The 57,671-nt window shown below is 63.6% G+C and carries 48 protein-coding genes and 2 pseudogenes (1 of these 50 running past the window's edge); 22 read left to right on the top strand and 28 right to left on the bottom strand.

Features of this window, described 5'->3' with window-relative positions:
- From AC0L2A_RS20020 to AC0L2A_RS20010, 3 genes are all read right to left on the bottom strand, one after another.
- Positions 1–780, bottom strand: partial view of a PAS domain-containing protein gene (locus tag AC0L2A_RS20020; protein ID WP_473610260.1) — the 5' end (the start) only. 2,832 nt of this gene lie to the left of the window's left edge; the window shows 780 of its 3,612 coding nt (coding positions 1–780); it begins with the start codon at positions 778–780; the stop codon falls past the left edge of the window.
- A 257-nt stretch (positions 781–1,037) separates the two neighbouring features.
- Positions 1,038–2,759: a DHA2 family efflux MFS transporter permease subunit gene (locus AC0L2A_RS20015; protein ID WP_473610259.1), complete on the bottom strand. Its 1,722-nt coding sequence runs from the start codon at positions 2,757–2,759 to the stop codon at positions 1,038–1,040.
- Positions 2,756–3,784 (bottom strand): HlyD family secretion protein, encoded by a 1,029-nt coding sequence (locus tag AC0L2A_RS20010; protein ID WP_473610257.1) that lies wholly within the window; start codon positions 3,782–3,784, stop codon positions 2,756–2,758. Before AC0L2A_RS20010 ends, AC0L2A_RS20015 begins: the two co-directional genes overlap by 4 nt.
- 82 nt (positions 3,785–3,866) lie before the next feature.
- On the opposite strand from AC0L2A_RS20010, the gene AC0L2A_RS20005 reads away from it, so the two are divergent.
- Positions 3,867–4,490 carry a TetR/AcrR family transcriptional regulator C-terminal domain-containing protein gene (locus AC0L2A_RS20005; RefSeq protein WP_473610256.1) on the top strand — a complete coding sequence of 208 codons (624 nt, stop codon included), beginning with the start codon at positions 3,867–3,869 and terminating at the stop codon, positions 4,488–4,490.
- 340 nt (positions 4,491–4,830) lie between these two features.
- On the opposite strand, the gene AC0L2A_RS20000 is transcribed toward AC0L2A_RS20005, so the two are convergent.
- Together AC0L2A_RS20000 and AC0L2A_RS19995 are read right to left on the bottom strand one after the other, a co-directional pair.
- Positions 4,831–5,193, bottom strand: coding sequence for an SPW repeat protein (locus AC0L2A_RS20000; protein WP_091597809.1), 363 nt, complete (start codon positions 5,191–5,193; stop codon positions 4,831–4,833).
- Positions 5,194–5,454: 261 nt separating this feature from the next.
- The gene (locus AC0L2A_RS19995; RefSeq protein WP_473610254.1) at positions 5,455–6,633 is read right to left on the bottom strand and encodes a patatin-like phospholipase family protein; all 1,179 of its coding nucleotides are present in this window, start codon (positions 6,631–6,633) and stop codon (positions 5,455–5,457) included.
- Positions 6,634–7,458: 825 nt separating this feature from the next.
- On the opposite strand from AC0L2A_RS19995, the gene AC0L2A_RS19990 reads away from it, so the two are divergent.
- Both AC0L2A_RS19990 and AC0L2A_RS19985 read left to right on the top strand, forming a co-directional pair.
- Positions 7,459–8,097: a response regulator transcription factor gene (locus tag AC0L2A_RS19990; protein WP_128177283.1), complete on the top strand. Its 639-nt coding sequence runs from the start codon at positions 7,459–7,461 to the stop codon at positions 8,095–8,097.
- Between the two features lie 93 nt (positions 8,098–8,190).
- Positions 8,191–10,038, top strand: coding sequence for a PAS domain-containing sensor histidine kinase (locus AC0L2A_RS19985; protein ID WP_473610253.1), 1,848 nt, complete (start codon positions 8,191–8,193; stop codon positions 10,036–10,038).
- A gap of 10 nt (positions 10,039–10,048) precedes the next feature.
- Here AC0L2A_RS19985 and AC0L2A_RS19980 read toward each other — a convergent pair whose 3' ends face one another.
- The 4 genes from AC0L2A_RS19980 to AC0L2A_RS19965 all read right to left on the bottom strand — a co-directional run bounded on the left by AC0L2A_RS19980 (position 10,049) and on the right by AC0L2A_RS19965 (position 15,288).
- Complete coding sequence (locus AC0L2A_RS19980) at positions 10,049–11,038, bottom strand: ABC transporter permease (protein ID WP_091597597.1); 990 nt, start codon at positions 11,036–11,038, stop codon at positions 10,049–10,051.
- Entirely contained in the window at positions 11,038–11,901 is an 864-nt protein-coding gene (locus AC0L2A_RS19975) for an ABC transporter permease (RefSeq protein WP_091597600.1), read from the bottom strand. The genes AC0L2A_RS19980 and AC0L2A_RS19975 overlap by 1 nt, the downstream gene beginning before the upstream one ends.
- A complete protein-coding gene (locus AC0L2A_RS19970) occupies positions 11,898–13,667 on the bottom strand; it encodes an oligopeptide/dipeptide ABC transporter ATP-binding protein (protein ID WP_473610252.1) in 1,770 nt (589 codons plus the stop codon). The genes AC0L2A_RS19975 and AC0L2A_RS19970 overlap by 4 nt, the downstream gene beginning before the upstream one ends.
- 64 nt (positions 13,668–13,731) lie before the next feature.
- Positions 13,732–15,288, bottom strand: a complete 1,557-nt coding sequence (locus AC0L2A_RS19965) for an ABC transporter substrate-binding protein (RefSeq protein WP_473610250.1) — start codon at positions 15,286–15,288, stop codon at positions 13,732–13,734.
- 821 nt (positions 15,289–16,109) lie between these two features.
- Between AC0L2A_RS19965 and AC0L2A_RS19960 the strand changes: the two genes are divergently transcribed.
- Genes AC0L2A_RS19960 through AC0L2A_RS19950 form a run of 3 tightly spaced genes read left to right on the top strand, consistent with a single transcriptional unit; the run spans position 16,110 to position 18,772 of the window.
- Positions 16,110–17,324 (top strand): macrolide family glycosyltransferase, encoded by a 1,215-nt coding sequence (locus AC0L2A_RS19960; RefSeq protein WP_473610249.1) that lies wholly within the window; start codon positions 16,110–16,112, stop codon positions 17,322–17,324.
- Between the two features lie 3 nt (positions 17,325–17,327).
- On the top strand, positions 17,328–17,840 hold the full coding sequence (locus tag AC0L2A_RS19955; RefSeq protein ID WP_473610248.1) for a hypothetical protein: 513 nt from the start codon (positions 17,328–17,330) through the stop codon (positions 17,838–17,840).
- Positions 17,837–18,772, top strand: a complete 936-nt coding sequence (locus AC0L2A_RS19950; protein WP_473610246.1) for a hypothetical protein — start codon at positions 17,837–17,839, stop codon at positions 18,770–18,772. Before AC0L2A_RS19955 ends, AC0L2A_RS19950 begins: the two co-directional genes overlap by 4 nt.
- Before the next feature lie 2 nt (positions 18,773–18,774).
- Here AC0L2A_RS19950 and AC0L2A_RS19945 read toward each other — a convergent pair whose 3' ends face one another.
- Positions 18,775–18,981, bottom strand: coding sequence for a hypothetical protein (locus AC0L2A_RS19945; protein WP_473610245.1), 207 nt, complete (start codon positions 18,979–18,981; stop codon positions 18,775–18,777).
- Positions 18,982–19,293: 312 nt separating this feature from the next.
- On the opposite strand from AC0L2A_RS19945, the gene AC0L2A_RS19940 reads away from it, so the two are divergent.
- The 3 genes from AC0L2A_RS19940 to AC0L2A_RS19930 are packed head-to-tail and all read left to right on the top strand — an operon-like array spanning position 19,294 to position 23,226.
- Complete coding sequence (locus AC0L2A_RS19940) at positions 19,294–19,806, top strand: (2Fe-2S)-binding protein (RefSeq protein WP_473610244.1); 513 nt, start codon at positions 19,294–19,296, stop codon at positions 19,804–19,806.
- Entirely contained in the window at positions 19,806–22,214 is a 2,409-nt protein-coding gene (locus tag AC0L2A_RS19935) for a xanthine dehydrogenase family protein molybdopterin-binding subunit (RefSeq protein WP_473610242.1), read from the top strand. Before AC0L2A_RS19940 ends, AC0L2A_RS19935 begins: the two co-directional genes overlap by 1 nt.
- A gap of 22 nt (positions 22,215–22,236) precedes the next feature.
- Positions 22,237–23,226: an FAD binding domain-containing protein gene (locus AC0L2A_RS19930; protein ID WP_167366524.1), complete on the top strand. Its 990-nt coding sequence runs from the start codon at positions 22,237–22,239 to the stop codon at positions 23,224–23,226.
- Positions 23,227–23,680: 454 nt separating this feature from the next.
- Here the strand turns inward: AC0L2A_RS19930 and AC0L2A_RS19925 are convergent, their stop codons facing one another.
- On the bottom strand, positions 23,681–26,863 hold the full coding sequence (locus tag AC0L2A_RS19925; RefSeq protein WP_473610241.1) for an efflux RND transporter permease subunit: 3,183 nt from the start codon (positions 26,861–26,863) through the stop codon (positions 23,681–23,683).
- On the bottom strand, positions 26,860–28,071 hold the full coding sequence (locus tag AC0L2A_RS19920; protein ID WP_473610240.1) for an efflux RND transporter periplasmic adaptor subunit: 1,212 nt from the start codon (positions 28,069–28,071) through the stop codon (positions 26,860–26,862). Before AC0L2A_RS19920 ends, AC0L2A_RS19925 begins: the two co-directional genes overlap by 4 nt.
- Positions 28,072–28,846: 775 nt before the next feature.
- Between AC0L2A_RS19920 and AC0L2A_RS19915 the strand changes: the two genes are divergently transcribed.
- The 3 genes from AC0L2A_RS19915 to AC0L2A_RS19905 all read left to right on the top strand — a co-directional run bounded on the left by AC0L2A_RS19915 (position 28,847) and on the right by AC0L2A_RS19905 (position 32,146).
- Positions 28,847–31,108, top strand: a complete 2,262-nt coding sequence (locus AC0L2A_RS19915) for a 2OG-Fe(II) oxygenase (RefSeq protein WP_473610238.1) — start codon at positions 28,847–28,849, stop codon at positions 31,106–31,108.
- A 203-nt stretch (positions 31,109–31,311) separates the two neighbouring features.
- Positions 31,312–31,596, top strand: coding sequence for a hypothetical protein (locus AC0L2A_RS19910; RefSeq protein WP_091597632.1), 285 nt, complete (start codon positions 31,312–31,314; stop codon positions 31,594–31,596).
- On the top strand, positions 31,586–32,146 hold the full coding sequence (locus tag AC0L2A_RS19905) for a type II toxin-antitoxin system VapC family toxin (protein ID WP_091597636.1): 561 nt from the start codon (positions 31,586–31,588) through the stop codon (positions 32,144–32,146). The genes AC0L2A_RS19910 and AC0L2A_RS19905 overlap by 11 nt, the downstream gene beginning before the upstream one ends.
- Before the next feature lie 290 nt (positions 32,147–32,436).
- Here AC0L2A_RS19905 and AC0L2A_RS19900 read toward each other — a convergent pair whose 3' ends face one another.
- The gene (locus AC0L2A_RS19900) at positions 32,437–33,651 is read right to left on the bottom strand and encodes an aldo/keto reductase (RefSeq protein ID WP_473610237.1); all 1,215 of its coding nucleotides are present in this window, start codon (positions 33,649–33,651) and stop codon (positions 32,437–32,439) included.
- Between the two features lie 158 nt (positions 33,652–33,809).
- Complete coding sequence (locus AC0L2A_RS19895; protein ID WP_473610235.1) at positions 33,810–34,670, bottom strand: helix-turn-helix domain-containing protein; 861 nt, start codon at positions 34,668–34,670, stop codon at positions 33,810–33,812.
- 299 nt (positions 34,671–34,969) lie between these two features.
- On the opposite strand from AC0L2A_RS19895, the gene AC0L2A_RS19890 reads away from it, so the two are divergent.
- Together AC0L2A_RS19890 and AC0L2A_RS19885 are read left to right on the top strand one after the other, a co-directional pair.
- On the top strand, positions 34,970–35,623 hold the full coding sequence (locus AC0L2A_RS19890) for a hypothetical protein (RefSeq protein WP_473610234.1): 654 nt from the start codon (positions 34,970–34,972) through the stop codon (positions 35,621–35,623).
- A 48-nt stretch (positions 35,624–35,671) separates the two neighbouring features.
- Positions 35,672–35,887, top strand: coding sequence for a hypothetical protein (locus AC0L2A_RS19885; protein ID WP_287180486.1), 216 nt, complete (start codon positions 35,672–35,674; stop codon positions 35,885–35,887).
- Between the two features lie 108 nt (positions 35,888–35,995).
- Here AC0L2A_RS19885 and AC0L2A_RS19880 read toward each other — a convergent pair whose 3' ends face one another.
- The 10 genes from AC0L2A_RS19880 to AC0L2A_RS19835 form a co-directional block, all read right to left on the bottom strand.
- The gene (locus AC0L2A_RS19880; protein ID WP_473610233.1) at positions 35,996–37,012 is read right to left on the bottom strand and encodes a formate dehydrogenase subunit gamma; all 1,017 of its coding nucleotides are present in this window, start codon (positions 37,010–37,012) and stop codon (positions 35,996–35,998) included.
- 53 nt (positions 37,013–37,065) lie between these two features.
- A complete protein-coding gene (gene fdh3B, locus AC0L2A_RS19875; RefSeq protein WP_027151217.1) occupies positions 37,066–37,662 on the bottom strand; it encodes a formate dehydrogenase FDH3 subunit beta in 597 nt (198 codons plus the stop codon).
- Between the two features lie 15 nt (positions 37,663–37,677).
- Positions 37,678–40,590, bottom strand: a complete 2,913-nt coding sequence (locus AC0L2A_RS19870; RefSeq protein WP_473610231.1) for a formate dehydrogenase subunit alpha — start codon at positions 40,588–40,590, stop codon at positions 37,678–37,680.
- 7 nt (positions 40,591–40,597) lie between these two features.
- Positions 40,598–40,816 carry a formate dehydrogenase gene (locus tag AC0L2A_RS19865; protein WP_029350210.1) on the bottom strand — a complete coding sequence of 73 codons (219 nt, stop codon included), beginning with the start codon at positions 40,814–40,816 and terminating at the stop codon, positions 40,598–40,600.
- Positions 40,817–40,849: 33 nt separating this feature from the next.
- Positions 40,850–41,509 carry a TorD/DmsD family molecular chaperone gene (locus AC0L2A_RS19860; protein WP_473610230.1) on the bottom strand — a complete coding sequence of 220 codons (660 nt, stop codon included), beginning with the start codon at positions 41,507–41,509 and terminating at the stop codon, positions 40,850–40,852.
- A gap of 114 nt (positions 41,510–41,623) precedes the next feature.
- Complete coding sequence (locus tag AC0L2A_RS19855; protein WP_473610229.1) at positions 41,624–42,319, bottom strand: DUF3306 domain-containing protein; 696 nt, start codon at positions 42,317–42,319, stop codon at positions 41,624–41,626.
- On the bottom strand, positions 42,316–42,828 hold the full coding sequence (locus tag AC0L2A_RS19850) for a DUF3305 domain-containing protein (RefSeq protein WP_473610227.1): 513 nt from the start codon (positions 42,826–42,828) through the stop codon (positions 42,316–42,318). Before AC0L2A_RS19850 ends, AC0L2A_RS19855 begins: the two co-directional genes overlap by 4 nt.
- Before the next feature lie 13 nt (positions 42,829–42,841).
- A complete protein-coding gene (locus AC0L2A_RS19845) occupies positions 42,842–43,858 on the bottom strand; it encodes a DUF6352 family protein (protein WP_473610226.1) in 1,017 nt (338 codons plus the stop codon).
- Complete coding sequence (locus AC0L2A_RS19840; RefSeq protein ID WP_473610224.1) at positions 43,855–44,397, bottom strand: DUF6505 family protein; 543 nt, start codon at positions 44,395–44,397, stop codon at positions 43,855–43,857. The genes AC0L2A_RS19845 and AC0L2A_RS19840 overlap by 4 nt, the downstream gene beginning before the upstream one ends.
- A complete protein-coding gene (locus AC0L2A_RS19835) occupies positions 44,388–45,125 on the bottom strand; it encodes a biotin/lipoate--protein ligase family protein (protein ID WP_473610223.1) in 738 nt (245 codons plus the stop codon). The genes AC0L2A_RS19840 and AC0L2A_RS19835 overlap by 10 nt, the downstream gene beginning before the upstream one ends.
- Before the next feature lie 101 nt (positions 45,126–45,226).
- Here AC0L2A_RS19835 and AC0L2A_RS19830 point away from each other — a divergent pair, with 101 nt between their 5' ends.
- On the top strand, positions 45,227–47,266 hold the full coding sequence (locus AC0L2A_RS19830; RefSeq protein WP_473610221.1) for a 4Fe-4S binding protein: 2,040 nt from the start codon (positions 45,227–45,229) through the stop codon (positions 47,264–47,266).
- Between the two features lie 236 nt (positions 47,267–47,502).
- A pseudogene (locus AC0L2A_RS19825) lies at positions 47,503–48,737 on the top strand (GGDEF domain-containing protein).
- 9 nt (positions 48,738–48,746) lie between these two features.
- Here the strand turns inward: AC0L2A_RS19825 and AC0L2A_RS19820 are convergent.
- Positions 48,747–50,033, bottom strand: a complete 1,287-nt coding sequence (locus AC0L2A_RS19820) for a hypothetical protein (protein WP_473610220.1) — start codon at positions 50,031–50,033, stop codon at positions 48,747–48,749.
- Between the two features lie 109 nt (positions 50,034–50,142).
- On the opposite strand from AC0L2A_RS19820, the gene AC0L2A_RS19815 reads away from it, so the two are divergent.
- The gene (locus AC0L2A_RS19815) at positions 50,143–50,349 is read left to right on the top strand and encodes a DUF6494 family protein (protein ID WP_473610218.1); all 207 of its coding nucleotides are present in this window, start codon (positions 50,143–50,145) and stop codon (positions 50,347–50,349) included.
- A 42-nt stretch (positions 50,350–50,391) separates the two neighbouring features.
- On the opposite strand, the gene AC0L2A_RS19810 is transcribed toward AC0L2A_RS19815, so the two are convergent.
- Positions 50,392–51,267 (bottom strand): substrate-binding domain-containing protein, encoded by an 876-nt coding sequence (locus AC0L2A_RS19810; protein ID WP_473610217.1) that lies wholly within the window; start codon positions 51,265–51,267, stop codon positions 50,392–50,394.
- 102 nt (positions 51,268–51,369) lie between these two features.
- Here AC0L2A_RS19810 and AC0L2A_RS19805 point away from each other — a divergent pair, with 102 nt between their 5' ends.
- Genes AC0L2A_RS19805 through AC0L2A_RS19785 form a run of 5 tightly spaced genes read left to right on the top strand, consistent with a single transcriptional unit; the run spans position 51,370 to position 56,788 of the window.
- Entirely contained in the window at positions 51,370–52,062 is a 693-nt protein-coding gene (locus AC0L2A_RS19805) for an ABC transporter permease (protein ID WP_473610216.1), read from the top strand.
- 2 nt (positions 52,063–52,064) lie between these two features.
- On the top strand, positions 52,065–52,787 hold the full coding sequence (locus AC0L2A_RS19800; protein WP_473610300.1) for an ATP-binding cassette domain-containing protein: 723 nt from the start codon (positions 52,065–52,067) through the stop codon (positions 52,785–52,787).
- A 47-nt stretch (positions 52,788–52,834) separates the two neighbouring features.
- Positions 52,835–53,647: an ABC transporter substrate-binding protein gene (locus AC0L2A_RS19795; RefSeq protein ID WP_473610299.1), complete on the top strand. Its 813-nt coding sequence runs from the start codon at positions 52,835–52,837 to the stop codon at positions 53,645–53,647.
- Positions 53,648–53,697: 50 nt separating this feature from the next.
- The gene (locus AC0L2A_RS19790) at positions 53,698–54,819 is read left to right on the top strand and encodes a molybdopterin-binding protein (protein WP_473610215.1); all 1,122 of its coding nucleotides are present in this window, start codon (positions 53,698–53,700) and stop codon (positions 54,817–54,819) included.
- A 7-nt stretch (positions 54,820–54,826) separates the two neighbouring features.
- A complete protein-coding gene (locus AC0L2A_RS19785) occupies positions 54,827–56,788 on the top strand; it encodes a molybdopterin biosynthesis protein (protein ID WP_473610213.1) in 1,962 nt (653 codons plus the stop codon).
- A 10-nt stretch (positions 56,789–56,798) separates the two neighbouring features.
- Here the strand turns inward: AC0L2A_RS19785 and mobA are convergent, their stop codons facing one another.
- Positions 56,799–57,431 (bottom strand): molybdenum cofactor guanylyltransferase MobA, encoded by a 633-nt coding sequence (gene mobA / locus AC0L2A_RS19780; protein WP_473610212.1) that lies wholly within the window; start codon positions 57,429–57,431, stop codon positions 56,799–56,801.
- Positions 57,421–57,671, bottom strand: a pseudogene (locus AC0L2A_RS19775) (hypothetical protein); the annotation flags it as partial. The gene mobA and the pseudogene AC0L2A_RS19775, both read right to left, overlap by 11 nt.

The raw sequence follows: 57,671 nt of genomic DNA, 5'->3' as shown, positions 1-57,671 counted from the left end.
GACAAACTGGCTGTCTCCAGATATCGTGAGCGCCATCGTGATCAGGGCGAGGAGCGTCAAGGCGACGGCGGCGCCTCTGAACTCGAAGCGCGCCGCGGCCCAAAGAAGGGGCGGCATGATGATGTAGGGGGTGGGCAGGTAGACGTCGCTCAAGGAAAGCGCGGCGACCCCCAGGAAGATCAGACCCAGGACGCCGGCTTCCACCCGCTGTGCGGGAGGGAGTTGGGTCTTGCTGCGCCAATACTGGATCACGACCAGCGCCGGTGGCGCTACGAGCAGGACTCCTGTGGCGTCACCAATCCAAAACAGCGGCCATACCGCCGTGAAAGTTTGCGATGCTATGCCAAACCACGCAAGCGTCGCGCTTCCGACCGTCGCGCTTACCAGGGGCGCAACTCCAGCGCCCAGAACGACGAATGCGAGGACTTCCTGCAAAGTTTCAAGCCGAACCGGACGCCCGCATGCCCGGTTCACAAGCGTTGCGCCGACAGCCGCTCCAAGGGCATTGCCGACATAGATCAGGAACCCCGCAGGCAGCGGACTGTGGAACCACACGAACTGCGCGAACATCTCCGCCAGGCAGGCTGCCAATATCCACCACGGCCAACTGTAAGGAGAGGTGAGGATGAGCGTCGCGATGAAAACGCCGCCCGGAGGCCAAATGGAAACCGTTATTCCGGGGACGATTGCCAGCGCCTGGGCGAACCCGCAGCCCAAGACATATGCCGCAAAAAATAGCCCCAGATGAAGGAATTGCGGGCGCGACCAGACGGACATCATCGGTTTCTCCTGCCGGGCAAAGAAGGGCTGGGGATTGTCAACGCTGCGTGTAGCACGTCCCCGCGATATCTGGGCTGGCGAACTCATGATCTCGGCTGGCGAACTCATGGCCCACCCTAATTCGGCGCCCCCCCGACTGCACCTCATGGAAATCCATGAGGCGTGGCCGAAGCGTACCTGACCTAGCCCTCAGGATGATACTGCTGCGGGCATCCACGACATTGGCTGGCTGGCGAGAACCTTTCCAGGGGCGTTTGTCACGCTGGCAACTGTACGTCTTCCATTTGCCTCTTGCTTTCTTCGACGAGGGCGTTCGAGGCCAAGGTTGAGGGCGGCAAGCTCGGGGTCATGTCGGACGTCGGCGCGATCGGCATCGGAACCGCCCTCAGCGCCAGGGACGACTGGCGCTTTCTCATGTATCGGGCGAGGCCGATCTTGATCGTGACCAGCACGGGCGCGGCAACCACGAACAGCAGCGCGACTGCGTTGAACGCGGTGTCGAAGGCGATCACTGTGGACTGACCGGCGACCGCTCTGCCCAGCAGGCTCGTCGCTGCCCGGCCAGTTGCCACGGGATCCATTCCTTTTGCCGCGAGCATGGCTGTCGTCGTTGCCAGACGCTCGCTGACCGCGGGAATGCCCGCGGTGAGGTTGGCGCCGAGCACCGCGACATTGGCGGCGACGTTATTCTCGATCAATGTCTGCAGCCAGGCGACACCCATGAGGCCACCGAGCTGGCGACCCGTATTGAAGAGGCCTACGCCGGATGCGAGGTTCTGGTGGTTGAGCTTGCCGAAAGCGATGAGAGTGATCGACAGGAACAGGAAGCCGAGGCCGAGGCCACGCAACAGAATGGCTGGCATCATGTCGTCCGCGCCGCTTTCGATGGTCGAACCGGACAGCATCCACATCGCAACCATGATCATAAGGATTCCAAAGGGCACCGTGGCGATTGGAGGAATGCGGCGGACCTGCATGAGGAAAGCAGCGATGAGGAGCGCGCCGATGAAAAGTGCGCCGCTCGGCAACAGGAGCAGGCCGGCGTCGGTTGGCGTGAACGCAAGGACGGACACGGCGAACGAAGGGATCAGGAACGCGCTCCCGAACAAGGCGGCGCCGGCGACGAAACTGACGATGAAGGCGAACGAAAAATCGTCCGACCGGAACGGGGTGAAGTCCAGCAGGCCCTGACCTTTGACGATCATTTGTTGGCCGAGAAATGCCAGCAGAGTGGCCGTGCCGACCACCGTTAGGCAGGCGATGTGTCGTTCTTCGAACCAGTCCCATCGGCTGCCTTGGCCGAGCACGTATGTGAAGCAGAACAGTGCGGTCGAGAGGAGCGAGAAGCCAAGCCAGTCGAACGGGCGGGGTCCGGCTTTGACGGGCACCGGGCAGTCCGCGATCAGCAAGAATCCGGCGGCCGCGAGCGCCACCGGGACGACGCTGAAGAAGATCCACATCCACGACTGGCTGTCGAGCAACCAGCCCTCAAAGGCTGGGGCGATCGTCGCCGGGGCAACGACCGAACCGATTGCGAACAGGGCCTGAAGGATCGGCTGGTGGCGTCGCGGATAAGCGAGAAAAATGATCGTCTGCCCCGCGACGAGCAGGACGCCTCCGGAGAAGCCTTGCATTACGCGGAGCACAACCAGCAGATCCAGTTGCGTTGTGATGGCGGCAAGGGCGCAGGCTGCGCCCATGGCTATGGTCGAGCCGACGATCAGACAGCGTGGACTGACGCGGTTCATCAGCCAGGCGGCGGCCATGAACCCGATCAGCTTCGGCGCGGTATATCCCACATCCAGCCAGGCGAACTCATCGGGCGTTGCATAGGTGTCGCCGATGATATCGCCACGCCCGAGCGACAGGACTGTGCTGGCGATCGCCTCTGTCAGAGTGGCGAGTATAATGCCCGCGACGAGAAGGGCTCCTGTTGCTGGTCGGTTGCGGTCCGGGATGGCGATGACCACTGCGGTCATGAGTCTCTACCGCGATCAATCTCGACACGCGCGGACAGGCCGGGCACTAGGCGACCGGGCAGCGGATTGCCGATGAATCGAATCTTGACCGGAACGCGCTGAACGACGCGAACGAAGTTTCCTGTCGCATTGTCTGCGGGGAGCAAACTGAAGGCAGACCCACTGCCGGGCGCAAAGCTGTCCACCATCCCTTCAAACATCTCGTTTGGGTAGCCATCGATGGTGATGCGGACGTGTTGACCGGGCTGGATTTGTTCGATCTGGGTTTCCTTGAAGTTCGCCACGACCCACAGATCATTGACCGGAACAATATCGAGCAGAGAGGCACCCGGCGCCACCAGCCGGCCGATGCGAACCTGGCGGTTGCCGACGACGCCGTCTACCGGCGCGCGAACCACGGCGTTGTCGAGGTCGATTTGAGCGAGTTCCTCCGCGGCCCGGGCCTGCGCTACCGCGGCAACGGCGGCTTCGTGCTGGGCGTCGAGCACGGCGATGCGCTGCCGCTGTGCCTCCAGTGCTGCCGATGCCGCCGCCACGGCCGCTTCGGCCCTCGACCGCGCGGCATCGCTTTCGTCGACCTCGGCCTGGCTTACGGCGTGGGTACGAATAAGTTCGCGGCGGCGGCCGGACGCCTTGGTCGCGAGGTTCAGCTCGGCCTCGGCCGAACGCGTCTGGGCTTCGGCCTGCCTGATGAGGGCATGCTGAAGCTGGACTTCGGCGTCGACATTGCCAAGTTGCGCCTGAGCGGCTTCGACATTAGCCACAGCCTGCGCGAGCCGCGCGCGGTAGTCGCGGTCGTCGATGCGGAACAGGACGTCACCCGCCCGGACGGCCTGATTGTCCCGAACCTCTACTGCGGTGACGTAGCCCGCGATCTTCGGCGCAAGCCCGGTCACATCCCCACGGACGTACGCGTTATCGGTCGACGTGTCATCCGAACGGGCCCAAGCCCATCCTGCGCCAAGCGCGACCACAGCTGAGAGGCACAGCAGCAGCCCGATCGTCTTTTTCCTGCTATACGGCATGACGGGCCTCCGGTAATAGGCGTTACCATTGACGTTTATGGTAATGGTCGTTACCAGTCAAGGGATGGACTGGAGTGGATGAATGGCTGCTGCAAGGACCACACGGCGCAACGGCCGCCGGGACGCTCTTCTTCAAGCGGCTGCCGAGGTCTTTTTCGAACAAGGCTACGCCGCGACGAGCATCGACGCGATCATCGAACGCGCCGGCGGATCGAAACGCAACATTTACAATGAGTTCGGCAACAAGGAGGGTCTGTTCTCGGCTATCGTGAGGGAAAGCGCAGACAAGCTGCTGTCGCCCTTGGTGATCGAGGAAATAGAAGGCCACGATCTGCGGGCGACACTGACGGCGTTCGGCCGGCATTCCATGGACGCCTATATGTCTCCCACCTTGATCGGAATCTACCGAATTGCCGTTACCGAGGCCAACCGCTTCCCCGATCTCGTGAAGTCGTTCTACGAACAGGGGCCAGGACGGACCGCGGTCCGGCTCGCCGAGGTCCTCGAAGCCGCCAGGGAACGGGGGGAAATCCAGGCGGACGATTGCTTGCGTCTGGCCGGGCACTTTGTAGGCATGACCCGCGACAACCTGCATCTGCAGGTCGTTCTCGGGCTCCGGTCCCCGCCGTCGGACGAAGAAGCGCGGGAGGCGGTTGCTTCTGCTGTGGAAATCTTCCTGAACGGCGTTCGACGCAGCCGGAAGTAGAAGGGCAATCGTTGCCGTCAGCATCGGGCCGTTTGGCGAAAAGTCGCGCGGCGTGCCCCGTTCGAGCAGGCCTCGACGCCGATATGCCTCACGGGCCTCATGAATGATCCGCCTCACATCGTCGGCGCAGACGTTGTCGCGCCGCATCAGATGCTGGACGATAGGATCGTCCAGCATCTCTTCGAGTGTTGGTTCGGAATTCACGGGGTCCATGATCTGTTCTCTTGCCGGTTCGGGCTTGCGGCGCGAGTTTTCACGCGCAACTCGCCGAAGCATCCCAGGGGACGGTCGCGGAAACAGTTCGGCGCGCCCGTCCCCTGGTGCCTGGCCTTCCATGAAATTATCTGGCGTCGGACCTGGAAAGGATCTGCGCCTTGCGGCCGCTCGAAAGCTGGATGATGGCGATCGTCGCGACGCAAAGCCCAACCAAGGCGTGCGTCCACGTCGCCGCCTGCGCCGATCCGAAGCCGAGCAGGAACGGAGCGGCTACGCCCCAGCACCCCAAGCCGAGATTGGACCACTCCGTCCACGCTCCGTAGCGGTAGAGCGCCACGGCGGAGCAGCAGGCAATCAGCGCGCCGACGATCCCCGCGTTCCAAGCCGCGGCGGGCATCTCGGTGAACGCGAAGCCAGCGCAGGCCAGACCTGCGCCCAGAACGAGGTTGGTCCACTCCAACCCCTTGCTCGGTACTTCATTTGTCATCTTCGTCTCCTTCTCCAGTCCGGCTCCGCACCACGCCATCGATGTCGGGGCGGCCGATACGAGGAGAATGACGCGGTCCCGCGCAGCAGCCTATTCTACGCAGGCATCTGTCGGGCGATGCTAAGGTCTAGTGCAGCTGAGCGCGGTGCTGGCGGAGAATATCGAAGCGCTTGGGGTCACAGCGTTGCTGGGCGCAGGAAACCCGCCTTCTTACTGTCGGACATGCTCCTGCCGAGCAGAGCCTGACGTTGACGATGCTGATCACAGGCGCCTGTCGGCGAATACAGGGCTGTCTTTCCAAAGGGTGCCAGCCGCCAAGCCGGCGTATCCGAGGTCATAGACAGCTTGCATATAGCTGGCGTTGTAAGGATCGAGCATCGAATAGGGGATTTGGGCGTCAATGGTCGCAAGGTGGAAACGTGCCCCGGTCAGTTTGGCATAATTGTAGAGGATAGCCAGTTCGCTCTGTGTCTGTGACTTGAGGAGGATGGAATACGCTCTTGCGATCACGGACAACGTTCGATTCCGCGTGGTGGCGAATTCCGGTATGAGCGCATTGTTTACGATCACATGAAAATCGACACTCTGGTGTTTCCCGGGCACGATAGGGTTCGTGCTTGCCAGAATTGCCTGCGGAAGTATCAAGACTTGCGACGTCGACCCTCCATCGGAATGCATTTCCTGGAAGCGTCGCCCTCCTGACTCGGCTTCGATCATGACCGCCGGATAAACGCCAGGAATGCTCGCCGAAGCGATCATAACGTCCTGAAACAGCTTCAGCGCGTCCAGTCGGCTGCTGTTGGCGATGGCGCCCATGTTCCATACGACGGCCCGCTGGGTGTCGAGATTCGTCGTGAGGATCAGGAGGCGGCGGCCTTTGCGATGCTCGGCTGCAACCTGCTGCAGGACCGCTTGTGTGATGAACTCCTCGACCATCCGCCTCATTGGCGTGGATCTCAGCAAGCTCGATCCGATCAAGCCCACGGGAAATTTGGTCGCGACAAGATCGTCGGCGACGCCGCTTGTAAAGAGATGCACCAGCGTGCCGTCATGAGCCGATCCGAGGAACGCGAATGGCGCGATTAGGGCGCCAGTGCTTACGCCGGTGACTACATCAAATTGCGGGCGGGTCCCGGTCTCGCTCCACGCCGAAAGCACGCCGACGCCGAAGGCGCCTCCCGCACCGCCGCCGGAGATCATCAGGACATCGAGGCCATCCGGCTCGGTTGCCGGCGTCCAGTCGCGCACATCTCCCGCAGCGATCCGCGCGTCGCGATATATCCTGATCTCGCCATAGCCGGCGATCGAAGCCTTCTCTGCTTCCGCCGCGTCAAGGGGTATGTCCGTGGCGGCGATCCGAGTGTCGCATCCCGGGAACCAAACGAATGTCGCGACCAGTGCTGCCAGCCCAACGAGCACCGATACTTTCAAAGGACGCAAACCGGATCTCCCGTGCTTGGCTTCGTGAACGCGGAGTAGTTCGCATATCCGACAGCCGCGGGTCTCCGACGCTTCGGTCGAACAATTCGCTTTCGGCAAAGAGCCTGATTTCCATCAGCCGTGCGCAACGCTGGCAGCACGATATTCGCCGTCAGCCTGACGCATCATGCGGGACCGCATGCTCCTCATTTTTGCCCGACACGATGTCGGTGATGAACCACATCGAGAAGGCTATGTGAAAAGCGCGGCTGTAGTCGATTGATCCAAGGATGAGGGCGAGCAATACCACGGTAGAGATCGCCCGCCGCGGTGACGTCGGCGGACCGCAGTTCTATCCGCTGTGATCGTGGCTCGGCGCGCGCCTGACGCCCGGAATCCACCAAAACTCCAGGGCACGGGACTGCACGACCAGGCAGGCGCCGAGTGCACGGAATGGAGTGCCGATGCGGCTTTCATGGCGAGTCGCAGGACCATGGGAGCCGCTTGAGGGCGCAGCAGCCGATCACCGCGACGGCGATGTCCTGCTCCGAAGGTGAATGACATAGGGCAGGAATCGACGGTCCACGCACCTATACCGACGTCTAGGTCAGCCATTCAAATCGCTAGGTCCGATCACCCTTTGTAGTGTTGCGTTGCCCGCCGCGATACGGGTACGCAAGACCTGACGTAGAGACTACGAATTGGCGGGCATAGCTGGCGCAGAGCAAGCTCCGGCCGCCTCGCGTGAGACGCAGGTCCTGATTGACGTGTGACAGAAGCGCGGTTGATACTGACTGCGTGAACCCGGCCAATTCGGGTTCAGCATATCTCCCCGAGGCCAGAGTCATGGGCGTGGCAACTTCAGGAATCGCAGACGGTCCCATAACAATTTTGGTCGACGATGACGCAACGGTCCGCGACGCGTTGGAGGAGTTGCTGAATTCGGTCGGCATCGACACGATGTCGTTTTCTTCGGGCCAGGAACTATTGGACGCAAAACTGCCGGACCGCCCAGGCTGCCTCGTTCTCGATGTGCGAATGCCGGGCTTGAGCGGCCTCGATCTTCAGCATGTCCTGGCAACCAAAGGCATTCTAACGCCGATCGTATTCTTGACCGGTCATGGCGACATCGCGATGGGCGTCCAGGCGATGAAGGCGGGGGCAGTGGATTTCCTAACCAAGCCGGTGCGCGACCAGACCTTCCTTGACGCAGTGTCCACCGCTATCGCCAACGACGTCACGCGAAGAGCGGCATCGACCGTATCGCGAAAGAACGTGGCACTTTATGAGACCCTTACGCCCCGCGAGCGGGAAGTGCTGAGGCTCGTGGTCTCCGGTGCCACAAACAAGCAGATTGCATCGGATCTCGGCATCAGCGAGATCACCGTAAAGCTCCATCGGAGCAACATGATGAAGAAGATGAACGCAAGGTCCATCTCCCATCTCTTCAATGTGTGGCAGTCGCTTCCAGTCGACAGCCGCTGAGCGGCTTACAATCAGGCATTGGCGCTCCGTAACTGACTCGGAACATCGACCGCGACAGGGAGTGGGACGCAGAGGCGGTCTCGAGAGGTCGAAATGGAGCTGACGTCAACGAAACAACGCCGCGCCGTCGCATTGGCGATTGGCGCTGCGAGCGTCTTGCTGGCATTATTCGTCAATGAGCCATACGTTTTGCTGGTCGCCGTTGCAGTCATATGCATCTGCATCGGCTGGGAGGCCGGTTTGGTGGCCGTTGCCGCGGCCGGTCTGCTTTCATGCGTGATCCTGTTTTCGCTGGAATCAGGGGCCACAGGCGGCGCGGTCCGGTTGGCGGTATTTGTCGTCGCGGCGTTAGCCCTATGGTTCGTGATAAAGATCTTCAGGACCATGAGCTTCTATGACCGGGTCTACCATGATACCGGACCCGGCGTTGCCGATATTCCGGGCCTCGGATGGTCGGCCTCTGCGGATGGCCGCCTTCGCTTGGTCAGTCCCGCGGCGCTCGAGTATGTAGGTGTGACAGCCGATGAGATGCGCCGGATCATGGATGGCGATGATTATCATTGGACACAGTTTGTCCATTCGGACGATGTCGAGGCGAGCATGGCGCGATGGCGTCACAGCTTGCAGACGGGCGAGCCTGTGATCGACGAGCACCGTATGCGTCGGTTCGACGGAACGTATCGATGGTTTCGCGACACCGGCATTGCTTCGCGCAATGAGTACGGGAGGATAACCGGCTGGTACGGCCACACGGCGGATATCGACGATCAGAAGAAGGCCGAATCTGCGTTGCGCGAGCGTGAGCGTGAGTTGCGCCTGCTGGTCGATACAGTTCCCACCATGATCTGGCTGATGACGCCGGCGGGATTGCCGTACTACTTCAACAAACGGTTCGTCGACTGGGCGGGCATCGACTCGGCTAAGGCGCAACCGCGAGGCACGCGCCAATTCGCCTCGCATGTGAAGTTGTTCCATCCCGATGACCGGGCGGCCGTCAAGACTGTGTTCGAGAAGTCCTTTGCCCGTGGAGAACCACTCCAGCACAAAGGTCGGCTGTGCCGGAAGGATGGCGAATATCGCTGGATTGATTCGCGGTTCGAACCGCTACGCGACGAAGACGGCACTATCCTTCGCTGGTACGGCGTCAACTTCGACATCGACGACGAGGTCCGCGCCCAAGAATCCCTGCGTCTGGCGGACGAACGGCTCGCGCGCGCCTTGCGCGCCGCCAGCCTATCCGAACTGTCGGTGTCGATTGCGCATGAACTCAACCAGCCGCTCCAGGCGGTCGTGGCCAACACCGGCGCCTTCCAGAGATGGCTGAACGCCGATCCGCCAAATTTCAGTCACGCCAGCCGTGTCGCCCAAAAAATCATCAGAAACGCTGACGCGGCGGCACAGGTGATCACCCGCATCCGTGCGCTGTTCAGCAAGACCGAAGCCGAACCGCACCCGATAGATCTGAACGCGGTGATCCGCGAAGTGTGTGATCTCCTGGGTGACAGGCTCGCATCGAGCAGCGTCAAGCTGGACCTTCAACTCGATCCCGGCCTTCCTGCGACGGTTGCCGATCTCGTTCAGATGGAGCAAGTCGTCCTCAACATCGTCCGCAACGGCATCGAAGCGATGGATGACGTCAACACCACCGTGCGAAGCCTGCGGATCGTGTCGCGGCGTCAGAATGACGGAACAGTCGAGGTCGAAGTGCGAGATAGCGGCCGCGGGCTTAGCGATCCGGAACGGATTTTCGAAGCGTTCTACACAACTAAGCCGGATGGAATGGGAATGGGCCTGGCAATCTGCCACTCGATTGTCGAGGCGCACCGCGGACGGCTTTGGGGGGAAAATGTCGAGACAGGGGGGGCATCCATAACCTTCAGCCTCCCCATCCGCGCTGGCGACTCGACCAAGACACCCACCGGCGCGACAGTAAGGGCCTGAGTGGGCGCCTTCAGAGGTCGATCCGAGAATCGGCTATCGACTGTGCGATCTCGATGAGCGTGTTGACCAGGATGTACAATATCCCGAAAACGATGGCGACGCCCAGCACTGCCGGGAGATCGGCGCTGGCAAAAGCCTGGACCGTGTAGAGACCCAGACCAGGCCATCCGAAAACGCGCTCGACAACAAGCAAATTGCCGAAGAGAAGGCGGACTTGCAGGCTGACCATGGACAGTGGGGCCGTGGCGGCATTGCGCAAACCGTGGCGCAACAGCACCTTTGTCTCGCTGAGACCCTTGCCGCGCGCGGTCCGGATGTATGTCTGCCTCATCACCTCGTGAAGCGCACTGTTCAGGCTTCGCCCGACCGCGATGCCGATAGGCAACGCCAGTGCAAGCGCCGGCAAGATCATGTGCAGCAGCGCGTCGACGCTGACTTCGGGCCGGCCGACCAGTATTCCGTCGATGACGTTGAGTCCCGTAGGGCCTGCGAAGTCGCGGTAGGCAAGCCGACCCGCCCCCGGAAGCCAATCGAGTCGGAACCAGAAAAAGTAGGCGAGAAGCAAGGCGGATAGAAAGATCGGCGTGGATCCTACCCCAACCATAACGAGCCTTATGCCGCCCGATCCCGGTATCAGGAACTGAAGTGCCGCCATGACGCCGGCGAGCGCCACTCCCAAAGCGATCGCCGCCAGTCCGAGTTCAAGCGTAGCAGGAAGATATTGCCGTATGTCGTCATACACCGGCTGCCGGGTCCTTACCGACGTCCCGAGATCCGCATGCGCGAGGCGCAATAGAAAGCGCCCGTACTGAACGACAGCCGGGTCGTTCAGTCCGAGCTGCTCGCGCATCGCTTCGACCGTTTCCAGCGGAGCGTTCGGCCCGGCAATGGCCCGCGCTGGATCGGCGGGGATAATGCTTTGGAGACCGAAAACAATGAAGCTCATCACCAGGAGAACGACGATGGCGCCGATGATGCTTTTGGTGAGATATGCCAGCACTACGCCCCCCTCAGCGCGGCGCGAATGCCGTCGCCCGCAAGGTTGGCGAGAAGGCAGAGGAGAAAGATGATCGCGGCCGGCAGGATCGGCAACCACCAATGGACGGTGAGACTGTCGAGGGTGCGCGACGTCATCGCTCCGAGTTCAGGCGCCGGTGCAGGCAGTCCAAGGCCAAGGAACGACATCAGCGACATCGTCATGATGACGTTGGCGACATCCAGTGATGCCCCGATGAGCAACGCTGGGACCACTCCCGGCAACAAGTAACGCAACAGCAGGCGCGGACCGCGGACCCCGGCGATACGCGCCGCCTCGACATGCGGACGAGCCTTGAGGCGACGAATTTCATCACGGGATATGCGCGCGTACCACATCCACCAGACAATGGCGAGCGCGATCATCGTGTTGACGAGCCCCGGGCCAAGCGAAGCGACGACAGCGAGCGCGATAAGCGTTCCTGGAAGAACCAAGAACAAGTCGACGATCCGCTCGATTACCAGATCCACCTTGCCGCCGATCAGGCCTGAAATCAGTCCGACCAGGGAGCCAAAAGTGAGACTGAAACCGATAACGGCAAGCCCTGGGAGCCACGTATATTGAATGCCGAGGATAACGCGCGAGAACAGGTCACGGCCGATCTCGTCAGTGCCGAACCAATGCTCGGCCGAAGGCGGGAAGTAGGCTCCGGCGACGCGCAGTTGTGGGTCGAACGGCGTGATCCAGGGCGCCAGCACGGCCACAACGGTGACGACAGGGACGCCGACGATGCCGACGCTTCCAAGCCAACCGGCACGCCGGAAGAAATCGCGCCAGTTGAACCGAGGCCGCGCCGGCAGCGTGTCCGGGCTCGGCCTGCCGGTCATCGTCCGCCCGCCGCCTGCAGGCTCGGCATCGCCGCGATGAGAGACTGCGTGTAGGCGGATTGTGGTGCGGCGATGATGGCATCTGGATCGGCAACCTCGACCAACTCGCCGTCCTTCAGCACAGCGACACGGTCGGCGATGATCCTGGCGGCCGCCAGATCGTGGGTCACAAACAGCATCGCCATATCGAGCCGCCGCCGAAGGTCGCCAAGAAGGTTCAAGGTGGTGGCCGCCAGCGACACGTCCATGGCGCTGATAGGCTCATCGCAGAGCAGGAGCCTTGGGGGGACGATTATCGCGCGAGCCAAAACGGCGCGCTGGCACTGCCCGACCGACATCTCGGCCGGCAGCGTGTCCATCAGGACCGGATCGAGGCCGACCAGCTTCATTGCCTCTCCCACGCGACGGCGGCCATAGTCGCTGTCCAGCGAAACGGCCCGCAGGCGCTCGCCTATCTGCTCGCCGATCGTGAGCCACGGCGTCAGCGCCGCGACGGGGTCTTGAAACACGACTTGCGGAGGAAGCTTGTCGAAGCGTGTAACAGTGCCGCTCTCGGGTACCACGAGCCCGGCAGCAATCCTCAGAAGGGTAGATTTGCCGGCGCCGCTCTCGCCCACCAGTGCCACGCACTCGCCAAGCTTGATCGAGAGGTTGACCGACCTGAGAACGGACTGTGGTTTACGCCGTCCCCAAAACGATCGGGCGCCTGTCGGGTATGTTTTTCCGATACTGGACAGCCTCAATGCGGCGGTTTCCTGGATCGCCTGGGCCGGCCATGGTTTCGCATCAGCGCGCTGTGCTGAGAGATATGGAGTTTGTTCGTGGTGAAGGCAGGCGACTGCGCCACCGTGGACGGAAGCAAGCTCCAGCGGTGGGCGGATTGCCGTGCAATCTGGCTGGGCGATCGGGCAACGTGTCGCGTAGGCGCAGGCGTCCTCAACATTTATGGAGTGCGTGTGCTCGGGCGGGAGCGTGGGAAGCGGGCGCCGTCGATCAGAGTCCAGATCGAATCGGGCGGCGAGAAGGCCGGCAGAATAAGGGTGCGTGGCATTGCGGGCCACGTCCTGCATCCGGCCGATTTCGACAATGCGTCCGGCGTAGAGAACCAGGACGCGGTCGGCCAGTGAGGCCGCCACAGTCAAATCGTGGGTGACGAACAGAATTGCCGTCTGCTGATCGCGGGCGAGGTCGCGCAACAGGTCGAGGATCTGCGCCTGCATGGTGACGTCGAGCGCGGTGGTCGGCTCGTCGGCGATGAGCAGCTTCGGTCTTGCCATCATCGCCATGGCAATAAGCACTCGCTGACGCTGCCCCCCCGACAGGCGATGCGGAAGCGCATCAGCAATGCGGTCCGGGTCAGGCAGGCCGGTTCGGCTGAGCCAATCCTCGATCGATCCCTCGCACCCCCCATTGGATTCTCGCATCTGGCGGCGAATCGTCATTGTGGGGTTGAGCGCGCCCATCGGATCTTGCGAGATGGCGCGGACGAGGTGGCGGCGGGCCGACTGCCAGGTGCGCCTTCCCGAGCCGACAAGTTCGATCCCAGCAAGCCGGATCGAGCCTGCAACCTGCGGGTGGTACTCGCGCGGCAAGAGCCCCTGAAGCGTCAGCCCGATGCTTGTCTTGCCGGAACCGCTTTCCCCAACCAGCGCGATGATCTCGCCCGGAAACATGTCGAAACTGATGCCATCGAGGACGCGGGAAGGACGGCCTTCGCGGCTGAGAATGACGGAGAGGTCTTTGACGGAGAGGACGGATTCGGTCACGGGTTCGGACATTCGGTGCGAAAGCTTGACCATCTGCGGTACGAGTCTGACCTGCTTCCGGAATTCAGGGTCCCCAGCGAACGGTGGCGAAGTCGATGTTGCCGGGTGGGTTCACGGGACGGAGTCCAAGGTCCTTCAGACCCTTGGCATGGACAACCACGTCATTGACGTCGACAAGCGGGATGACGATGCCGGCATCGAAATACATCTGCCCCGCTCTCTCGTAGAGAGCGTCGCGTTCTTTGACGTCGGTCACCTGCCCGGCCTGGTCCACGATGGCATCGGCTTGCGGCAGCGTCCGCCCAAAAAAGTTGAGGGGAGCGTCTTTTGTGAAGAACGCCTTGGCCTGGCTATCCGGGTGAGCGGCGTCCGGGCCCGCGATCGTGAGCAGCAAATCGGGAGGGTTTGGGTCGTCCTTCAAGGTGTAAGCCGCGCCGGAGGGCAGCACATAAGCCGTCGCCTTTACGCCGATCAAGGCCAGTTGCGCGATGATCAGGTCGGCGATGCGGCTGTAGCTCGGGGCCGCGCTATGGAGGCCAATGACCAAATTGACCGCGCCGTGTTTGGCGATCGCGGCTTTCGCTGCCTCGAAGTCGGTCGGGAACCGGATCGGATTGACTGGGTCGAGCATCACGTTCGGATAAACCGACTTCGACAGGCTTGCGAACTCTCCAAAGGCGTCCTTGACCCACAGCGCCGGGTTGATCGCTGTCAAAACGGCCTTGCGGACCTCCGCATCGTCGAGCGGCGAGTTCGGCTTAACAAAGAGATCGTACGGTATCATGCTCGGAGCGGCGGTGATCTCCACCCCCTCCGGCAGGCTGGTGAGTTGCGCGAACGGATAGTTGATCGGTACGGCATCGATCGCACCCGCCTGCAATTGAAGTATCTGTTGGCTGATATCGGGCACGACCGAAATCTGGATCTGCCGGAAGAACGGTTTGTCGCCCCAATAGTTGTCGTTGCGTTCGAGCAGATAGCGCTGACCGCGTTTGAATTCAGCCAGTTTGAACGGACCCGTGCCGACCGCGTGCTCATTGAGCCAGGTCGTCGCGAAGTCGCCGTTGTCATGCTCGGCAAGCGCTACCGGACTGATGATCTTAGGCCCCCATGGACTGGAAAGGGCATCGAGGAGCGAAGGCTGAGGATGGCCCAGCGTGAGTACAACCGTCGAATCGTCGGGCGCCCTCATGTCCTTCACGTTGGCCAGGACGTAGCTCTGGATCAGTCCACCATCGCGGCGGCGTTCGAACGAGTTTATGACCGCCGCCGCATTGAACGGCGTGCCGTCGTGGAACTGGACACCGTCGACCAGGTGGAAGGTGTAAGTCAGCCCGTCGTCCGAGATCTCCCAGCTCTGGGCGAGCAGACCAACGATCTTGGTCGAACCCGGCTCGTATTCGACGAGGCCCTCGTATACGTTGTTGATCGCGCTCATCGCGCCGGTCTCAAACCCGTTGTCCGGATCGAACGTGCCGATGTCGGCCACGTAGGGTATGCGCAGCACCTCTTGCGCGTAGACCGGCGCAATCCAGACCAGCAAACCGAGAGCAGGTCCCAGCATGCGCAGCCCGAAGCTGCGCTTGTAAGATCGCTTGGCCCGGCACGCGTAAATTTCCATCAAGGCTTCCCGTCGGCCTGCTACTTCACTAGGGACTGCGGGAAGGCCACCCGCAGTCAATTCCTGGCCAACGAGGCATTCCACGCTCTTGTCCAACCCAGCGCCGCACCGCTGCCATCAAGATCTTCTTGCGGCGCTTGGCATCGATGCGGACACCCAGACATTTTAGCCACGATACCTCAGCCCGCTGATCGCGGTCTATGAGCATCAAGCAGAGGTCACCCTATCCCCAGGGTATAGATCGTAGCGCCCCGGACAGGTTTGTGAACGCTTGGAGACGCGCATCCGCTAAGAACGCGCTTGCAACCGACTAAGCCCAGACGGGAACGCTGGCTGCTGCAGGAATTGACCGAGTCCCTGGCAGGCCGCGTGGAGTGCTGACAGGACTGCCTATATGTCGGTAGTCGAGTCGTAGCCGCGCTCCGGCGCGCCTCAAAAATTCGCGGCGAACACAAAAATGCGGATGGGCGCCCAGTGCGACGAGAACTTGCCGGACCGGTATGCTCGCAATAGTGCCCGAGCAGGCCGGCAAGCTGCTGGCATTATGAGGCGGGCTGGTGGCGGTCCTCGATATAGCTTTTGACTTGCGCCATCCCATCCCAGCGGCGCCGGGCTTAGCCGTCGCACCCGACCGAGCAGAGCGTCCTAGAGGGAGGTCATAGTCTCCCATACTTCGGCATCGTCCAACCGATCCTACCGTTTGATAGGCTGGTGCCGCGGGTTCCACGAACATTGGCTGCATCGGACGGCGGCCCTTGCCGGTTTGGCAGGGGATGCGTCCAGCCACCCCCTTGAATCTTCCGACCACCCCGGAGGCGTCGATGAGCACCGTCTCTTTCCTCAACATCGGCATGCACGGCTACATTAACCCGACGCTCGCGGTCGTGGCAGAGCTCGCCCGGCGCGGTCACACGGTGACCTATCACACCTCCCCTGCGTTTGCGGCCCAGATTGAGACCGTTGGTGCGAAGGTCTACCTCTACTCTGGGGGCGACCTGCCCTTGCCGGATCCGCCGATCCCCCTCGCGATGCTGGAAGAACTCGCTCGGACCGCCCTCGGCCTGTTGCCCGGCGTGCTCTCGGACCTCCGCGCCATACGGCCCGACCTGATCGTGCATGGGGCGGCCTGTCCATGGGGCGCGGTGGCCGCGCGTGAGCTCGGTGTGCCGGCGGCCGCCACGTTCACCACGTTCGCCTTCAACGGGCAGGTGCCCAGCCCCACCCGCCTCTCCCGTGACTTGGTGGCCGCCGCAGCCGCCCGTCCTCGCATTGGCTGGAGCTACGTTTGCGCGCGCTGGGCCCTGCACCGCGGCTACGACACCGGCGGGCTGCCCCTGATCGACCTGATGAACGCCCGCGAGCCGCTGAACCTGGTCTTCACATCCAGCGCGTTCCAGCCTGGAGCCGACGCGTTCGACCCCTCGTACCGGTTCGTCGGGGCGAGCGTCGGTTCCCGCCTGACCGATCCGGGATTCGACGCCGCCCGGCTGGAGGACCCCGTGCTGTACGCTTCGCTGGGCACGGTGTTCGATGCGCGGCCCGCCCTGCTGCGGACCTTCGCGACCGCGCTGGCACCGCTGGGCGGCACCGTTGTCGTCTCGACCGGGGCCACGGAACCGGCAGACCTGGGTCCGCTGCCAGCCAACGTGCTGGCCCGCCGATCCGTGCCGCAGCTCCAGGTGCTGGACCGGGCGGCGCTCTTCGTGACCCACGGCGGCATGAACAGTGTCAACGAGGCGATGCGGGCCGGGGTGCCGACGCTCGTCGTGCCACAGGGGGCGGACCAGCCAATGGTGGCGCGGCGGGTTGTAGAGCTCGGTGCCGGCCTCGCGCTCCGCACGGACGATGCCACTCCAGAGACGGTGCAAGCGCTCGCCAGGGGTCTGCTGGACGAGCCGCGCTTCCGCGAGGCGGCAGCCGCACAGGGCGCCGCACAAAAGCAGGCCGGCGGCGCCCGGCGTGCCGTCGACGAGCTCGAGCGGTATCTCGACGACGTGTTGGGAGGCATCGCGACCGATCGAGCACAGGGGCGCTGAACCATGTCGACGACGGTCGCCGTACTGCTGGTCCTCGCCGGGCTGTCCGAGAGCGCCGGGCGCGTGCTGCCCCTGGTGGCGCGCAGGCCCAAGCTGTCCCCGCGGCTCGTGGCCGGTCTGATGGTGACCGGCACCGTCGTCGAGGGCACGGTGATCGCGCTGTGGCCCATCGCCGCGTGGACCGTTGCCGACTCGGTGCAGCCGGTCGTGGCGCCTGACTCAGCCCCACTGCCTGGCACGATTGGGCTGGCCTGGACACCCGCCCTGGTCGCCCCGCTGCTCCTGGCCGCCGTCCTCGCGTTCCCGCTCCTCGGGCCGTTCCTGCACATGCTGCTTATGGCCGTTGTCGGAGCAGGGCTGGCCGGCCCGCTCGCCGCGGCGTCGGGACTGGGCTGGTGGACCGCGGTCGGGTGCATCGCCGTCGCGGGGGTCGGGCTCGCGGTCACGGTCGAGGTTGTCCGGCGGCTGATCGCCAGGATCATCGCCGGCGCGCGGGAGCGGGAGTCGATCGTGTGAGCGAGCACCTCCTGCTCGTCGCCCTCTTGGCGCTCGGCCCTTTTCTGCTCGCCGAGGGCCTGCTCGCCCGACACGAACTCATGGTCTATACCATCGGCCGGCGCGCACCGGCCGCCACGCTCCCACCGGAGGTGCCCTATGCCAGGGGGGCCGATCCAGGGCGGCCGCCGGACGCCTACGTGGTCTACCTGGACGGGATCGGCAAGCGCCGCCTCACCGATACGCGCGATGGCGGCCAGCTCGTAAAGGCCATCATCGCCGGAGCACCGGAGTTGCGCGTGCTGGGCCAGGTCCAGCCCTACTCGCCCCTGGCGGCCCCGCTCGTAGGGCGCCCGGTGTGGGATTGGCTACGGCGGCACGTCGGTATTACACTGTTCCTGCACAACGTCATGCAGACCTTTGTGGCCGCCGATCGCCGATACCGCCCGCTGTACAACCGGGCAGTGGGTGCCCAGATCGCCGACCAGCTCCGGCTCGCAGGGTACGAGCCCGCCAGCGGCATACCGGTCGTCCTGCTCTGCTACAGCGGTGGTGCCCAGGTGGCCACCGGCGCGGTCGAAGAGCTGTTCGCCCAGTTCCGCGCTCCGCTGTTGCTGATCACGCTCGGCGGTTTCCACAACGGCGTCAACGACCTCACGCATGCGCTCCACCTGTACCGGCTCACCAGCGCGAACGACTGGATCGAGCGGGTGGGCATCGGATTCTTCCCCCAGCGTTGGCGCCTGTGGCGGCGCAGCGCCTGGAACCGGGCCCTGGACGCCGGGAAGATCACGGTGTGTTCGCTCGACCCGGCAACGCACGTGGGCCCGCAGAGCTACATCAGCCCTACGGCGCGGCTCGTCGACGGGCGCAGCTATCTCGATCGCGCTACCGAGATCGTGATTGAGATCATCCGGCGCGACTGCACAACAAAAATGCTCGGAGGGAGATAAGGCTACGAATCGAGGCTGAAACCTTCCTCGACGAGAGCTTGGTTGGGCCCACCATTTTTCTTTGTTATCAAAAGGTTATAATGGGTGCTGCCAAGCCGATTTGGCAGCATTTGGCAGCGCGCCGTCAGCAACGAAAAAGGGCGGCTCGCGCCGCCCCGGTTTCTTTGCTGACGATCCGCAGCGGCGGCGGCGCTGCCGCCGGCGATCATGGTAAGCCTCAAGCCGCTTTGTGCCCTCGACGGCATGCCCAGCGTCGCGATCGCCTCGACGGTCACTTCGTTGTGATGGCGTCTGGCACGAACCGATCGGTCCCCTAGCTTGGTGCTGATCCGATCACCCTAGTTTTGGTAACCGCTGTAACAAATCCGGAGGTACAGCATGGCAGAATTGAGCCGCAGTCAAGTTCCGGGATCCACGAGATCGGGCATCTCTCGTCGGACGTTCCTGAAGCACGGTGGCACCTCGGCCGTAGGGCGGCGTTGCTGGAAGCAGGGGCAGCGCAGGCAGCCGTTGATGGTTCTATGCAGGACGATGCCAACGAAGTGCTTGGCCCTGGTCTGATCCCGATCGATCTCACGATAAATGGACGACGGGTCCCGGTGCAGGCGGAACCCGCCACCACGCTGGTCGACGTCGTCCGCAATCATCTCGGCCTGACCGGCACCAAAATCGGCTGCGATCGCGGAGCCTCTTCTGCCTGCACGGTCTGGCTCGACGGTCAGCCTGCCAGCAGTTGCATGACGCTGGCGCTCGACGCACGGGGCAGGAACATCACCACGATCGAGGGGCTGGCCGAGGGCGGCAAGCTTCATCCGGTGCAGCAGGCGTTCATCGAGCATGACGCCCTTCAATGCGGATTCTGCACGCCTGGAATGGTAATGAGTTGCGCAGCGCTCATAGATCGTAAACCCGACGCCGGCATCGACGAAGTGAAGGCCGCGATAAGCGGTCACCTGTGCCGCTGCGGTACCTATCCGAACATCTTTGCGGCAGTGCTCGCCGTCGCCGGCGAGAATCGGAGGAGGGGCACCTGATGGCTACCGAAAATCAGGCACGGGCCGACCGGCCTTCGTTACGGTCCCAGTCCTTGCTCTACGGTATCGTCGGGCTGGAGATGAGGCAGGTGACTCGGCAGGTGCCGGACGATGAGCCGCCGCAGTTGCCAGTGAACGCCGAACTGCGCTCCATCGGCAAGTCGATCCCGCGGCTCGATGCCGTGCAGAAGGTGACGGGCGCGGCGAAATACACATTCGACGTGCAACTGCCGGGAATGCTCTACGCACGGCAGATCGTCTGCCCATGGCCGCATGCCAGGGTGATCTCGATCGACACCTCGGCGGCGGAGCGTCACCCCGGCGTCCGTGCTGTACATGTGCTCGAGACACTGCTGCAATCCGCCAGGCTTCGCGATCCGGAGGCCGAGGCCCGCAACAAATACCCGACGGTCCGCTTCGCCGGCCAGACCGTTGCCGCGGTCGCCGCCGAGACGCAGCGGATCGCCGACCAGGCGGCGAAGCTCGTCAAGGTCGAATACGAGCGCTTGCCGCATGTCACTGACCTCGATGCGGCAATGGACGATGAGGCACCGATCGTCTTTCCAGGACCGGTCGAGCAGCCATCAACGGCCGGCGGCGGCGGCGCACCGGAAGGCTTGCCGCAGAAGGGCAATGTGCGCGGTCCCAACTTCGGCATGCCGGGTATGACGCCCACGGGCGATATCGACCAGGGCCTGGCGGAGGCGGACGTGATCGTCGAGGCCGAATATCGCACGCAGGTTCAGACTCATGTGCCGATGGAAACACATGGCATCGTCGCGGATTGGCAGGATGACGGGCTGACCATTTATGCCTCCACGCAGCACACGCACAGCGTGCGCGATGAGGCCGCCGAATATTTCGATCTGCCCAAGAGCAAGATCCGGGTAATCAGCGACTTCACCGGCGGCGGGTTCGGCGCCAAATATGGGATCAACAATTTCGGCCTCCTCGCCATTCATTTGTCGCAAAAGGCCGGCGCGCCCGTGCGCATGATGCTGGACCGCCGTGAAGAGCATGTTTCGGCGGGCAATCGCCCCAACAGCTTGCAGCGCGTACGGATCGGCGCCAAACAAGATGGCACCCTTACCGCCATCGACGTCATAAGCTGGGGCACCGGCGGCATCGCTGGGGGCGCCGGCATAGGCTTCTGCTACAATGCGCTATACCCGTGCCCGAACATGCGCACCGAGCAGTATGACGTGTTCACGAATGCCGGCCCGTGCGCGGCTTTCCGCGCACCCGGACAGGTGCAGGGCATCTTCTCGCTCGAGCAGGCGATGGACGAACTCGCGGATCGGCTGCAACTCGACCCGCTGATCCTGCGCGATCGCATCGACACAAAGCCCACCGACGACATGCTTGCACGGGCACATGAACGCAAGGTCGCGGCCGAGCGGTTCGGCTGGAGCCGCCGGCGTCCGCCGAACGCCGACGCCGGGCCGATCAAGCGGGGGATCGGCATGGCGCAGGCGCAGTGGGTGTATGTCGTCAGCCCTCCGACGACGGTGGAGGTGCGGGTCGCCGATGACGGGTCGGTCTCCGTCTACAACAGCACGCAGGATGTCGGCACCGGCACGCGGACTGTGCTTGCCCAGGTGGTTGCAGAGGAGTTCGGCCTCAATGCCGAGGACATCGGCGTCTTTATCGGCGACACGCGGTTCCCGTGGGGACCGCCGTCCGGCGGCAGCCGGGTGACTGCGTCGGTGACCGCGCCTGCCCGCAATGCGGCCTATGCTGCGGCACGCGACCTGGCCGCGCGCCTCGCGCCGCTTTTCGACGACGCCGATCCCGATGACATTTTCTTCGCCGACGGCAAAGTGGGCGTCCGCGGTAAGGAAGGGGCCGCAAGGCCGCTCAAGGATGCAGCCAAGGAAGCCAAATTCGGCGAAATCTCGAAACTCGCCAAGCGGCACGACGACTATGAGGGATTTGCGGTGCCGGGAGAGCTCTCCATCAGCCGGCATGGGCTGGGCGGTGTCCAATTCGCCGAGGTGGCGGTCGATGTCGAGACCGGCGTGGTCAAGGTCGAGCGCATCGTCGCTGCCAGCGATTGCGGCAGGCCGATCAACCCCAAACTGGTCGAGAGCCAGGTGATCGGCGGCATCATCCAGGGTGTCAGCTACGCGATCTACGAGGACCGCATCATGGACGCGGCGAGCGGCCATCAACTCAACGCCAATGTCGATCAATATAAGATGGTCGGATCACGCGAGACTCCGGCGATCGAGGTGCTGCTCATGGAGCAGATCGGGGCGCAGTCGTCGACCGACGCGCGAGGCATCGCCGAGGCAAGCAATGTGGCGACCAGCGCCGCGATCGCCAATGCATTCTACAACGCCACCGGAAAGCGGATCCGCACTTTGCCGATGAACCCGGCAAATGTGCTGGCGACGCTCAGCGCCTGAGATCGGCCAGAAGGAGTCCATCATGGCCATGAACAGCTTCGAATGGGTGGATGCCACGACGGTCGAGCAGGCAGCAGGTATGCTTGCCGAAAGCACCGAGCAACGCCCCGTCATCGCCAAGGCGGGCGGGATCGACCTTCTGGACTTGATGAAGGAAGGGATTCTAGCGCCGATGCGACTGGTAAATCTGAAGACCATCCGCGGTCTCGACGAAATCGACACGGAAAACGGGCTGTCGCTCGGCGCGCTTGTGACGCTGGACCGCATCGACAGCGATCCACAGGTCCGCGCGCGCTACTTGGCGCTGTCGGATGCTGCCGGGCATGCGGCGACGCCGCAGGTCCGCAACGCCGCAACGATCGGGGGCAATCTGCTGCAGCGGCCGCGCTGCTGGTATTTTCGGCACGATCATTTCCATGGCGAAGGTGCAGATGAGATGGGGAGCAGGGGCGCTGACGAGAACCAGCATCACGCGATCTTCGACAACGACAAAAACGCGATGGTCCAAGCCTCGACGCCGGCGACGGCACTGGTCGCCTATGATGCAAGCGCCGAACTTGCCGGCGGCGCCAACGGCTCACGCGTCGTAAAGCTCTCGGATTTCTTCTTGCCACCCGAAATGCAGCGCGCTCACGATGCGAGGATCGAGACTGGCGAGGTTATGACGCGCGTGATCGTTCCGCCGCTGAACGCCGGGGCGAAGGCCGCCTACCGCAAGCAGACCGAGCGCGACAGCTACGACTGGCCGATCTGCGATGTGGCGGTGGTGCTGACGATGGAGGGCCAGACAGTGCAAAATGCTTCGATCGTCATGGGATGGGTCGCACCAACGCCTCGCCGCGCCGCCGAAAGCGAACGTCTCCTCATCGGCAACAGGCTTACCGACGACTTGGCGCGACAGGCGGCCCGTGCCGCGGTGGCCGGCGCTACCCCGCTGGCGAAGAACAGCTACAAGGTGCCTGTGCTGGAGACGGTCGTTCGCCGCACAATCCTGGCCGCTGCCGCGGGCTAGCGTCCTGGGGGCGTCCAAAATGGGTTCGGCAACTTCGCAGCCACCCGCGGCGCCGGCAGTCTGCCGACGGTTGCGCTCCAAGGGCGCACCCGGGACAGGTTACGGGAGCGGCGTCGACTTCAACGCAGGCTACAGTTCGACCGCAACATTCTGGTGTACCGCCACGGCCGGCGTCGTCGGGCCTGATGACTCCTACGTCCATCCGCACGTATGCATAAGCGCTCGGATATGCTTCCTGAGTCCTTCAGAGCAGGATCAAGTTTCATGATATTTGTGGAGAAGGCGACAGCCAACTGTTGTGGGTTTGATTGACTCAACTCTGGGTAGCAAGTCGTTTCTCTCTCTGTGAGCGCCGTGACGACGGTTGGCACGCGGCTCACGGCAACCGCCACCGAGATCCAGGAACCCGCCGGTCCGGCTTCAGCCTGAACCCGGCGCCTCATCGGCTCGGCGTCTACTCGGCTGCTCCGCTCTCGGAAGCCAGGGTTGGGCCGGCTTCAGGCCGCCTGCGCCGGAAAGTCCTGCGAAGAGCAACGTAGAAGACCGGCGTCAGGAAGAGGCCGAACAACGTCACGCCCAGCATGCCGGAGAACACGGCCGTGCCGAGCGATTGGCGCATTTCCGCGCCAGGCCCGCTGGCGATCACTAGTGGCACCACGCCCAGGATGAAGGCGAACGCCGTCATCAGGATCGGCCGCAGCCGCAGCCGGCAGGCCTCGACGGCCGCCTCGACGGCGTCAAGGCCGCGCTCCTCACCTTGGCGCGCGAATTCGACGATCAGGATCGCGTTCTTCGCCGCCAGGCCGATGAGCACGATCAGCCCGATCTGCACGAGGATGTTGTTGTCGAGACCGCGGAAGGCGACGCCCAAGAGGGCGGCCAGTACGCTGAGCGGGACGATCAGCACGATGGCGAAGGGCGTAATCCAGCTTTCGTATAGCGCGGCGAGCACCAGAAAGACGAACAGAACCGACAGGCCGAAGATGAAGACCGCCGTGTTGCCGGTCTGCCGCTCCTGGAAGGCGAGTTCAGTCCATTCGAAGGAAGTGCCCTGCGGCAGCGATTCGGCTGCGATCCCCTCCATCAGGTCGAGCGCCGTGCCCGTGGCGACACCCGGCGCTGCATTGCCCTGAAGCGGCACGGAGACATACATGTTGTAGCGCTGCACGAGCGAGGGACCGGTGACGTCGCGGATCTCGATCAGTGTGCCGAGCGGCACCAGGTCGCCGGCCGCCGAGCGCACCTTCAGCTTCAATATGTCGTCGCGATCGATGCGGAAAGCCTGGTCGGCTTGCGCCCGCACCTGGTAGACACGACCGAAGGCATTGAAATCGTTGACGTAGGCGGCGCCTAGATTGATCGACAGCGTCTCGAAGATGTTGGGGATCGGCACGTTCAGCATGCGCGCCTTGTCGCGGTCGATCGCCAGGAAGAATTGCGGGCTGGAGGCCGAGAAGGTGGTGAAGACGCCCATCAACCCGGGCGTCTGGTTGGCCTTGCCGGCGATTTCGTTGGCCAGCGCCAGAATCGGCCGCATGTCGGCGCTGTTGCGCTCCTGGAGCATCATCTTGAAGCCGCCGGAGTTGCCGATGCCCCGGACTGGCGGCGGCGGCAGCGCGATGATGAAGGCCTCCTGGATGCTTTGCAGGCTGCCAAACAGCGTGCCGATGATCTTGTCGGAAGTATCGCCGCTCTCGAGCCGTTCCTCGAAGCTCTTGAATGGCGCGAAGATCACGCCGGAATTGCTGGCGTTGGTGAATGTCGCGCCGTTGAATCCTGCGAAGGCGACGGCGTTGGCGACACCCGGGGTCCCGCGGATGATATCCGACGCCTTCTGGATGATTGCGTCCGTTCGGGCGAGCGAAGAGCCCTCCGGCAATTGCACGACGACGATCGCATAACCCTGGTCCATGTTCGGGATGAAGCCGCGCGGCACCGTCTGCAGCATGTGATAGGTCGCGTAGAGCAGGCCTGCGAAAACGAGCAGCATGGCGGCAAGCGCCAGGGTCGTGCCGACCAGTCTGTGCACCAGCCAGGCATACCCGTCCGCCATCCTGTCGAACCCGTTGTTGAACCCGTTCGCCAGAGCGCGGCCGAACCTTGCCAGGAAGAAGTTCGAATGTTCCTCGCTGTGCGGCTTGAAAAGCACGCCGGCGAGAGCCGGCGAAAGCGTCAGCGAGTTGAATGCGGAGATTGCGGTCGAGACCGCGATGGTGATGGCGAACTGCAGGTAGAACTGGCCGGAAATCCCGGGAATGAAAGCCGCCGGAACGAAGACGGAGATCAGCACCAGCGAGATCGCAAGGACCGCGTTTCCCACTTCATCCATGGTCTTATGCGCAGCGGCGCGCGGAGCGAGCCCCAGCCGGATGTTCCGCTCGATATTTTCCACAACCACGATGGCGTCGTCGACAACGATGCCGACCGCCAGCACCAGCCCGAACAGAGTGAGCATGTTGAGCGAGAAGCCGAAGGCGAGCAGCACGGCAAGCGTGCCGATCAGCGAGACCGGTATCGCCACGATCGGCACGATCGCCATGCGCCACGACTGCAGGAACACGATGATGACGATCACCACCAGCAGGATCGCCTCGGCGATGGTGACATAGACCTCGTTGATGGATTCGGCGATGAACTCGGTCGGATTGTAGATGATCTCGTAGGCCAGCCCCTTCGGGAAATCCTTCGAAAGCTCCGCGATGGTCGCCTGGATTTCTTCCGCCGAGGCCAAGGCATTGGTGCCCGGCCGCTGGAAGATGCCGAGCGCCACCGCGGCCTTGTTGTTGAGATAGGAATTGGTGACGTAGTCCCTGGCGCCGAGCTCTATGCGCGCCACGTCCTGCAGGGAGATCAAGCGGCCGTCCTCGGCCGACTTGACTATGACGTAGCGGAAGTCGCGCGCGTCTTCAAAGCGCCCTTGCGTGGTGACCGTATACTGGAAGGCCGAGCCGTCGCCAATCGGCGGCGCGCCGATCGAGCCGCCCGATACCTGGACGTTCTGGTCGCGCAGCGCCTCGACTACGTCGCCTGCGGTCATACCGTAGGCGGACAGCTTTTCCGGGTCGAGCCAGACGCGCAGCGAATATTCGCGCTCGCCGAAGATCTGCACGTCGCCGACGCCGTCCAGTCTCAGCAGGACGTCGCGCACGCGCGAACGCGCATAATTCGAGACGTAAAGCTGATCATATGTGTCGTCGGGCGACAGCATATGGACGACCATCATCAGGTCGGGCGAACTTTTCGCCGTGGTGATGCCGAGCCGGCGCACCTCTTCCGGCAGGCGCGCTTCGGCGATCGAGACGCGGTTCTGGACCAGCACCTGCGCCGCGTCGAGATCAGTGCCGGGGCGGAAGGTGATGGTGAGCGACATCGAGCCGTCGCCGGAGGAATAGGACGACATGTAGAGCATGTGCTCGACGCCGTTGATTTCCTGTTCGATCGGCGTCGCCACGGTCGCGGCGACCGTCTCGGCGTCGGCGCCCGGATAGGAGGCGCGCACCACGATGGTCGGTGGCGCGATTTCGGGATATTGCGCGACTGGAAGCTGCGTATAGGCGATGCCGCCGACGAGCACGAGCACGATCGACAGCACCGCCGCGAAGATCGGGCGGTTGACGAAGAAATGGGCGAAGTTCATTGCGTCTGCCCTTCGGCTTCAACCTTGGGCGGCAATTTGGTCATCTCGGGCTTGACGGTGACGCCCGGCCGCACTCGCACCAGCCCGTTGACTACCACGGTCTCTTCGCCGGTGAGGCCCTCGCGGATAACGCGATAGCCGTCGATGCGCGGGCCGGTGCGGACCGGCTTGGCCGAGATCAGGCCTGCCTGGTCGACAACGAAGACGATGCGGCGGTTCTGGTCGGCGCCGATCGCCTCGTCAGGCAGAAGCACGCCCGGATGCGGCAGCGAGCCGGGCACGTTGATGCGGCCGAACATGCCCGGCTGCAGCACGCCGTCCTTGTTGTCGAAGCGCGCCCTGGCCCGCATCGTGCCGGTAGCTTGGTCCAGACGGTTCTCGGCGAAGTCGAGCTTGCCCTTGAACGTCGCTTCATCACGGTCGGCGACACGGACGACAACGTCGACGCCGCCGGCGCCTTCCTGCATGACGCCGCCGCGCTCGCGGGCGTCGCGCGCATAAGAGAAGTAGGTCCGCTCATCGATGTCGAAATAGAAGTTGATCGGGTCGATCGAGACGATGGTGGTCAGCACGGTCTGGTCGGCCTGCACCAGATTGCCCGGCGAGATGAGCCGGCGGTCGACCCGGCCGGAAAACGGCGCCTTGATCTCGGTGAATTCGAGATCGAGACTTGCGTTTTCAAGTGCCGCCTCCGCGCCGTCCAGTTGCGCTTGGGCGGCGAGATATTCGCGGCGGCGGTCGTCCAGTGTCGAAACCGGTATGTTGCCTTCGCGCGACAGGGTCTCGGCGCGTTCGAACTGCATCTTGCTGAATTCGACCAGGGTCTTGGCCGAGTCGACCTGCGCCTGCGCCTGGTTCAGCGCCGCCTTGAACGGCCGCTGGTCGATGGTGAACAGGAGGTCGCCCTGCTTGACCAGCGTACCGTCCTGGAAATGGACCTGGTCGAGATAGCCGCCGACGCGGGAGCGTAGCGAAACCTGGTCGACGGCTTCGAAACGGCCGACGAACTCATCGTCCTCGACGATATCGCGCACCAGCGGCTTGGCTACCGTGACGACGGGCGCGGGAGGTGCTTCCTGCGCCTGTGCGGCCGGGGCCGCGAGCAAGCCGAGCGCCGCGAAGGCCGCGGCGGCGAGCCATTTTGCAGGGACGTTTCTGCTGGAGGGGGCGGCCAGAGAATCGTGGCGGAGGCGTGCAGTGTGAACCATGGTTACCCCTCGTAATCGGTCCTTCATGCGAAGTCCGTAACATCTAGGCAGCTTGTGTGCCGCACAAATCAATTTTTTGTACTGACCACCACAACCGACAGCTTGCTATTGAACAAACATCGAACATCGTCAATCTTGACAAGGAAGCGGCTAACCGGGGAGCGCGAACGCACATCTCGCGTTTATCCGTTGCGTAGCCATCGCCATGCGCTCGAGCCAAAGCGGATCTGACAAGCCATTGCGCATCCCGACGTGCGGCGGTTCTGTCGGGAGGAACAGGGCCGCTCCCGCGCGTTGAGGTTCGACCTGCTTCTCATTCTGCGGTTATAGGCGGCGATATAGGCTTCGATGAAATCGGCAGATTGGACATTTGCTACACTCCGAAAACGCTATTGCACCATTGCGCCACTTGCATAGCACTGGGACGTGACAACCGCACGTCCGCACGTCTCTCCTGCAGTTTGGAAAAAAGATCGTCGATAAGCGGCGCATGTATGGCGCGAACGAGGGTGAGGTCGAACAGTTCAAGCACCTTATCGGAAGCGTGCCCGGAGCGGCGGCTGCGCCGCGGAAATTCTCTATCGTGGCCCTCCATAGGGCGCTCCACAGCGCTGCTGGGCCGATTTTCGGGTTTTGATGAACGAGAAGGGCCATCTCTCAGAAAAGGCAACGACAAGTATCGGGTGTCTTGCTGTGCAAAATTTCTTGAGAGGCCGACGGGCCGGGTCTAGGTAAGGTTTTCCATAGTGTTCATTTCCAGACTGTCGGGATGCCCGTGTCGTCGATCGCCGCCGCCCTGCCTGATTGCCTGCGCTCGGTCGAGCGCCCCGGCGACTTCTGCGTCGGTGGCCTGCGGGAAATCTTCATGCCGACGATCGACGTGGAGAGCGTGGGCAGGATCGCCTTCCCGCTTCCGGAGGCGCAGGCCGAACGGCTGGTCGCCGTAGCCGATGCGGCACCCCATGGACGCGGCGAGGAGACGGTGCTCGATCGCGACGTGCCCAGAACCTGCCAGATCGACCCGCGCAGGATCCAGATCGGCGGGCGTAGTTGGGAGACGACGCTGGCCGAGCTCGTAACCGACGCTGCCCGCGGCCTTGGCGTCGAAGAGCTGGTCGAGGCGGAGTCCTACAAGCTTCTCGTCTATGACGCCGGCAGCTTCTTCCTTAATCACCGGGACACCGAAAAGACGCCCGGCATGTTCGCGACCCTGGTGATCGTACTTCCCTCTGCTCATCGTGGCGGCGAGCTGGTCGTGCGGCACCTGGGTCGAGAGGTGATGTTCGATCTGCACCCCGAAGATCCGTCGGAAATCGGATACGCCGCCTTCTATGCAGACTGCTTGCATGAAGTGCGCCCGGTCATCATCGGACATCGCCTGATCCTCGTCTATAATTTGCGCTTCCTCGGCAAGAGACGCACACTGCGGGCCCCCGACTATCGCGCGGTCGAGGCGCACGTCGCGGACCTGCTGCGCGGCTGGGCCGGCTCGGAGGACGAGCCCGACAAGTTGATCGTGCCGCTCGAGCATGCCTACACGCCGGCGGAGCTGTCGTTCGACACCCTCAAGGGGGCCGATGCGGGCGTGGCGTCGGTGTTGATCGAGGCGGCAGCGGCGGCGGAGTGCGATCTCCATCTTGTCCTGGTATCGATCGAGGAGAGCGGCAGCGCCGTGCACACCGGCAATTATCGCCGCAGGCGCTGGGATCGAGACGACGAGGGCGATGAAGAATTCGAAGTCGCGGAGGTTTTCGACAGCTCGCTGACCCTGTCGGCGTGGCGGCGTCCGGACGGCGGCGGGGTCGGGTTTCACGACTTTCCATTCAATGAGGAGGAGCTCTGTCCGCCCGATGCGTTCGAAGATCTGAGGCCCGACGAGCAGCATTTCCACGAGGCGACGGGCAACGAGGGCGCCTCTTTCGACCGTACCTATCGCCGTGCCGGTCTGGTGCTGTGGCCGCGCGCGCGGCGGCTCGCGGTGCTTAACCAGGCCGGCCTCGGGGCGACGCTGCCGTATCTCGAAGACCTGGCGAAGCGCTGGGAGACGAGCGACACCGCCGCCAAGCGACAGTTGTGGGGGGAGGGCGATGAGCTTTCGGGACACATGCTGCGCTCCTGGTCCCGTGAGACATGGCGCAGGGAGGACGATACCGATGCCGGTCGGATGCTCGACTTGCAGGTTCGGCTGAGCAATGCCGCGCGCATCGACGAATTTGTCGTGGAGTTGTCGGCCAACGGCCACTACGCCGCGTCCGATAACGACGCCCTCGTGCGCGCCGCCGCGCTCCTTCCACGACCGCGGGCCACGGACTTGCTGGTCGAGATCGTCAGACGCAATGCCGCGGCCCACCTCGGCGCCTGCGCCGATTTGCTGATGCGTTGCGTAGCGGCGCCGACCGAGTCCGCTGGCGACGCCGCGAAGATCGGCGCAGCTTTGATCGACGTCTTGCCGGGTGACCCGGCCAAGCGTGCCAAGCTCGACCCCTGGACGCGACCTGCGTCCGTACTGCCTGGCTTCGTCGTCGATCTCCTGACGGCGACGAGCAAGATCGACGCCGGGCTTGCAGCGCGCGCGATCGAGCACCTGCTGGCCTGGCCCCGGACCTACACGCCGGACGCGGTGCTCGTCCCGGCGGCACTGGCCTTCGCCAAGCGGGCGGAGAGCAGGGCATGGCCGGCCATCGGCCGGCTGCGTGAGGCGGCTCTCGACCATCTGCGCGGTCGCATCGCGCTGCCGCTGGAGGCCCCGCGGGACTGGTCGCGAACCAATCCGCTCAAATGCACATGCGAGGACTGTCGCGCACTCGGCGCATTTCTGATTGATCCTCATCAACAGCAATGGCGCCTGAGGGCGGCCCAGAACCGGCGGACCCACGTCGAGGAGAGCGTCCGAAACGCCGTGTGCGACCTTGACCTCGCCACCGAAAGGCGCGGCAGCCCGCACACGTTGATCGCGACCAAGAACCAGGCCAGTTACGAGCGACGCGCCAAACAGCGCCGGCAGGATCTGGAACATGTATCGGCGCTTGGTGGATGAAGGACGATCTCGAGCACCTGGCGGCGGGAGAGTCCGAAGGACAGCCGCAAGGGTGAAGGGCCGCTCCGGATCAGTGTTCAGGGGAAGGTTTCAGACCGGTCCGAACTGCTGCGGGCGCGGCGGTGAGCGCGGATCAACAGTCCGCATCCGCATCTTGAATCTGTTGGCCAGAATCGCTATTTTGTCTAACAAGGAGATCCTTGATGCCGTCCCATGAAACTCAGCCGCCACCGATTCAGGCAAGTCTGCGGCGGCGGACGGTCATTGATACGGCGCGGCAGCTCGGGCTGCTTGAAGGCGAGAATGGCCGGATCGGCGGTCGGATTCGACGCGACCTCATAGCGGCTGCCAAGGAAAAGTCCGGCATTACCACCGATACAGAACTACTGGAATACGCCTTGGCGAAGGTCGCGCTTGAGGACGACTTTGGGGTGAAGGTGGTCCGCCGGAAGGGCCGGGTCGCGAAAGAAATCGACCTTGAGTTTTGATCTGTCCCGTGCGCTGCGGCGGATCAAGCCGCAACGCAGCACAGATACTATCCAACGCCGCTCGGCCGCCGATCTGCCTATTCTTCGGAAGCCGATTTCAGCTGGCCTTGAGCTGTTGCTCGATAGCTGTGTCTATATCGACGTACTCCAAGGGCGTTCTCCCGTAAGCGTGGACGAACTGCTTGAGACCCGGAACGTCAATCACTCCACCGTTTGCCTGGCTGAGCTGACGCACCTGTTCGGCCGCCTCGATCCGTCGCACCCGGCCACGAAGACCGTGTTACGCGAAATCCGGCGTACCCTCGAAGACATACCAGGCCACCGGCTCTTTTCCCCATCGGAGACCGCCATGGGCGAGGCCGGAATGCTGGCCGGCTTGGTGACGCGTCTGTCAGGCGCTGCCCGCGGCGAGAGCCTGCTGAACGATGCGAGCTTATATCTCCAGGCGCTGGAACGCGGCTGGATTGTTCTCACACGCAATGTGCGCGACTTCGACTATTTCGATCAGCTTCTGCCAGCGGGTCGTGTTCTTTTCTATGAGCAGGGGTAGCCGGCTTGGGCCCATTGGGTGGCGATATGTGTCGCCGACCGACAAGTACCCGAGAATTTGCGGTTTCATGGCAAGCCGCGGAACCGGGCAGTACAATACGGGAAGATTTCCAATTCTGGCCCAGGAAAAAGACAATGAAATCAGTGCCGTGAACACGTCCTCCGTCCTCCGGGCCACCAAAGTCCATGAATCAACCACTTATGGTCAGTTTCGCTTTGAAGTGGGGCCAATTCAGATTCGCTATGTCCCACGACTCAGGTGCATTCACCTTGAGCAGGCGGTCACCCGGACTAAGCCTTGGGTGGGGCCTCCACGCCGGACATTGCGAGAACCGCAGGAGGAAGCCGAGCGCCTTCGATCTTGACCGCAGCCACGTCAGCATTGAGCTGATGCAGCTCGTCCTCCGTAAAGGTGATGGCAGCGGCCGCAATGTTCTCGTCGAGGTGGGCGGCCTTCGTTGTACCGGGGATCGGCACGATGAACGGCTTCTGTGCCAGCAGCCAGGCCAGCGCCAGCTGGGCGGGTTTGACCTCCTTGCGTTGCGCCCACGTCCGCACGACATCGACGAGCGCCATGTTGGCCGCCAAGGCATCCTCAGCCATGCGGGGAACCCAGGCGCGAAAGTCTCGCTCGGGGTCGTCGCCAAAGCGGGTTTCTGCCGTAATCGTGCCGGTCAGGAAACCATAGCCCAGCGGAGCCCAGCTCACGAAGCCGATACCCAGTTCCTCGCACAGAGGCAGCACGTCGGCCTCGGGACCACGCCAGACCATCGAATATTCGTTCTGGATGGCGGCGAGCGGCAGAATCGCGTGTGCGCGTCGGATGGTCTCAAGTCCCGGCTCCGAGAGCCCGAAATGCAAAACCTTGCCCTCGGCGACGAGATCCTTGACCGCGCCGGCGACGTCTTCGATCGGCACAAGCGGGTCGACGCGGTGCTGGTAAAGCACGTCGATGCGGTCGGTGCGCAGGCGGCGCAAGCTGCCTTCGACGGCGCGCTTGATGTGCTCGGGCCGGCTGGTCAGGCCCTCTCCGATCTTGCCGGTCTCAAGATCAACGTTGAACCCGAACTTACTCTCCAGAACGACGGTCTCGCGCAGCCCCTGCAGCGCATCGCCAACGATCTCCTCCGAAATGAAGGGTCCATAGACTTCCGCCGTATCGATGAGGGTGACGCCTTGGTCTACCGCGCGCCTGATAAGCGCAACGGCGGCGGAGCGATCTATGCGGCTGCCGAAATAATCCTGGGCGGTGCGCTCGTCAGGGCCAGGTTTCCACTGGCATCCGAGCCCCACGGGAAACACTTCGAGGGCGCCCAGCTTGCGGCGCTGGCTCGCGGGTTGCGGGCTGGCCGTTTGCGCCGCCGCTTCGCCAAGCGAAGACAGCAGCCAGGGCGCAACGCCGAGACAAGCTGCCGACGCCAGAAATTGCCGGCGCTGCGGGTTGTCAATGTTCGAGGGAGACTGGTTGTTTGAGGGAGACTGGTTGACTCGGTGAGATTTCGTCATGTCACGATCCTTGGCTCGCCATGAGGCCGGCGCGGATGTTCGGTCGCCGGCCTCAAAGGGTGGTTTGCTGAAAATAGGCACGGCCGGCGCCGCGGACAGGGTCGATTCTTGCTCACTTCGTGGATCGCCGGGTTCAGGCGAAGCTGTCGCCCGAAGCCCTATCGGTGCCGGATGGACTGAGCCCGCGCCTGCCTGCCTATGTCCGATGGCGGCACGCCGTACTGCCGCCGGAACAGTTGACGAAAATGATGCAGGTTCGAGAACCCCGCAGCCGCAGCCGCCTGCGGCACGGTTGCCTGGGTCGACCGCAGAGCGTGAAACGCTCGATCCAGCCGACTTGCAGTTACAAAGCGATGCGGCGGCATGCCGAAGGTGTTGGCAAAACTGCGCGCGAAGTGAAACGGGCTGAGTGCGGCCGCCTCGGCAAGATCTCCCAAGGTCAGCGGTTTGTCGGCGGTGTCCAGCACCAGTTCCACCACACGCTGACGCCGCCGCGCGTCAAGCGTTCGCCGGATAAGATCGTGTCCACCGAAGTGCCGCCGCAGCACCTGGGCATAGGCGGCGCGAACCAGTGTCTCGGCCTCCATGTCCGACATCGGTATCCACCCGCGCAGGGCGGCGCGCAGTCTGGTCGCCACCGCCTGGATGATCGGGTCCTGCCAGCCATGCACGTCATCGAGATCGGCGTGGCCTTCGACACGCATGTCCCGCGCCATCTCGCGGCGCAGCCCGGTCGCCCCGGTGATTTCCAGAACGTCGGAGGGAGAGTCCGTCTCCAACCAGGCGATCGGCGTGTCGCCGCCAAGCCCGATTGTCATAGGCGGCACGGGCCGTGGCCTTGCAGTGCCATCGGCTACGCGCACAACGGCAGCCGCCTGGCCGGTGAAAGCCATGCCGATCGACCCGGGCGCCGACGTCGACTCGATCTCGCCGTCGCGCCATGCCGGCAAAAGGCAATGCGCCAAACGGAAGGTCTTGCTTTCCCGGCGGATGATCTCGGGTTGCGCGCGGCTGGTCATCCTTCGGCTTTTCCCGCTGATGTGGTGGGCGAAAACGGCCGCCTGAGCGGCTTCGCGGCTAAAGTACGCCGCTGATTTGCGGCATTTTTCCGTCCGCGGCCGATCGCCCTCGCGATGTCGACTGCCATCGGTTTTCCGTTGGCCTCGCGCATGTAGTCGTCAGTCATCTCATCGAGGACAGTGATGGCCGAATTGCGAGGCAGGCGTCGCAATTCCATGGATCGTTCGGGCACCTCTGACGTTATGCTGTCACCGAGGCGGGTGATTTTCATCAGGGAAGGAGCAAGGCGATGAAAAAAATGCTTCTCGCAGGGATCGTTGCCCTGTCGGCGTCAACATCGCTGGCGCAGACGAGCACTGCCCCCGAGCCTACGGCTCCAGCGGCTGCGCCGCCTGCTGCCCAGCAGCCAGGCGGGCCTGCCAATCTCTGCCAGGAGCTCCTCGCCTTCCTGAAGGCGCCTGCCGAAGCGGCTACCCCGACCGCGGCTGCCTCGGCTCAGCAGTCTGGCACATCTTCTACCAGCGCAGCCGCGCCCGCCAAGCCCGAGACCGGGACGGGCTCGGCGCAGAAAATTACCGGGCAGGCTGGGGTTGCCAGCGATGCTCCACAACCGAACAAAGAGAAGGTGGCCAGCGGATCGGCGACGAACGCGCCCCAGAAGGAAAGCAGGGCCGCGCCGGTGCCCCCCTCCGATACGTCAAGCACTCCCAAGGATTCCGTGATCAATGCCGCGAAAGCGGAGGAACTGGCCGCCGCCAATGACATTGCACAATGCCAGAAGACCGCGCGACAAATGCGAGTGGCCGGCATCGCCATGCCGCCGCCGTTGCTTGCGCTGGCGGCACTCGACCTGCAGCATCAGCAAAAGTCCGGTGCCCTTCAGCCGCCCGGATCTGGCACTCCATCCGTGACGGGGCAGGATCCGGCGCCGCAGGCGCCGCCGCCGCAATGAGAGCATGACTGGGACTTTGAGCAGGTAAAAGGAGAAGGCGGGATGGGTATGATCTTGACCGGAATTGTCGTTTCGATCGCAATTGCGTTCGGGGCCGGCTATTTTCTTCTGAGCGCGCAGCAGCAACAGCCAGCATGGCAGGTCTACAGCAGCGAGAGCACTCGCGTCGGCGATCCGGGGCACAATCTGGTCGGTCAAAACTGGACGGGCGAGCCGGGCGACAACTCTACCGCAGCCGCGGAGGGCGAGGAGACACCTTCCTAAGACCTATGGTCGCTGACGTGGATTTCGAGGCCCGCGCAATGAAAGCCTGCGAGCACGCCAAAAAATGTCCGGACCTGGCCCGGGCATTTCGATTCCGCGCAGAAGCCGCTATTCAGCGGGTTCGGCCGCCGAGCGCGGCGGTATCGCACCTTTCGCCTCCTGGCTTTCGACCCAAAGCCTATGGTGCTCCTTCGCCCAGTTGATATCGACGGTGCCCGAACCCATTGCTTCATAAGCGCCTTCCATGCCGAGCGTGCCGATATAGATGTGAGCGATAATCACGGCGATCAGGATGACGCCGACAGTCGCGTGAACATATTGGGCCGTCTGCATGCCGTTTATGTCGGTGAATGCGAACGGGAACAGCATGAATATGCCGGATACCGAAAGCGCAATTCCGCCGAGCACGACGGCCCAGAAGATGAGCTTCTGGCCGGTGTTGAAACGTCCGGCCGGCGGATGCGTCCTGTTGGTCTTGTCGAAAAAGCCGCCACCGACCTTGAGCCAATGCGCGTCATGGCGATCGGGAAGGTTATCCCAGACCCATGTCACCAGCATGATCAATATGCCGAGCATGAATGCCCAGGAGACAAAGTCGTGGGCGTATTTCGCCCAGATCGACCAGGTTGAAAAAGCATCGGCCCCGATCAGCGGCATCAGCAGACGCTTGCCGAAGATAAAGTTCAAGCCGGTGATGGCTAGGATGATGAACGCCGTGGCAGTCATCCAGTGGGTCAGCCGCTCCAGAGCACCGAAGCGCAAAATCCTTACGCTCGATTCGGGCGCCAGTGTACGGATGCGGCCCCTGTAGAGATAGAACAGCGCCAGCAGCAGCAAAATTCCTGTTATCGCGATGCCGCCGATCCACGGCAGCCAGCCCTCGTGGAAGCCGCGGTAATCGCGGCCTTGCGGTTGCTCGAGCAAGCCGGCGGCCGTATTGGGCAGGGTGACGCGCCCCTCGATCTTCCGCAGCTCATCAAGAAGCTGCTGTTCGTTCACCGCCTGAGCGGTCGGGTTGCTCCCGGATGGGGCTTGCGCGTACACGGGCGCCGCGACCAGCAGCGTGAGCGTCATGAACGCCGCGATAGCCTGCGGAATCAGTCGACCAAGCCTGTTGTCCGGCATTTCTCCGTCCTCTCTGCTAGCTCCGTTGCGCGCGAGACGAGCCCGACTGCCTCCTACACGTCGATTGTTTCCCGATAGGCCGTCTGCCAGCCCCAGGCTCCCGAACCATAGCCACGCTGCGTCACACGCTCCTTGTAGATCGCCGCGATGATCTCCCCGTCGCCGGCCAGGAGCGACTTGGTTGAACACATTTCGGCGCAAAGCGGCAGCTTGCCTTCAGCCAGCCGGTTGGCCCCGTATTTGGCATATTCGATTTCGGTGGAATCACCTTCCGGGCCCGCGGCGCAGAAGGTGCATTTGTCCATCTTGCCGCGCGAACCGAAGTTGCCCACACGGGGATATTGCGGGGCGCCGAACGGGCAGGCGTAGAAGCAATAGCCGCACCCGATGCACAGGTCCTTGGAGTGGAGCACCACGGCGTCGGCCGTGGTGTAGAAGCAGTCGACCGGACAGACCGCCGCGCAAGGCGCGTCGGTGCAATGCATGCACGCCATCGAGACGGAGCGTTCGCCGGGCTTGCCGTCATTGATGGTGACGACGCGGCGCCGGTTGATGCCCCATGGCACATCGTGCTCGTTCTTGCAGGCGGTGACGCAGGCATTGCACTCGATGCAACGATCAGCGTCGCAAAGGAATTTCATCCTGGCCATTTCTGTTCCTCCCGTTCACGCCGCAACGATTTGGCAAAGCGTGCACTTCGGCTCCTGCATGCCCGTCACCGGGTCGTAGCCGTAGGTGGTGATGCTGTTGACGCTCTCTCCCAGAACATATGGATCGGAGCCCTGCGGATAGTGGGCCCGCAGATCCTTGCCCTGGAACCAGCCGCCGAAGTGGAAGGGCATGAACGCGACGCCGCGGCCGACGCGCTCCGTGACCAGCGCCTTCACCCGCGCCTTCGCGTTGTTCTCCGCACCATTGACCCAAACCCAGGTCCCATCGCCGATGCCGCGTTCGGACGCGTCGGCCGGGTTGATCTCGACGAACATCTCCTGCTGCAACTCGGCCAGCCATCTGTTCGACCGCGTTTCCTCGCCGCCGCCCTCATATTCGACGAGCCGGCCGCTGGTCAGGATCAGCGGGAACGTCTTGGCGATGCCCTTTTCCACCGCCGCCTGCTGCACGCTGAAGCCTATGTTCGGCAACCGGAACTGCGTGGCGTCGGGATAGGTCGGATATTTTGCGACCAGATCCACCCTCGGCGAATAGATCGGCTCGCGATGGGTGGGCACCGGGTCGGGCAGGTTCCACGCTACTGCGCGCGCCTTGCCGTTGCCGTAGGGATGGCAGCCATGGCTGAGCACGACGCGCTGGATCCCGCCTGACAGATCCGTCGACCACGAGACCTTGTTGATGTCGTCGCCGATCTTTTCGATCACGGCGCGTTCTTGCGCCGTCAGATCCTTGTCCCAGCCGAGTTTCTTGAGCACGGCCATGGTGAACTCCGGATAGCCGTCGGTGAGTTCCGAGCCTTGCGTGTAGGAGCCTTCCGCCAATAGGGTCTGGCCGTTTCGTTCGACGCCGAAGCGGGCGCGGAACGGGCTGCCGCCGTCCATAACATGCAGGCCGGTGCTGTAAAGATTGGCCGTACCCGGGTGGCGGATCTCAGGCTTGCCCCAACATGGCCAAGGCAGGCCGTAATAGTCGCCGCCGACCTCGGGATCGTCCTTGGGAGCCCGCATCGTCACCAGGTCGAACTTGTGCTGGTTCTTCATATGCGCCTTGAGCCGCTCCGGCGACTGACCGCAATAGCCCGTCGACCAGCTGCCGCGGTTCATCTCGCGCAGCACGTCCTCCGGCACCGGACGGTCGCCCTCGACGGCTATCTTCTTGAACATCTTGTCGGCAAGCCCGAGCTTCTTCGACAACAGATAGATGACCTGGTAGTCGTCCTTCTGCTCGAAGCTCGGCTTCACGATCTGCTCACCCCACTGGATGGCCCGATTTGAGGCGACGCGCGAGCCTGACGTCTCGAATTGCGTGCAGACCGGCAACAGATAAGTGTTGTCCTTTCGCCCCGCCTCCACCGCCAGCGATGCCCAGGTGGTGGGATGGGGATCGGCGACGACAAGCAGCTCCAGGCCTGTCAGGCCTTTCATCGAATCCGGGATACGGGTGATACTGTTGCTGGCGTGGCCCTGAATGAACATGGCGCGCATGCTGTCGCGCTGCGCTATCTTGTCCTTGGGCAGCGAGACGGAATCGAACCACCTTGTCAGCGGTATGCCCGGGGTTTCCATGGCATCCTTCGAGTCGAACTGGCTCAGCAGGTCCTCGTAGGGGATCTCCCAAACGCGCGACCAGTGCTTCCAGGCGCTTTCCGTCAGCCCGTAATAGAAGGGCAGGGTGACCACATCGAGCCCGATGTCCGTCGCGCCCTGGACGTTGTCATGGCCGCGGAAGATGTTCGCGCCCGTGCCCGGCTTGCCGACATTGCCGGTGGCGAGACACAGTATGCAACTTGCGCGTGTATTAGCGGTACCAACCGTGTGGTGTGTCTGGCCCATGCACCAGATCATCGTCGACGGCTTCTGCGTGGCGAACATCTCGGCGACACGCTTCACCTGATCGCCAGGCACGCCGGTGATCTGCTCAACCTCCTCCGGCGTGTATTTCGCGACTTCCTTGCGGACCTCATCCATCCCGTAGACGCGCTGCGCGATGAATTCCTTGTCCTCCCAGCCGTTCTCGAAGATGTGCCATAGCATGCCCCACAACAGCGCTATGTCAGTGCCGGACCGGAATCGGACGTACTCCGTCGCATGGGCGGCGGTGCGCGTGAAACGGGGATCGATGACGATCAGATTGGCCTGGTTGAGTTCCTTGCCTTCCAGCAGATGCTGCATCGCTATCGGATGCGCTTCAGCTGGGTTGCCGCCCATGATGATCATGGTCTTCGAATTGCGGATATCGTTGAAGGAGTTCGTCATCGCGCCGTAGCCCCAGGTGTTGGCTACGCCGGCGACGGTCGTCGAATGACAGATGCGGGCCTGGTGGTCCTGATTGTTTGTTCCCCACAGCGCCGCGAGCTTGCGGAAGAGATAGGTTCCTTCGTTGGAAAACTTGGCCGACCCCATCCAGTAGACGGATTCCGGGCCGGACTTTTCACGGATCTCAAGCAGTTTGTCGCCAATCCCATTGATTGCGTCGTCCCAGGAGACACGCTCCCACTGCCCTGCGGTGAGCTTCATCGGGTATTTCAGCCGGCGGTCGCTGTGCACGAGTTCGCGCACGCTTGCGCCCTTGGCGCAATGGGAGCCGCGGTTGATCGGGCTGTCCCACGAAGGCTCCTGACCGGTCCAAACTCCGTTCTGGACTTCGGCGGTAACGGTGCAGCCGACCGCGCAATGGGTGCAGACGCTTTTCTTCAGTTCTATAGGCACGCCTGGCTGCGGCGGACTTATGGCCGCCGCCTTCTGAACGGTGCCGAGATGGAACGACCCGAGTGCAGCCATTCCGCCGGCCGCGAGACCGGAGCGGCGAAGGAAGGTTCGCCGGTCGATGGGAGCGGAGGCGACCGTGCCCATCAATGTGTGCAATCTTGTGCGGCTCGCCTGACCGCTCTTGCGCTTGGTCAGCATGGCGCCCTCATTTCTTCAACGTCTCATAACCGTTCACACGGTAAAATGCCTTGACGTGCTCGGTCTCGCGGTAGCGAGCCCTCGTCTCCTCCTCACCGGGATCGTAAGCTTGCGCTTCTCCTGGAGTGAGCGTCACGGCGGCGGCGGCCACGGCGGTAGTGGATGCGCCGCCGAAGGCGCGAAGGAAATTGCGGCGGTTCATTGCCGTCTGTTGCTTTTCCTGCATCTGCCTTCCTCCCTATGCGTCGACGCGATCAGGTCACGAGCTTGGTCGCGCCTCCATGGCAAAGCCTTCGGCTTCAATGTCGATGAAAATCCGCCCCAACGCGCCGACTGCCCGGTAAAACCTGGCCGGGGCCGCGTTTTCCAGATCGGCCAAGAAACGGCTCGCCCACGGCGCGATGTGACGTTCAAAGAAGTCCCGCTCCTCGCCGGCGGGAACCACGAAATGGGTGGCGGCAAAGCCGCTCATGATCTCGAACAGCGTGCCGAGATGATCTTCCGGGTCAAAATGACCGTCCGCGCGTTCAAGGCCGAGGCGCCTCATGTCCCCGCGCAGGCGGGCAAGCGGCCGTTCGTTGAGAAAGCCGGTCAGGTAGTAGGAGGCGTAGGGAACGAGTTCGCCGCGCCCGACCCCGATGAAGAGCTCGAAATACTCGCGACTGACGGCAACCGGAGAGGCCGAAGAAGCGGCCTGGCCGAGTGCGGCATGAGCCTTGCCGAGCGGGGTCTCGGCGTCGCCTCGCAACCCGGAAAGCCGCGCCATGAGGTTTGCATCCGGAGCGGCCAGGAGAAGCGTGGCGAGCAGCGCGTACTCATCCGCGCGTGCGCTGTTCACGTCGTTGACGTCAGCATCTTCTACGCCGGGAACCAGAGCGTCAGCTCCGCACGACGTGCCGATTGCCTCCTCCAGGCGCAAGTCTGGGTTCATCTACTGACCTCGACCGTGCCCCTCAACGAGTGGGTAAGTGAATACTAGTGCCCCGCCCGGCAATTGCAACAGCGACTGTGCCAAAATGGCAACAAATCCAGATCAGCGCGGCATGGCGCCGCCATGGCGTCGCTGGTGATCGATCGGCGATGATTCCGCGGCGCCGGCGCCTTCGTCGCGATCGATAGCGGTCCCGGCGCCGTCGGCCGAAGGAGATTCGGGGTTTGCCGGTTCGATCGAACTGTCCGGCGTGACAGAATCCGACCCATCGGCTGAGGCGTTCACGCCCTCGTCCGCCAAAACGGCGCTGGTCGCTGGCGCCGTCTCCGGCGCCTGCGAAGCCATGGCGGCGGGTGCCGGATCGGTCGGGTTGCCGCCGTTCGACAGGAAATCCACGACAGCTTCGCTGGATGCTTTCAAGGGGCCGAATCCCGCCATGGATCCAGGGCTGTTGAAGTCCCAGGCATATTCGGAAGGCCCGATATGATCACGAATTGCCGGATCGAGCGACCACATCTTGCGCAATGCGGCGCGCTTCAACATTTTGGGCACGCCTTTGCGCAGGAAGGCTGAGAGATCGCTTTGAGCGGTCAGATCCTCGAGGCGAGGGAGGGGCTCGGCGGGCTCGGCGGCCTCCGGCTCGACAATTGCTGGTGCAAGCTGCTCACCAGTATCGGCTGGCGCCGCAACTTCGTCAGGCGAAAGCTGATCGTTCTGCGGCCCCGCAGTCGAACTGTAACGCGCCGCCTGTTTCAGGCGCGACCAGCGGGCGAAGACATTGTCGCGTCCCGCGCTCATTCGGCATCATCCGTCGTTCCGGAACGAGGACCGCGCCTCGCCAGGGCATCAGGGTCCGCCCGATCGCGCTGGCGCTTGATGAAAGGACGCTCGACGTGATGCGTCTCGACAAAGGCGGCCAGCCATTGCTGAAGCTCGATCGGCATCGGCACGGCCTCGATGATGTCGGGGCCAGCCTCGGTCAGCGACTCGCCCTCGAAAGGGTCAGCGGTCACCAGGTGCAGCACAACTCCGGGTGGAGCATCGCTCGACCGGAGCGCGATCCACAGGCTAGGCCGCCCCGAACGGAGGTTGTCCCGGTACATGCCCGTGTCGCACCCGAAGAGCTCAAGCTTGAAAGTTCCGGCATAGAAGCGCGTCACGCCGTCTGATTTGTGCAGCACCGACCATGGCGCCGCGCTCGGCGCGCCCGCCAGCACGGCCACGGGAACCCAGACATGGTCGATCCACGGGTTGTCCAGAGCCCGTCGCTCGACGATCACCCCGACTTCCGCCGTCTCCCGCACCATGGCACCAATCCTCCTAGTTCACCGTCCCTGGGGCGCGAAACGGCAGGCCTGCGACAAGGTTCTGCGGCTTCATGCGGATCGTTCGGTCAGGGGTCATGGCAATTATGAGCCAGACGGGCCTGGCGCCCACCTGCGGCAGTACTTCGCCTGTGTCGGAGAAGGTGAGCCGGAACAGTGCAATCACGCGCTGTGCAGCCTCCGGGTCAAGTTCATCGCCGGCCCAGAGCGTGTTGCCGATGCGGGTCGCTTCGGCGTCGAGGCCGACGAACCAGGCCCAGTCCTCATCCTCGATCCGCTCCACCGGCTCGATCTCCACGTCCACCGCAACAAGATGGCGAATCCAGATCTCCATTGCGGTGGCAAGGCCGCGCCGGGCCGGACTGCGTGCGCTGCCGAGTTTAAGCACCATATCGAAAGCGTCGCTCCTGGCGAAGTAACTCTCGGAATTGTGCTCGTCGAGTATCTCCAGCTCCGTGACAGCTGGGCCACCAAGCATGCCGAGGAGCGGCGAGGCATGGCGGTTCTGTTCATGCAGCTCTATGGTTTCGGCATCGGCGAGAAGCACGGCGCCCTCGTTAGACGTCACCCGTTGTGGCCGATAAAACAGCTCAGCGGCTCGCACGACGCAGGCGTCGTGCTGACCATCCAGCGCATTGCGCAGGACGACCTGCGCAAGCTGGTTCATGAACAGCGGCGGGATATTTTCGGCCGAGCCGCGCGCCAGCGCGAGATATGCGGCCTCGAGCGAGGGAGCGGCCAGCACATGGTCGCGAAAGGCAATCATGAACTCCCAGTTCTCGCGCGCATCCGGGTCCTCCAAGGCGGCGATCTCCTGCTTTGCGACCGGCCGGCGCGGATGATGCATCAAAAGTTCGTGATGCAGGCGCAACTCCGCCGGGCAGGCCGTTTCGGGAGGGAGAAGCTCTGGCCGCGCAAAATATGCCTTCAGAAAGGAGTCGGTCACGAGCAGGCGCCCGGCCTCATCCCTGTCGAGAAGGTGATGACCTGAGGAAACCCAGAAATCCTTCACTTCTGCCTCCCGGCCAACGCAAGGAGATCGAACTTTTCCGTCGACGCGTCCTCGCCCTCGATTTCGACAAAGCGGAATGCCGTTGCCGGCTCCAGCCGGCTCGCCTTGCGATGCAGGGTGCGGAAACACTCGCGGGTGCCGGCCTGTTCGCTGGTGCGGTTGACCCCAATCAGCGTGTTTAGCGGGTGGTCGCACAGCGATTGCGCGAATTCTATCTCCTCTTCGGCGGCGGCGCGCGCCGTTTCGATGTCCGGCGCACCGCATCGCACCACAAGCTGCTCGGCCAGCCGATCGACGGCCGCCGCGCGATCATTCGCGGACGCGTCCGTGACCACGACGAGGGTGGACCAGCCGAAACTGTCAATGCCGAGGAACCCGGCGCGGAACGCCTGCCGTTCCTTGCCGGAAAGCCTGGCCACATCGGCGCCGAAGAACAGGAAGGTGCCGGTCACCGCCCATTCGCCCGGTTCTGCAGCGCGCGAATAGACAAACGTATCCGATGGATCGAGGCGGATCGTTCGCGGCAGCTTCAAAGCCATGGCGTGCCCGTCATCGGATCGAGCCAGGAGGGCCTGGCAAGCGCCTCGGGCAGGCTTCTTCGCTCGCGAAGCCCGTGAGAGGTCGTGTCGGAAATCAGCAGATCGCCGTTGCCGGCAAGCTCTGCATGCTCGTCGCCCTTTCGGGGCAGCCGGTCAAGCCAGCGGCTGGCGATCGAACCGAAGCCGCTGTCGCTCCATTCGTGGAATGCGGCCATCAGATGGCGGGAGAAGCTCGCAACGATCTCACCGGCATCGAGCGCAACGAAGCCGAGTTCGTCAAGCGCGCCAAGCAGCGGCCGCAGACCGGGCTCGCCGGCGCGGATGACGGCGGTGCGGATCATGCCGGAGAAGACGATCCAGTCGGGGATTTCGTTCTCCCGTGCCCCTTCCGGCCAGCCCAGGCGGGCGCCGCCGACGAGAACCCCGTCGACACGAACAGTGTCGGGCCAGTCGAAGGTGATGGGCCGCGACGGCGGAGCATGGACCGCAAGCGCATCGGCAAGTGCGTTCATGCCGGCATAGATCGCGCGACGCGCATCCTCCAGCGGCTCTTCAGGCTCAAGCACCACTGCGAATTCGGCCAGATCGTAGCGGCGCACCCAGGCAAGCGTGCCTGCGCCTTCGTCTGCCGCAATCGCGCAGGCGTGCGCAAAGGCGTCACCGGCCTCTCTCAGCGGCACGAGGCTGTAAGGCGGTGGCAGTTGGAGGTCGCTGACAGAGGGCCGCATAGGCCGATCCATATTTTGATGACGGCGACTGTAATGTCTTTATAATACTTCCAGACAAGAGGCGCTACCGCGTGGGCAAGGAAGATGCCACGGGAGTCGGAATGAGCCTGGACAAACCACGCACGGTCCTGGTCTGCTCGTGCGAGCGGAGCATGCCACGCTTCGGCGCCAGCGTCGCCCGCGGATGCAAGGGCGCACGGGTCGAGGCGGGGGACCAGTTCTGCGGCGCGGAACTCGACCGGGTGCGCAGCGCCCTGAGCGGCGGCGAAGCAGTCACCATCAGCTGCACGCAACAGGCGCCGCTTTTCGGCGACCTCGCCGAGGAACTCGGTTTCGCAGGCGATCTGGTTTTCGCAAACATTCGCGAGACGGGCGGCTGGTCGCAGGATGCTGCTGCTGCCGGCCCGAAAGCGGCGGCTCTGCTCGCCATGGCGGCCGAACCCGCTTCGCCACCCGCGCTCGTTACGCTTTCGAGCAATGGTGTCGTCCTGGTCTATGGCTGCGACGCGACGGCGATCGACGCGGGCCGGCAACTCGCCGAAAAGCTGGATGTCACTGTGTTGCTTAGCCGTCCGCGCGATATCGCGCCGCACCGGGTCTGGGATTTTCCCGTCATGCAGGGAACGATCCGGCAAGCGCGCGGCCATCTTGGCGCCTTCGAATTGACAGTCGACGATTTCGCGGCGCCCAATCCATCTTCGCGCGATCGGCTTGGCTTTGGGATATCGCGGGATGGAGCGGTCTCGAACGCCGACATCATCCTTGATCTCTCCGGCGGGGCTCCGCTTTTCCCTGCTCATGAATTGCGCGACGGCTACGTGAAGGCCGATCCCGGCGATCGCGCCTCCGTCGCCGTTGCGATCGCAACGGCAGCCGATTTGGTTGGCGAGTTCGACAAGCCGCGCTTCATCGATTTCTCCTCCGATCTGTGCGCCCATTCGAGATCGCGCATCACCGGCTGCACACGGTGCCTCGACCTGTGCCCGACTGGGGCGATAACGCCCGCCGGGAACCACGTCGCGATCGATGCGGAAGTATGCGCCGGCTGCGGCAGCTGCGCGGCGGCATGTCCCACGGGCGCTGCCGCCTACGCCGTGCCGGATGCCGCAACGCTGCTTCGGCGGCTGCGGACGCTTCTTGTCACCTATCGTGAGGCGGGCGGCCTGGATGCGATTGTGCTATTCCATGATCTCGGCCATGGCGAGCCGCTGATCGACGCACTTGCCCGCTTCGGCGCGGGTCTGCCCGCAAATGTCCTGCCGGTCGCGGTGAACGAGATTACCCAGTTAGGGGTCGAGGCATGGACCGCGCCGGTCGCCTGGGGCGCTTGCGCCGTAAGGGCGCTGTCGTCGGCCAAGCCAAGGCATGAGCTTACCGGAATTGCCGCAAACATCGCAATCGCCAATCTTTTGAGCCGGTCTCTCGGTTATGGCGCGGAGGTCTGCGGATTGATCGAAGTGGACGATCCCGACATACTCGCCTCGGCGCTCGACCTGATTACTCCAGATGTTGCGTCGCGGCGCCCGGCGGCATTCCTGCCGCTCGGCAAGAAGCGCAGCCTGCTGACGAGCACCATGCTCGAGCTCCATCGAGCCGCGCCGACGCCGGTCGACCGGGTGGCGTTGCCTGCTGCAGCTCCGTTCGGCGGCCTGGACGTCAATGTCGACGGCTGTACGCTCTGCCTCTCTTGTGTCTCGGCCTGTCCAACCGGGGCGCTTTCCGACAGCGAGCAGCAGCCGGCCCTGTATTTTTCCGAGAGCGCCTGCGTGCAGTGCGGCCTTTGCGCCGCGACCTGCCCGGAGAAGGTCATCACCTTGACGCCGCAGGTGGATTTCCAGGCATGGGGTGCTCGCAGCCGGGTCGTGAAGCAAGAGGAGCCGTACAACTGCATCCGCTGCGCAAAGCCGTTCGGCACAAGGAGCACCGTCGAGCGGATCGTCGCCAAGCTCGAAGGCAAACACTGGATGTTTGCAGGCGAGAACGCACGGCGGCTCGACCTTGTACGGATGTGCGACAATTGCCGCGTCGATGCGGCCATGAATGAGGGCTTCGATCCTTATGCCGGCCCTGGTCGTTCGCCGCCGCGAACCACTGAAGACTATCTGCGGGAGCGCAAGGCCTCGAGCGACAAGGCGGTCTGAGCCCTCGGTCTGATCGCCCTCAAAAATGCGTTTCCCGGCGATCGGGGCGGTGAGCCGGCTACGACGGTGACCAAAAGGGGTTACACGATCAACACGCAAATAAACGGTTTCAGCAATCAAATCTTAGGCATAGCGTGACATGCTTGCCGCTCGGCTGACCACCGGGTGGCTCGAATGGACGTATGGCAAAGGGGGGCCTCAGGGCTCGTCGATTGGTAGATCGAACGCACCTTGACATGCAGGACGATCCTGCCGTCACGGCGGAAGTTGAGCGACTTCTGGCGCAGCGCACGCGCGACATCCGGCTCAAAGGCGAGATCAAGCGCCTGTTTCAGGCACGTGTCTGGTCGCAAACGGCCAAGATCATCCGCGCCTGGATGACATGGGTGGCGTTCCTGGATGTGCTGACGCTGGCGCTCAACCTGGTGATGCTTCCAAGGTCGATCGCGCTATCCATGCTCTTGCCTGGCGCCATCATCCCTCCCGTCGCTGCAGCCGTGGTCCTTGTCTGGCGAAAACGGCGCCCGTCCTGGGTCCAGGGGGTTCCCTGATCACAGGCATGTTCCTCATCCTGTTGTCGATCGTATTGGTCGGCGCAAGCGCCGGCGGCGAGTTCTACGAACGGCACTTGAACATCATGCTGTTCGTAGCGATTACCGCCATCATCATCTTCGGCGTCCCTCAGGCATGGACCGTGACGGTCGCGGCTTTGGCTCTCGGTCTCTATCTCGTCTTCCAGGTGCAGAACCCGGGCCTTGAGATTGGCAATGCGGTGGCTGCCACGTTGTTTTTCGCCAGCGGCATTCTCGCTACGGTCGCCGCGCGGCGTACGATGACAATTCTGGCTCAGAAGACTTTTCTGTTCGAGCTTCGAGACCGACACAGGGTTGCCGAACTGGCAGAAGCGAACGATCGGCTGGAGCTTCTGGCGAGAACCGATCCGCTGACCGGCGTCGACAATCGGCGCCGGATGACGGAAACGCTCGACCACGTCTGGGGCGGTGGCGGCAAATGCCCCGGCGGCGCCGCCATGCTGATGTGCGACATCGACGACTTCAAGAAGCTCAACGATCGTCTCGGTCATGCCGAGGGCGATCGTTGCCTCATCGAGGTCGCCCGCTTGATCCGGGAGAACGTGAGGCGCGATCGCGATCATGTTGCGCGCTATGGCGGTGAGGAATTTCTCGTGCTGCTTCCAAGTGTGAACGAGCAGGAGGCCGCCATTGTAGCCGAGCGAATTCGCGAGTGTGTGGAAGCTGCTCGTCTTCCTAATCCTGGATCCCGCGTGTCCCGCTATATCACCCTCAGCATCGGCGTGGCGGTCCAGGCGCCGGACCAGGCCATTTCGCCGGAGCAGCTCCAGCGCCAGGCCGATGAAGCACTCTATGTTGCCAAGCAGACTGGCCGCAATCGGGCGGTGTTCCACAGGCTGAAGTCATCGAGCCTTTTGGGCGCTCGGTCGATGCGGTGATGTCGAAGTTCAGTCGGTGCGTGTCTCGGCCTGAAGAAAGCGGATCAGGGCTGCCCGATCCTCGGCATTGCTGATCGTCTGTTCAGGCATCTTGGTGCCGGGGGTGTAGGCGTTCGGACCCAGCTCGAACAGCTCTGACACGGTTTCCGGTGTCCAGACGATGTCCATTTTCCGGAAAGCGGGCGAATAATGGTAACCCGGCACGGACGCTATCTTGCGCCCGAAAATGCCATGCAGCGTCGGCCCGGCTCGATGGCCATCGTTCGGGTCGAGCGTATGGCAGGCAACGCAGGCGCGAAATACTTCTGCGTCCGGATTGCCTGCGTATCTGGCCATCGGATCGGTCCTGCCTGCTGTAGCGGCTCCAAGGCGCTCGCCGGTCTCGACGTTCCATTCCCGCACCAGATGGTCGGCGCCGCCAGCCAGAAGCGTCTTGCCGCCAGCCGCGAACGCAAGCGACCATACCGCCACGCCGGAGGTGTCGAGCGTGCGGATGGTGGAGAGGCTGATGGCGTCCAGCAACAGGATTCCATCACCGATGCCGGCGACGGCGAGATAGTTCGCGTCTGCGGTGGCGGCGAGAGCAATCACCGGTTTGCCCAAGACCGGAACTTCCAGCTGCACTTTGCCGCGCCGGTCGAGCAGCCGCAGCTGCCCGTCAGCACCTGCGACGAACAGGCGGTCGCCGGACGCTCTTGCTAGGGCGTTGAGCGGCGTCGGCATGATGGCCCGAAGCGGAGCCGCCCCAGCCTGGCTCGGCCAAAAGATGACTGTCGCGTCATAGCCGGCGCTGACGAGGGTTGCGTCCGCCAGGAAGGCGAGCGCATTGACGTTTGCACGATGGCCTTCGAGGACGCGCGCTGGCCCACCGGCAAGCGGCCAGAGCCGGACGGTGGTGTCCCAGGACGCCGAAGCCAGCATCGATCCGTCGGGTGACAGTTCGAGGTCGGCGACAGGCCCGGTGTGGCCCTCCAGGATGCGGGCCGGCTCGCCTCGACCGATTTGCCAGATCGCGATGCGACCATCCGTACCGGCGCTGGCAAAGCGCCCGTTCGGCAATGCAGCGACGGCAGTTACCTCACCTTCATGAAAGAGCAGCACGTCGCGTGCTTCGCCGGTCTCAAGCGACCAGATGATTGCCTTGGTATCAAAACTGCCGGTTGCCACCGTCTTTCCGTCCAGCGCCACGGAAATCGCCCGCACCGGACCGCCATGCCCGCGCAGTTCCGCACCATGTGCCGTCGCGCCGGCGAGGAAAACAGCAGCGAGCAAAGCTGTTGCGAGCGTCTTATGCATTGCGCATCATACGTTTCCGTGTTCCGCTGGCGGGCAGCGTCTTTGCCGGGGAACAGCATGCGATCGCGACCCGACCAGCCGCACAGTCCAAGCTATTAGAGGCAATCCTATGACTCAAAACATGGAAACCGATGCCTTCAACGTGTCGATGCGCAAGTTCCTGAAGCAGGTCGGCGTCACCTCGCAGCAGGCGATCGAAAAGGCCGTGGCGGATGCGGGACTGCAAGGGCAGGGGCGCCTGACCGTGAGGGCCGTGATCACGGCCGAACGCGCGGGTCTGCACCACGTCGTCGAAGGCGACATCGACCTTGGCTGAACAGGTTCGGCGGTGCGCCCGGCGCTCCATCGACACCCCACATCAATGGAAGAATCGGACCTGCCCGGCCGGGTCGGTGTCATAGCCCGTAAGTTCTGCGGCGCGCTGGGTGAAGCTGTCCTCGGCCATGAGGCGGATCAGCGCCTGGATCGAAGGCTGGAAATAGGTTCGCTGCCGCATCAGCAGATCGAAATTCTCCCACGCCAATGACACGAATTTGAGGCCGGCGGCGCGCGCGGCGGCGCGTGTGGCAATGCCGCAATCGGCCCTGCCGGTCCGGATCGCGGCAGCGAGTTCCGGCCCTGTCAGGCATGGCGGCTCGAGCCGGTTCAACCGCCTCTGGCTGGCGCCGGCGCGGGCGACCAGGACATCCAGCAGCATTTGGGCTCCGGCCCCGACCTGGCGCATCGCGATCTTGGCGCCGCTTTCTAGGACATCGGCCAGGCTGTTGAGCGATCGGGGGTTGCCCGGCGGCAGCAGCAGCCCTTGTTCGCGCCGCGTGAAACCGATCAGCACCGCATCGTGCAGCCGCGGCATGGCGCGCGCGGCCTCCACATTGGGGTCGGCGGCATCACCGTGGAAATGGATCGCCGCAGCGGCAATCTCGCCACGCAAAAGACGCGCAACGCCGCCTGCCGTCCCCTCGGTAAGCGAGGCAAGGCCGGAGCCCGCCTGACGAAGGCTCCATTCCAGCAGGTCGTCCTGGCTGCCGCCGACTATGGGCGGCGGCTCGGGCGCAATCATCCCGTCGGGACGCGCCAATCCCGACAGAACCCACCGGTCGAGCTCGTTACGCGGAAACAGCCATTTGCCCGTCACTTTGCTGCACGGGATGCTGTTTTTGGCGACCAATTCGTAAAGCTTGCGTTCGCCAAGGCGCAAATAGTCTGCGGCTTCCACAGTCGTCAGCAAATCCATCCTGCAACCTTATGCATATTCCTGCGCAAGTTCAATTGTTTGACGAATACGGAGTAAATGCAGCAGAAATAGCAGGGAAGGACGCAGCGCAGGCGAATGGGAATGTCAGAAGGCCTAGATGCATGGCAGCTTATAGCGAGCGGCGACGCGACGCTGATCTCGATAGTGCGGCTTTCGCTGACCATTACCCTGGCCGCCGTTGCAGTTGCGGCCGTCGTGGGACTGCCGCTCGGGGCGTTGCTGGCACTGACCCGTTTTCCGGGACGTTCCGCGCTCGTCGTGCTTGTCAACGGCTTCATGGGCCTGCCGCCCGTAGTCGTCGGCCTGACCGTTTACCTGCTGTTGTCGCGATCAGGGCCGCTCGGCGCGTTCGGCCTGCTGTTCACACCGGCCGCCATGGTCATCGCGCAGGCGCTTCTCGTCCTGCCGATTATCGCGGCTCTGACGCGCCAGACCATCGAGGATTTGTGGCGCGAATATCGCGACGAACTGACGGCGATGGGCGTCGGCCCGACAGGCCGGGTGGCGACGCTCTTGTGGGACAGCCGTTTCAGCCTGATCACCGCAATGCTCGCCGGCTTCGGCCGGGCGGCCGCCGAAGTCGGCACGGTCATGATCGTCGGCGGCAATATCGAGGGCTTTACCCGAACCATGACCACCACGATCGCGCTCGAAACATCAAAGGGAGACCTGCCGCTCGCGATCGGGCTCGGCGTCATCCTGATCGGCCTCATTCTTGCCATCAATGCCGCTGCCTGGGGCCTGCGATTGTGGTCGGAGCAACGGGTGGCTTGATGATGCGGGCCGCGCTGACCGACCTTCCTCTCGTTCTGGACCGGGTCTCGCTCAGCGCCGGCGCCACGACCATGCTCGACCGCCTGAACCTGGCGATTGCTCCCGGTGCGCCGACACTGGTGCTCGGTCCCAATGGCGCGGGCAAGACGTCACTGCTTCGGGTTTGCATGGGACTTGCCGCGCCTTCCGCAGGAACTGTGAGCTGGGGTGGGCGCACCGATCGCGGCCTCGGCCGCCGGGCAATGCTGCTCCAGAAACCGGTGATGCTGCGCCGCTCCGTCGCCGCCAACGTGGCTTACGGACTGGCGCAAGCTGGCTGTCCGCGCCATCGTCGCGCGACACGCACCGAGGAACTTCTCGATTGTGTGGGCCTTCTGGGCCTGGCGGCGCGACCTGCGCGGCGCTTGTCCGGCGGCGAGCAACAGCGCGTGGCGCTTGCCCGCGCACTGGCGCGCGAACCCGAGGTCTTGCTGCTCGATGAGCCCACCGCCAGCCTTGATCCCGCTGCAACCCGCCATGTCGAGGAGATCATCCTCATGGCCGCCCAATCGGGCACCAAGATCGTCATGGCTTCGCACGATCTCGGTCAGGTGCGACGGCTCGCGGGAGATGTCGTCTTCCTCGTTCGCGGCCGACTGTGCGAGCACGCCAGCGCCGGTGATTTTTTCGATCGCCCCGCATCCGCAGAAGCTGCAGCCTTTATCCATGGGGAACTCGTTCTTTGACTGCGGAAATGGAGCTTCCAGTGCTGAACCGTCGGCAGTTTACCGCAATTGCGGTCATTTTGACCTTCCTCGCCTCCAGCGGCGCATCGGCCAGCGCACAGGAACAGTCGATCGTGGTGGCCTCGACGACGTCGACGCGGGATGCCGGCCTTTTCGACCACATACTGCCGTTGTTCACCACGAGGACCGGTATCGAGGTGAGGGTGGTCGCGCAGGGAACCGGCCAGGCGCTCGACGCCGGCCGCCGGGGAGACGCAGACGTGGTCTTCGTCCATGCCAGGGCGCAGGAGGAGAAATTCGTCCAGCAAGGTTTTGGCGTGAGACGCTTCGATGCGATGTACAATGATTTCGTCCTGATTGGGCCCAGAAGCGACCCGGCCGGCATCAAGGGTTCGCCGGATATCGCAGTCGCCTTGACATCGATCCAGAGCAAAAAAGCTGTTTTTGTTTCCCGCGGCGACAAATCCGGAACCCACTTTGCTGAACTCGGACTCTGGAAGGCGGCAGGTGTCGATATCGCGGCGGTGGGGGACCCCTGGTACAAGGAGATAGGGCAGGGCATGGGCGCTGCGCTCAACACAGCCAGCGCCATGGATGCCTATGTGCTTTCCGATCGCGCCACATGGCTGGCGTTCAAGAACCGCGGCGAACTGGAGATCGTGGTCGAAGGCGACAAAAGGCTGTTCAACCAGTATGGCGTCATCCTGGTGAACCCCGCGAGGCATCCGAACGTCAAGGCCGAACCCGGCCAACGCTTCATAGATTGGCTGATCTCGCCGGAAGGACAGCAGGCGATCGGCGAGTACACCATTGACGGCCAGCAACTCTTCTTCCCGAACGCTGAGCAGCAGCGCTCCTGAAGTCGGTTGCAAAGCGGTTCGCATCTGCCCCATCATCGGACATGATGAGAATGCAGCCTTCCATCGGCGCGCTGACCGGTCTCGAAGCGGCTCTCGCCGCACTCCTCGACGGAGTGGAGCCGGTCGCGCCCACTCTTTTGCCGCTTGACCAGACGCTTGGGAAGATCGGCGCCGCCATGCCGCCCCTGGCACGCGCGCAGCCGGTCCGCGACATGGCAAAGACAGATGGCTGGGCGTGCCGCGCGCTCGATCTTGCCGGTGCGTCGGCCTATTCGCCGCTGCCGCTGATGGCATTTCCGGTCTGGATAGAAGCAGGCGGCGCCATGCCGGAGGGATGCGATTGCGTTCTCGAGGCCGATCTCATCGATTGCAGCGGCCCGATGCCCCAGGCGCTCGATGAAGCGGCTCCGGGCCAGGGCGTGCGACGCGCTGGCGAGGACATGGCGGCGGGCCGACCGCTGATCATTGCTGGGCACAGGCTGTCGGCCGCGGACCTCCTGACCGTGCGAAGTGCAGGGATTGGTGAAATTGCGGTGCGGATGCCGCAGGTGCGCCTGATCGATGTCGCCGCCCCAACGAGCGATACTTTCACGGGCCATCTTGTCGCCGACCTCGCAAGAGCTTCTGGCGCGACGGTGTTCGATATCGAAACGGTTTCGCGCGACGCCAGATCCGTCGCCCAGGCGCTTGGCAATGCAGCCGGCGATCTGATCATCCTGATTGGAGGCACTGGTGCGGGGCGCGCCGACGCTACAGCCGACGCGCTTGCCGCGCGTGGGGCGCTCATCGCCCACAACATAGCGCTACAGCCCGGCCGAACCGCGGCGATCGGACGGCTCGATGCGGTCCCGATCATTGCTCTGCCCGGCGCGCCCGATCAGGCTCTTGCCGCCTTTCTGGCGCTGGTTCAGCCGGCTATCGATCGCCTGACGGACAGGAGCGCCCGGCGACAGACGGTCCTGGCGCTGGAGCGGAAAATCTCGTCCACGGTCGGACTGGCCGAGATCGTCCTGCTGAACCAGCAACAAGACAGATGGCGGCCGCTTGCGATAGGAGATTTTTCGCTGGAGGCGATCCGCCTGGCGGATGCATGGCTTGCCATTCCAGGGGGCAGTGAGGGTTGGGCCGCGGGAACACCTGTCGGCGCCTTTGTGTTCGACGATCCCAGATGAGTCGGTGATGACCAGATCCACCCGCCCAGATACCGGCCAGGAGCATACCGGCCAGGAGCAGTTCCTGACGGTCCTGTCGCGCGACGAGGCGCTCGCCCGTTTCGAGGCGGTGCTATTTCCCAGGACGACCCCGACCGAAGAACTGATGCTGGCGGATGCGCTTGGGCTGCCGCTTGCCGATGATGTCACGGCTCCGATCGACGTGCCGCCCTTCGACCGTTCGAACGTCGATGGTTTTGCCGTGCGCGCCGCCGACATCGCCACCGCGTCGGAGGCGCTTCCTGCCAGGCTCCTGCTCAACCGCGAAACCATCGCCTGCGGTGTCGCCCCGCAAATCCCTGTGCTCGCAGGCACCGCCACCTCGATCGCGACGGGCGGGCCGGTGCCGCGCGGCGCCGATGCCATCGTCATGGTGGAGCACACACACCCAGCCGAAGGCGATGCCATCGAGGTCAGGCGCGGAGCCTCGCCCGGCCAGTTCATCTCGCATGCCGGATCCGACATTGCCCGCGGTGAGGTTCTGCTGCGCGCCGGAACGGTGATCGGCTCGCGTGAAATCGGCATGCTTGCCGCCTGTGGAATTGCGCTGGTGACGGTGGCGCGCAAGCTGCGGGTGGCGGTTGTGTCGACCGGCGACGAACTTGTCCAACCAGGCGACACCCTGCGACCCGCCGGCATTTACGACGCCAATGGCGCAATCGTCAGCGCCGCGATAACCGAAAATGGCGGCCAGGCGAGCTTTCTCGGCGCCTATCCGGATGACGAAGCCACACTCGAAGCCGCCATGCGCGAGGCGCTGGCGGCGCATGACGTGCTGATACTGTCGGGTGGGACGTCCAAGGGCGCGGGTGATGTCAGCCACCGCATCGTGAACCGTCTCGGCGCGCCCGGCATCGTTGCCCATGGCGTGGCGCTGAAGCCGGGAAAGCCGCTTTGCCTCGCCGTCTGCGACGGCAAGCCGGTCGTCGTGCTGCCGGGATTCCCGACTTCGGCCATGTTCACCTTCCACGACATGATCGTACCCGTGCTGCGCCGCATGGCGGGCCTGCCGCCTCGGACCGAAGCGAAGGTCGCGGCAAAGGTCCCACTGCGCATTCAGTCCGAACTCGGCCGCACGGAGTTCGTGATGGTATCGCTGGTCGAGGGTGAGCAGGGGCTGGTCGCCTATCCCACCGGCAAGGGCTCGGGGGCGATAACGTCCTTTGCCCAGGCCGACGGCTTCATCAGCATCGAAGCTCTAGCCGACAATATGCCTGCCGGAAGCGAGGCGTCGGTGACGCTGTTCACCCCGCACGTCCGTGTTCCCGATCTCGTGGTGATCGGCAGCAACTGCACCGGCCTCGATCTTGTCGTGGGCATTCTGTTTCGCGCCGGCCTGACGGTGCGGTCCATCGCGGTCGGCAGCCTGGGCGGCCTGGCCGCGGCGAGGCGAGGCGAGTGCGATATCGCGCCCATCCACCTCTTCGATGCCAAGACGCAAAGCTACAATGCGCCGTTCCTGAGCGAAGGCCTCGAACTCGTGCAGGGATGGCGACGCATGCAGGGCATCGTCTACCGCCCGGGCGACGTGCGCTTCCAGGGGACCGACCCGGAGGAGGCGGTGCGAGCCGCAGTCGCCGATCCCAATTGCATGATGGTCAACCGCAACCAGGGCTCGGGTACGCGCATCCTGATCGACCAACTGCTTGGCCCGGCGCGTCCCGACGGATATTGGAACCAGCCCCGCTCGCACAATGCCGTCGCGGCGGCAGTCGCACAGAACCGAGCAGACTGGGGCGTCACCATTGCGCCGGTGGCGCGCTCAGCCGGGCTCGGTTTCATTGCGCTGAAGGAAGAGCATTATGATTTCGCGCTGGTCTCTGCCCGCAAACAGCGACCCGCGGTGCAGGCCTTCCTTGCCGCGCTCGCTTCGCCTGAATTCAACGAGGCGGTCGAGCGCATGGGTTTTACCCGACCTGGCCAAGTGTGAGATATCCGGGTTAAGGGTCGGCAAGGTGCCCAACCAGCCGTTCGGCCTCGGCAAAATCTTCGACCGTGTTGACATTGAAGAAGGGATCCACCGGCTTGTCCGGCCAGGACTGGGTTGCAACCTTGTAGCGAGCCGTCCACAGGTCGATCTTGCGAACGCCCTCTTGGACCAGTGCATGGCGTAGCGCATCTCGCATCGCCACTTGCCACAGCCCGATGACAGGATGCGTCCGACCCGCTGACATCGCCACCGCCAGATCCGCAGCTTTCGCCATGCGCGCCCGATGCAGCCGTTCGACGAGGTCGCGCGGCAAGAAAGGACAGTCCGCTGCGACGCTGACGATCCATTCGACATCGGGCCTGTTCGCCGCGGTCCAGTCGAGGCCCGCAAGCACGCCGGCAAGCGGGCCCGGATAATTCTCGACCGGGTCGGCGACGACTGGTAGGCGAAAGCGGTCGAAGCGGGCAGGGTCGCCATTGGCGTTCAGCAACAGCCCGTCGCATTGCGGGCTGAGGCGCTCGAGGACATGCTCGAGGATGGTGAGTCCGTCGATCCGACGCATCGATTTGTCGCCACCGCCCATGCGCCGGGCGAGCCCGCCGGCGAGAACGACGCCCAGGGTCGGCACCTTCTCATTCGCCATCGTCGGCTCCCTTGCGTCTGTGACGCGGTGCTTCCTCGTCGACGGAAGCGAGGTCCTGGTCGAAGACGATGCGGTCCGCGCCCGATAGCACGGCGAACCGCTTGCCGCGCGCCCGACCGACCAGCGGGGGGGCGGCCGGCCGCGCCCGCGCGACTCCCCCCGCGGGGGGACCCCCCCGCCCGACGAGGAGCGGGGGGGCCCCAAGAACCCGCGTGAGGGGCGATTGACGCCGCAGCCCGC

The organism is Mesorhizobium sp. WSM4844 (assembly GCF_055811775.1).
The sequence above is the reverse complement of the archived record's forward strand: the minus strand, read 5'-3'. Positions and strand labels throughout refer to the sequence as shown.

Excerpts from the sequence above, each read along its gene's own strand:
- AC0L2A_RS20015 (WP_473610259.1), bottom strand. The coding sequence starts at position 2,759 with ATGACCGCAGTGGTCATCGCCATCCCGGACCGCAACCGACCAGCAACA.
- AC0L2A_RS20010 (WP_473610257.1), bottom strand. The coding sequence starts at position 3,784 with ATGCCGTATAGCAGGAAAAAGACGATCGGGCTGCTGCTGTGCCTCTCA.
- AC0L2A_RS20005 (WP_473610256.1), top strand. The coding sequence starts at position 3,867 with ATGGCTGCTGCAAGGACCACACGGCGCAACGGCCGCCGGGACGCTCTT.
- AC0L2A_RS20000 (WP_091597809.1), bottom strand. The coding sequence starts at position 5,193 with ATGACAAATGAAGTACCGAGCAAGGGGTTGGAGTGGACCAACCTCGTT.
- AC0L2A_RS19990 (WP_128177283.1), top strand. The coding sequence starts at position 7,459 with ATGGGCGTGGCAACTTCAGGAATCGCAGACGGTCCCATAACAATTTTG.
- AC0L2A_RS19985 (WP_473610253.1), top strand. The coding sequence starts at position 8,191 with ATGGAGCTGACGTCAACGAAACAACGCCGCGCCGTCGCATTGGCGATT.
- AC0L2A_RS19975 (WP_091597600.1), bottom strand. The coding sequence starts at position 11,901 with ATGACCGGCAGGCCGAGCCCGGACACGCTGCCGGCGCGGCCTCGGTTC.
- AC0L2A_RS19965 (WP_473610250.1), bottom strand. The coding sequence starts at position 15,288 with ATGGAAATTTACGCGTGCCGGGCCAAGCGATCTTACAAGCGCAGCTTC.
- AC0L2A_RS19960 (WP_473610249.1), top strand. The coding sequence starts at position 16,110 with ATGAGCACCGTCTCTTTCCTCAACATCGGCATGCACGGCTACATTAAC.
- AC0L2A_RS19955 (WP_473610248.1), top strand. The coding sequence starts at position 17,328 with ATGTCGACGACGGTCGCCGTACTGCTGGTCCTCGCCGGGCTGTCCGAG.
- AC0L2A_RS19945 (WP_473610245.1), bottom strand. The coding sequence starts at position 18,981 with ATGATCGCCGGCGGCAGCGCCGCCGCCGCTGCGGATCGTCAGCAAAGA.
- AC0L2A_RS19940 (WP_473610244.1), top strand. The coding sequence starts at position 19,294 with ATGCAGGACGATGCCAACGAAGTGCTTGGCCCTGGTCTGATCCCGATC.
- AC0L2A_RS19935 (WP_473610242.1), top strand. The coding sequence starts at position 19,806 with ATGGCTACCGAAAATCAGGCACGGGCCGACCGGCCTTCGTTACGGTCC.
- AC0L2A_RS19930 (WP_167366524.1), top strand. The coding sequence starts at position 22,237 with ATGGCCATGAACAGCTTCGAATGGGTGGATGCCACGACGGTCGAGCAG.
- AC0L2A_RS19925 (WP_473610241.1), bottom strand. The coding sequence starts at position 26,863 with ATGAACTTCGCCCATTTCTTCGTCAACCGCCCGATCTTCGCGGCGGTG.
- AC0L2A_RS19920 (WP_473610240.1), bottom strand. The coding sequence starts at position 28,071 with ATGGTTCACACTGCACGCCTCCGCCACGATTCTCTGGCCGCCCCCTCC.
- AC0L2A_RS19910 (WP_091597632.1), top strand. The coding sequence starts at position 31,312 with ATGCCGTCCCATGAAACTCAGCCGCCACCGATTCAGGCAAGTCTGCGG.
- AC0L2A_RS19900 (WP_473610237.1), bottom strand. The coding sequence starts at position 33,651 with ATGACGAAATCTCACCGAGTCAACCAGTCTCCCTCAAACAACCAGTCT.
- AC0L2A_RS19895 (WP_473610235.1), bottom strand. The coding sequence starts at position 34,670 with ATGACCAGCCGCGCGCAACCCGAGATCATCCGCCGGGAAAGCAAGACC.
- AC0L2A_RS19890 (WP_473610234.1), top strand. The coding sequence starts at position 34,970 with ATGCTTCTCGCAGGGATCGTTGCCCTGTCGGCGTCAACATCGCTGGCG.
- AC0L2A_RS19885 (WP_287180486.1), top strand. The coding sequence starts at position 35,672 with ATGATCTTGACCGGAATTGTCGTTTCGATCGCAATTGCGTTCGGGGCC.
- AC0L2A_RS19880 (WP_473610233.1), bottom strand. The coding sequence starts at position 37,012 with ATGCCGGACAACAGGCTTGGTCGACTGATTCCGCAGGCTATCGCGGCG.
- fdh3B (WP_027151217.1), bottom strand. The coding sequence starts at position 37,662 with ATGGCCAGGATGAAATTCCTTTGCGACGCTGATCGTTGCATCGAGTGC.
- AC0L2A_RS19870 (WP_473610231.1), bottom strand. The coding sequence starts at position 40,590 with ATGCTGACCAAGCGCAAGAGCGGTCAGGCGAGCCGCACAAGATTGCAC.
- AC0L2A_RS19865 (WP_029350210.1), bottom strand. The coding sequence starts at position 40,816 with ATGCAGGAAAAGCAACAGACGGCAATGAACCGCCGCAATTTCCTTCGC.
- AC0L2A_RS19855 (WP_473610229.1), bottom strand. The coding sequence starts at position 42,319 with ATGAGCGCGGGACGCGACAATGTCTTCGCCCGCTGGTCGCGCCTGAAA.
- AC0L2A_RS19850 (WP_473610227.1), bottom strand. The coding sequence starts at position 42,828 with ATGGTGCGGGAGACGGCGGAAGTCGGGGTGATCGTCGAGCGACGGGCT.
- AC0L2A_RS19840 (WP_473610224.1), bottom strand. The coding sequence starts at position 44,397 with ATGGCTTTGAAGCTGCCGCGAACGATCCGCCTCGATCCATCGGATACG.
- AC0L2A_RS19835 (WP_473610223.1), bottom strand. The coding sequence starts at position 45,125 with ATGCGGCCCTCTGTCAGCGACCTCCAACTGCCACCGCCTTACAGCCTC.
- AC0L2A_RS19830 (WP_473610221.1), top strand. The coding sequence starts at position 45,227 with ATGAGCCTGGACAAACCACGCACGGTCCTGGTCTGCTCGTGCGAGCGG.
- AC0L2A_RS19820 (WP_473610220.1), bottom strand. The coding sequence starts at position 50,033 with ATGCATAAGACGCTCGCAACAGCTTTGCTCGCTGCTGTTTTCCTCGCC.
- AC0L2A_RS19815 (WP_473610218.1), top strand. The coding sequence starts at position 50,143 with ATGACTCAAAACATGGAAACCGATGCCTTCAACGTGTCGATGCGCAAG.
- AC0L2A_RS19810 (WP_473610217.1), bottom strand. The coding sequence starts at position 51,267 with ATGGATTTGCTGACGACTGTGGAAGCCGCAGACTATTTGCGCCTTGGC.
- AC0L2A_RS19805 (WP_473610216.1), top strand. The coding sequence starts at position 51,370 with ATGTCAGAAGGCCTAGATGCATGGCAGCTTATAGCGAGCGGCGACGCG.
- AC0L2A_RS19800 (WP_473610300.1), top strand. The coding sequence starts at position 52,065 with ATGCGGGCCGCGCTGACCGACCTTCCTCTCGTTCTGGACCGGGTCTCG.
- AC0L2A_RS19790 (WP_473610215.1), top strand. The coding sequence starts at position 53,698 with ATGCAGCCTTCCATCGGCGCGCTGACCGGTCTCGAAGCGGCTCTCGCC.
- AC0L2A_RS19785 (WP_473610213.1), top strand. The coding sequence starts at position 54,827 with ATGACCAGATCCACCCGCCCAGATACCGGCCAGGAGCATACCGGCCAG.
- mobA (WP_473610212.1), bottom strand. The coding sequence starts at position 57,431 with ATGGCGAATGAGAAGGTGCCGACCCTGGGCGTCGTTCTCGCCGGCGGG.